This window comes from Chroococcidiopsis cubana SAG 39.79, from assembly GCF_003991895.1.
GTDB classification, from domain to species: Bacteria; Cyanobacteriota; Cyanobacteriia; order Cyanobacteriales; family Chroococcidiopsidaceae; genus Chroococcidiopsis; species Chroococcidiopsis thermalis.
In genome coordinates, this window is record NZ_RSCK01000054.1 from 1 (window position 1) to 44,183 (window position 44,183).

At 45.0% G+C, this 44,183-nt stretch carries 33 protein-coding genes; 20 read left to right on the forward strand and 13 right to left on the reverse strand.

Going from position 1 to position 44,183, the window contains the following annotated elements:
* The first annotated feature begins 147 nt into the window (after window positions 1-147).
* From pds to DSM107010_RS24565, 6 genes are all read left to right on the forward strand, one after another.
* A complete protein-coding gene (gene pds / locus DSM107010_RS24540) occupies window positions 148-1,590 on the forward strand; it encodes a 15-cis-phytoene desaturase (RefSeq protein ID WP_106170434.1) in 1,443 nt (480 codons plus the stop codon).
* Complete coding sequence (gene crtB / locus DSM107010_RS24545; protein ID WP_015152590.1) at window positions 1,574-2,509, forward strand: 15-cis-phytoene synthase CrtB; 936 nt, start codon at window positions 1,574-1,576, stop codon at window positions 2,507-2,509. The genes pds and crtB overlap by 17 nt, the downstream gene beginning before the upstream one ends.
* Before the next feature lie 205 nt (window positions 2,510-2,714).
* Entirely contained in the window at window positions 2,715-4,235 is a 1,521-nt protein-coding gene (gene malQ, locus DSM107010_RS24550; protein ID WP_127024138.1) for a 4-alpha-glucanotransferase, read from the forward strand.
* Between the two features lie 188 nt (window positions 4,236-4,423).
* The gene (locus DSM107010_RS24555; protein WP_106171461.1) at window positions 4,424-5,302 is read left to right on the forward strand and encodes an alpha/beta fold hydrolase; all 879 of its coding nucleotides are present in this window, start codon (window positions 4,424-4,426) and stop codon (window positions 5,300-5,302) included.
* A gap of 104 nt (window positions 5,303-5,406) precedes the next feature.
* Window positions 5,407-8,406 carry a DNA polymerase I gene (polA, locus tag DSM107010_RS24560; protein ID WP_127024141.1) on the forward strand — a complete coding sequence of 1,000 codons (3,000 nt, stop codon included), beginning with the start codon at window positions 5,407-5,409 and terminating at the stop codon, window positions 8,404-8,406.
* 92 nt (window positions 8,407-8,498) lie between these two features.
* Entirely contained in the window at window positions 8,499-8,708 is a 210-nt protein-coding gene (locus DSM107010_RS24565) for a hypothetical protein (RefSeq protein WP_015152586.1), read from the forward strand.
* Between the two features lie 82 nt (window positions 8,709-8,790).
* Here DSM107010_RS24565 and DSM107010_RS24570 read toward each other — a convergent pair whose 3' ends face one another.
* Window positions 8,791-10,920 (reverse strand): CHASE2 domain-containing serine/threonine-protein kinase, encoded by a 2,130-nt coding sequence (locus DSM107010_RS24570; RefSeq protein WP_106166407.1) that lies wholly within the window; start codon window positions 10,918-10,920, stop codon window positions 8,791-8,793.
* A gap of 241 nt (window positions 10,921-11,161) precedes the next feature.
* Entirely contained in the window at window positions 11,162-12,064 is a 903-nt protein-coding gene (locus DSM107010_RS24575) for a DUF928 domain-containing protein (protein ID WP_015152584.1), read from the reverse strand.
* A gap of 252 nt (window positions 12,065-12,316) precedes the next feature.
* Here DSM107010_RS24575 and DSM107010_RS24580 point away from each other — a divergent pair, with 252 nt between their 5' ends.
* Window positions 12,317-16,243, forward strand: coding sequence for a two-partner secretion domain-containing protein (locus DSM107010_RS24580; RefSeq protein ID WP_127024144.1), 3,927 nt, complete (start codon window positions 12,317-12,319; stop codon window positions 16,241-16,243).
* Window position 16,244: 1 nt separating this feature from the next.
* On the opposite strand, the gene DSM107010_RS24585 is transcribed toward DSM107010_RS24580, so the two are convergent.
* Window positions 16,245-16,580, reverse strand: coding sequence for a type II toxin-antitoxin system PemK/MazF family toxin (locus DSM107010_RS24585; protein ID WP_106166408.1), 336 nt, complete (start codon window positions 16,578-16,580; stop codon window positions 16,245-16,247).
* Window positions 16,567-16,791: a CopG family transcriptional regulator gene (locus DSM107010_RS24590; RefSeq protein ID WP_181246293.1), complete on the reverse strand. Its 225-nt coding sequence runs from the start codon at window positions 16,789-16,791 to the stop codon at window positions 16,567-16,569. Before DSM107010_RS24590 ends, DSM107010_RS24585 begins: the two co-directional genes overlap by 14 nt.
* Before the next feature lie 343 nt (window positions 16,792-17,134).
* Here DSM107010_RS24590 and DSM107010_RS24595 point away from each other — a divergent pair, with 343 nt between their 5' ends.
* Window positions 17,135-18,157, forward strand: coding sequence for a filamentous hemagglutinin N-terminal domain-containing protein (locus tag DSM107010_RS24595; protein WP_127024147.1), 1,023 nt, complete (start codon window positions 17,135-17,137; stop codon window positions 18,155-18,157).
* Window positions 18,117-20,678 (forward strand): beta strand repeat-containing protein, encoded by a 2,562-nt coding sequence (locus DSM107010_RS24600; RefSeq protein WP_127024149.1) that lies wholly within the window; start codon window positions 18,117-18,119, stop codon window positions 20,676-20,678. Before DSM107010_RS24595 ends, DSM107010_RS24600 begins: the two co-directional genes overlap by 41 nt.
* A 55-nt stretch (window positions 20,679-20,733) precedes the next feature.
* Here the strand turns inward: DSM107010_RS24600 and DSM107010_RS38715 are convergent, their stop codons facing one another.
* The gene (locus DSM107010_RS38715; protein ID WP_158631856.1) at window positions 20,734-20,886 is read right to left on the reverse strand and encodes a hypothetical protein; all 153 of its coding nucleotides are present in this window, start codon (window positions 20,884-20,886) and stop codon (window positions 20,734-20,736) included.
* Window positions 20,887-20,935: 49 nt separating this feature from the next.
* Here DSM107010_RS38715 and DSM107010_RS24605 point away from each other — a divergent pair, with 49 nt between their 5' ends.
* Window positions 20,936-23,677, forward strand: a complete 2,742-nt coding sequence (locus tag DSM107010_RS24605) for a CHAT domain-containing protein (RefSeq protein ID WP_106166404.1) — start codon at window positions 20,936-20,938, stop codon at window positions 23,675-23,677.
* A gap of 205 nt (window positions 23,678-23,882) precedes the next feature.
* On the opposite strand, the gene DSM107010_RS24610 is transcribed toward DSM107010_RS24605, so the two are convergent.
* Window positions 23,883-24,452 (reverse strand): DUF4168 domain-containing protein, encoded by a 570-nt coding sequence (locus tag DSM107010_RS24610; RefSeq protein WP_106166403.1) that lies wholly within the window; start codon window positions 24,450-24,452, stop codon window positions 23,883-23,885.
* A gap of 306 nt (window positions 24,453-24,758) precedes the next feature.
* Here DSM107010_RS24610 and DSM107010_RS24615 point away from each other — a divergent pair, with 306 nt between their 5' ends.
* On the forward strand, window positions 24,759-25,292 hold the full coding sequence (locus tag DSM107010_RS24615; RefSeq protein ID WP_015152578.1) for a phosphate-starvation-inducible PsiE family protein: 534 nt from the start codon (window positions 24,759-24,761) through the stop codon (window positions 25,290-25,292).
* 58 nt (window positions 25,293-25,350) lie between these two features.
* On the opposite strand, the gene DSM107010_RS24620 is transcribed toward DSM107010_RS24615, so the two are convergent.
* On the reverse strand, window positions 25,351-25,620 hold the full coding sequence (locus DSM107010_RS24620) for a LapA family protein (protein WP_015152577.1): 270 nt from the start codon (window positions 25,618-25,620) through the stop codon (window positions 25,351-25,353).
* A 106-nt stretch (window positions 25,621-25,726) separates the two neighbouring features.
* Window positions 25,727-27,181, reverse strand: a complete 1,455-nt coding sequence (locus DSM107010_RS24625; RefSeq protein WP_106166402.1) for a phosphoglucomutase/phosphomannomutase family protein — start codon at window positions 27,179-27,181, stop codon at window positions 25,727-25,729.
* A gap of 73 nt (window positions 27,182-27,254) precedes the next feature.
* Between DSM107010_RS24625 and DSM107010_RS24630 the strand changes: the two genes are divergently transcribed.
* From DSM107010_RS24630 to selD, 5 genes are all read left to right on the forward strand, one after another.
* The gene (locus DSM107010_RS24630) at window positions 27,255-28,076 is read left to right on the forward strand and encodes a PD-(D/E)XK nuclease family protein (protein ID WP_015152575.1); all 822 of its coding nucleotides are present in this window, start codon (window positions 27,255-27,257) and stop codon (window positions 28,074-28,076) included.
* 252 nt (window positions 28,077-28,328) lie between these two features.
* Complete coding sequence (locus tag DSM107010_RS24635; protein WP_015152574.1) at window positions 28,329-28,895, forward strand: DUF3611 family protein; 567 nt, start codon at window positions 28,329-28,331, stop codon at window positions 28,893-28,895.
* A 104-nt stretch (window positions 28,896-28,999) separates the two neighbouring features.
* Entirely contained in the window at window positions 29,000-30,100 is a 1,101-nt protein-coding gene (locus DSM107010_RS24640) for a bifunctional transcriptional activator/DNA repair enzyme AdaA (protein ID WP_241994336.1), read from the forward strand.
* Window positions 30,101-30,169: 69 nt separating this feature from the next.
* The gene (locus DSM107010_RS24645) at window positions 30,170-31,033 is read left to right on the forward strand and encodes a DMT family transporter (RefSeq protein WP_106166399.1); all 864 of its coding nucleotides are present in this window, start codon (window positions 30,170-30,172) and stop codon (window positions 31,031-31,033) included.
* 74 nt (window positions 31,034-31,107) lie between these two features.
* On the forward strand, window positions 31,108-33,624 hold the full coding sequence (gene selD / locus DSM107010_RS24650; protein WP_127024152.1) for a selenide, water dikinase SelD: 2,517 nt from the start codon (window positions 31,108-31,110) through the stop codon (window positions 33,622-33,624).
* Window positions 33,625-33,662: 38 nt separating this feature from the next.
* Here the strand turns inward: selD and groL are convergent, their stop codons facing one another.
* Complete coding sequence (gene groL, locus DSM107010_RS24655; protein ID WP_106167624.1) at window positions 33,663-35,330, reverse strand: chaperonin GroEL; 1,668 nt, start codon at window positions 35,328-35,330, stop codon at window positions 33,663-33,665.
* 117 nt (window positions 35,331-35,447) lie between these two features.
* Complete coding sequence (gene fabG, locus DSM107010_RS24660; protein WP_106167625.1) at window positions 35,448-36,212, reverse strand: 3-oxoacyl-[acyl-carrier-protein] reductase; 765 nt, start codon at window positions 36,210-36,212, stop codon at window positions 35,448-35,450.
* Window positions 36,213-36,485: 273 nt separating this feature from the next.
* On the opposite strand from fabG, the gene trxA reads away from it, so the two are divergent.
* Entirely contained in the window at window positions 36,486-36,803 is a 318-nt protein-coding gene (gene trxA, locus DSM107010_RS24665; RefSeq protein ID WP_015152568.1) for a thioredoxin, read from the forward strand.
* Between the two features lie 106 nt (window positions 36,804-36,909).
* Here trxA and DSM107010_RS24670 read toward each other — a convergent pair whose 3' ends face one another.
* Window positions 36,910-37,203 (reverse strand): hypothetical protein, encoded by a 294-nt coding sequence (locus DSM107010_RS24670; RefSeq protein ID WP_015152567.1) that lies wholly within the window; start codon window positions 37,201-37,203, stop codon window positions 36,910-36,912.
* A gap of 468 nt (window positions 37,204-37,671) precedes the next feature.
* On the opposite strand from DSM107010_RS24670, the gene purU reads away from it, so the two are divergent.
* Together purU and DSM107010_RS38720 are read left to right on the forward strand one after the other, a co-directional pair.
* Window positions 37,672-38,526, forward strand: coding sequence for a formyltetrahydrofolate deformylase (gene purU / locus DSM107010_RS24675; protein ID WP_106167626.1), 855 nt, complete (start codon window positions 37,672-37,674; stop codon window positions 38,524-38,526).
* A 159-nt stretch (window positions 38,527-38,685) separates the two neighbouring features.
* Window positions 38,686-38,841 (forward strand): hypothetical protein, encoded by a 156-nt coding sequence (locus DSM107010_RS38720; protein ID WP_158631857.1) that lies wholly within the window; start codon window positions 38,686-38,688, stop codon window positions 38,839-38,841.
* Window positions 38,842-38,918: 77 nt separating this feature from the next.
* Here the strand turns inward: DSM107010_RS38720 and DSM107010_RS24680 are convergent, their stop codons facing one another.
* Window positions 38,919-39,665, reverse strand: a complete 747-nt coding sequence (locus DSM107010_RS24680) for an LmeA family phospholipid-binding protein (protein WP_106167627.1) — start codon at window positions 39,663-39,665, stop codon at window positions 38,919-38,921.
* 113 nt (window positions 39,666-39,778) lie between these two features.
* The gene (locus DSM107010_RS24685) at window positions 39,779-41,125 is read right to left on the reverse strand and encodes a cytochrome P450 (protein ID WP_106167628.1); all 1,347 of its coding nucleotides are present in this window, start codon (window positions 41,123-41,125) and stop codon (window positions 39,779-39,781) included.
* Between the two features lie 370 nt (window positions 41,126-41,495).
* Between DSM107010_RS24685 and DSM107010_RS24690 the strand changes: the two genes are divergently transcribed.
* Complete coding sequence (locus DSM107010_RS24690) at window positions 41,496-43,709, forward strand: phosphoketolase family protein (protein ID WP_106167629.1); 2,214 nt, start codon at window positions 41,496-41,498, stop codon at window positions 43,707-43,709.
* The last annotated feature ends 474 nt before the right edge of the window (window positions 43,710-44,183 follow it).

Below are 44,183 nucleotides of genomic sequence, written 5' to 3' on the forward strand. Positions count from 1 at the left end.
CCCTCTCCCTTGTCTCCCTTGTCTTCTTTATCCCCACACCCTAATTTATCGCGCACCACGTACCACTAAAAAATAACTACCAAATGTAACGGAATGCAAAGTATAATGAGACCGAGTAAATGCTGAATTTAAGGGCAATAACAGTTGATGCGAGTAGCGATCGCTGGGGCAGGACTCGCAGGGCTTTCCTGCGCTAAATATCTGACTGATGTGGGTTATACCCCCATCGTCCTAGAAAGCAGAGATGTACTAGGTGGATTAGTCGCAGCATGGCAAGACGCAGATGGCGACTGGTATGAAACGGGGCTGCACGTCTTTTTTGGGGCATATCCCAACATGTTGCAGCTGTTGAAAGAATTGGGGATTGAAGATCGCTTGCAGTGGAAAAAACACACGATGATCTTCAATCAGCCGGAAAAGCCAGGGACATACAGTCGCTTTGATTTTCCTAACTTGCCAGCACCCTTCAATGGAATCGCCGCAATTTTGCGGAATAACGACATGCTAACCTGGGGGGAAAAAATTCAACTGGCTAAGGGACTAGTCCCAGCGATGCTGCGGGGACAAAAGTATGTCGAGCAAACCGACAAGTATACCTTCTCTGAGTGGTTGAAGCTGCAAGGCGTGAGCGAAGACGTGCAACAAGACATCTTTATTGCTGCTTCTAAGTCACTCAATTTCATCAATCCTGACGAAATCTCAGCTACGGTGCTTCTAACAGCGCTCAGCCGCTTTTTGCAGCAAAAAGATGGCTCGAAAATGGCATTTTTAGACGGTTCTCCGCCAGAGCGCCTGTGTCAACCGATGGTAGATTACATTACTAAACGCGGTGGCGAAGTGCGGTTGAATGCGCCTCTTAAGGAAATCTTACTGAACCCCGATGGTACAGTAAAAGGATTTGCTATCAGAGGCTTGAACGGGGCAGCCGACTACGTAGAAACAGCAGATTTATACGTCAGTGCCACATCCGTAGACGTGCTGAAAAAATTGCTTCCAACTCCTTGGAAACAATTAGAGTATTTCCAACAGTTAAACGGGTTAGAAGGCGTACCCGTGATTAACATCCAGTTGTGGTTCGATCGCAAATTGACAGATATAGATCAGCTATTATTTTCGCGATCGCCACTGTTAAGCGTATATGCCGACATGAGCAATACTTGTCGCGAATATGCCGATCCCGATCGTTCGATGCTGGAATTAGTCTTGGCTCCGGCTCAAGATTGGATTCATAAATCCGATGAAGAGATTTTACAGGTAACTCTAACAGAGCTAGAAAAACTGTTTCCGCAACACTTTGGCAGCGACAACCCTGCTGGGTTGCGAAAATATCATGTCGTAAAAACACCTCGCTCCGTGTATACAGCAACACCAGGACGACAACAATATCGTCCCAGTCAGGCATCGCCAATTAGCAATTTTTACTTATCTGGTAGTTACACCATGCAACCTTATCTAGGTAGTATGGAAGGTGCTGTACTTTCTGGTAAGCTGACAGCGCAGGCAATTGCTAGAGCTGCTAGCGAAGTGAATTCCCAAACCAGTACGCCCACGCTCAATACTCAGCCTGCAACAAATGCTGCAACTGCCTGATTCCCCCTCGTGCATGAAAAAGCTCGCCTCTGTGGAGGATTCCTACGAACTGTGTCGCCAAATCACGGCAAAGTATGCCAAGACATTCTATCCTGGCACGCTACTGATGAAAGAGGCAAAGCGCCGACGAGCTATGTGGGCAATTTATGCCTGGTGTCGCCGCACTGATGAATTAGTTGATGGTCCGGCTGCTGCCATTACCACCTTAGAAACTTTAGATCGGTGGGAGCAGCATCTAGAATCGGTGTTTGCGGGTCATCCCTTGGAAGACTACGATGTGGCGTTGGTCGATGCTTTGCAGAACTTCCCACTAGAGATTCAGCCGTTTCGAGATATGATTGCCGGACAGCGCATGGATCTGTGCTGGAGCCGCTATAAAACTTTTGAAGAGTTGCATCTGTACTGTTATCGCGTTGCTGGAACGGTGGGTTTGATGTCTACAGCAGTCATGGGTGTAGATACCACAAGAGACACGGCAGCTTGGAATCAGGACAAAGAACCGTATATTCCTACAGATGAAGCGATCGCCTTGGGGATTGCTAGTCAACTGACTAATATTCTGCGAGATGTCGGGGAAGATGCAAGACGAGGCAGAATTTACATCCCCTTAGAGGATTTAGCCAAATTTAACTACACCGAGCAAGATTTATTTAACGGAGTGGTTGACGATCGCTGGCGAGAACTCGTGCGCTTTCAAATCCGTAGGACACGTGAGGTTTATGCTAAGGCAGAAAAGGGAATCAGCTATCTAGCTCCTAGCGCCCGTTTGCCTGTATGGTCAGCCTTGATACTTTACAGTCAGATTTTGGATCGAATCGAACGCAACCAATACGACGTGTTTCGGCAAAGGGCGTATGTTCCTAATTTGCAAAAGCTCTGTTCCCTACCAACAGCCTTGCTACGGGCGCAAGTGCTTTAACTAGGGAGTAGGAAGTAGGGAAAGAAAAGACAAGGAAGACAAGGGGGACAAGGAAGACAAGGGGGACGAGGGAGCAATTCTTCTAGTCACTAGCCACCAACCACTAGTCACTGATAACTGTAAATCTTAACCAGAGATAGGGATAAAACCTCCCTACGGCGTGGTAGATTTTTGGCTGTTGCCTGCTGTTACCATTCGATAATCTATGCCGACTTTTCCCAGAGCCGCTGGAATTTTGCTGCATCCGACTTCCCTACCTGGTCGCTTTGGTATTGGCGACCTCGGTTTAGCTGCTTACCGTTTGATTGATTTTTTAAGCAATAGTTACCAGCAACTCTGGCAGGTTCTACCCTTGGGACCTACAGGCTACGGTAATTCTCCTTATATGTGCTATTCGGCAATGGCAGGAAATCCGTTGTTAATTAGCCCAGAACAATTACAAGAAAATGGGTTGCTCAGTCAAGAAGATTTTGCCAATTTACCTGAGTTCGAGAGCGATCGCGTAGAATACGATCGCGCGATTGAAATTAAAATTCCTTTATTGCGTAAAGCCTGCGAGAATTTTCGCAATAACGCCTCAGAGTTACAGCAGCAAGAATTTGCTGGCTTTTGTAGAGCCAAAGGCTATTGGCTAGATGACTACGCCCTATTTATGGCGCTCAAAGATGCCTTAGAGGATAAGAGTTGGTACGACTGGGAACCAGAAATCGCCCGCCGTCAACCGGAAGCAATGGAAAAATGGCGACAGCAGTTAGATGGCGAAATTTTTTATCAAAAATTCATCCAGTTTGAATTCTTCCAGCAGTGGTCAAAACTGAAGCGCTATGCCAACATGCACGGCATTCAAATTATTGGCGATATCCCCATCTACGTAGCGCATGACAGTGCTGATGTCTGGGCAAACCCCGAAATCTTCTGTCTGGATGAGGAAACGGGTGCGGCGGCTTTGATGGCGGGAGTTCCACCCGATTACTTTAGCGCCACGGGACAATTGTGGGGCAACCCCGTCTATAACTGGGAGGCATTGCAGCAACAACACTTCAAATGGTGGGTGCAGCGATTTGAGGCGATGTTAGATTATGTCGATATCATTCGCATCGACCACTTTAGAGGTTTTGAGTCGTACTGGGCGGTTAAAGAAGGCGAAACTACCGCAATTAACGGGACTTGGATTGAAGCGCCAGGGGTAGAGTTATTTGAAGCGATCGCCCAGCAGTTGGGTAAGTTACCCGTATTAGCTGAAGATTTAGGAATTATTACTCCAGAGGTGGAAGCATTACGCGATCGGTTTGAATTTCCAGGCATGAAGATTTTACAATTTGCCTATGGTTCCGATGCTGCAAATCCTTACTTACCTTTCAATTACCCCCGCAACTGCGTAGTCTACACCGGAACCCACGATAACGATACGAGCGTAGGTTGGTTTAACACCGCTTCTGACTACGAAAAACAGAGACTTTTACTCTATATGGGTTGTATTAGTCCTGACGGTATCCATTGGGACTTAATTCGGCTAGCCTTTAGTACTACGGCAAATCAAGCCATCATTCCCTTACAGGATATTTTAGGCTTGGGAAGCGAAGCGAGAATGAACGTTCCCAGTCAAGCCGAGGGGAACTGGGCTTGGCGCTATCAACCCGATGTACTGACGCACGAATTAAGCGATCGCCTGAAGTTATATACCGAACTGTACGGACGCGCCCCGCAGGTAACTCATGGGGGATGAGGGGACAAGGGAGGCAAGGAAGACAAGGGAGACAAGGGGGACAAGGGGGAACTCGGGGACCCCACGACCGAAGGGAGTGGGGATTAGGGGGCGAAGGGGGACAAGGAAGCAGGTGAGCAGGTGGGCAATTACTGATTACCAATCACCACTCTTCACTGATAACTGACAACTGATAACTGATAATTGAAATGTTTCCCTCTTTTCTCCCATCTCAAGTGCAGTTGTTGCAACAGCCTGAATCGATTGCTTTAGCGCAAAAGATCGAACGTCACGCGATCGCAACTCCCATACATTCTGGGGCGATCGCGACGAGTTTTGTCCGTCAAGGTGAGGGGAATATACCGATCCTATTGCTACATGGTTTTGATAGTTCGGTATTGGAGTTTCGCCGTCTCATTCCACTTTTAGCAGCACAACATGAAACTTGGGCAGTCGATCTGTTAGGCTTTGGTTTTAGCGATCGCCCACGGGGAATCCACTACAATCCAGAAACAATTAAAACTCATCTTTATTACTTTTGGAAAACTTTAATTGACAAACCAGTTATTTTAGTAGGTGCTTCGATGGGTGGGGCGACGGCGATCGACTTTACCCTCACTTATCCCCAAGCTGTAAAACATTTGGTATTAATTAATAGTGTCGGTTTTAGTGGCGATTTTCCCTTGGGTCAGTTTTTGTTTTTTCCGCTCGATTATTTAGCTGTAGAATTTTGGCGACAGCGAAAAACACAAGCATTGAATTTGGGTACTAGTTTGGGAAATTTAACTCCATTTGAAATAGACGCGATCCGTTGTGCTTTATTACATACAGAAATGCCTAGATGGTCGGAAGCGATGGTAAGTTTTACGAAAAGCGGCGGTTATGGAGAAATAGTCAACAAAATTGCCAAAGTCGATAAGCCAACTACAATTTTGTGGGGAGATAGAGACGAGACGTTAGGTGTGGCTGATGCGATGAAATTTAAACAGGCGATCGCGCATTCTCAATTAATTTGGTTAAAAAATTGCGGTCACGTTCCTCAAATAGAACAACCGGAAATTATTGCTAATTATATTGGATGTGTTTGAACCACAATATTATCGTCAGGGCGGGTTTTTAAAAAATCTCTACATTTAGGATAAATCATCTCGATAAACCCGCCCCTACAATCTAACATCGCTAGAATAGGCTTATGACTCAAGCTGCATCCGATCCTACTCCTGCTAACAGTACCGCACCACAGCGCCCCACGTTTATTTTAGTAGACGGGCATTCTTTAGCTTTCCGTTCTTATTTCGCCTTTGCCAAGGGACGAGATGGCGGACTGCGGACGAAAACGGGGATTCCAACGAGTGTTTGTTTTGGTTTCTTGAAGTCATTGCTGGAGGTGATGGCTACTCAAAAGCCAGAAGCAATGGCGATCGCCTTCGATCTGGGTTTACCAACATTTCGCCACGAAGCCGACGACACCTACAAAGCAGATCGTCCCGGGACACCAGAGGATTTCGTCCCCGATTTGAAGAATTTGCATGAATTACTTGCTGGACTTGCTGTTGAGGTCTTGACCGCACCCGGGTTTGAAGCGGATGATATTTTGGGGACTCTAGCGTTACGAGCGAGTGAAGCCGGATATCAGGTAAAGATTTTGACAGGCGATCGCGATTTATTTCAACTTGTCGATCCCGAAAAAGCAATTAGCGTCTTATATCTCAGTACGGCTTTTATTCAGCGCAACAACACTGGTACGGCTGAATTTAGTGTAGAACAAGTACGAGAGAAAATGGGTGTTTCACCATCACAAGTTGTTGATTTTAAAGCTTTGTGTGGCGACCCATCTGATAATATTCCAGGTGTGAGGGGAATCGGGGAAAAAACTGCGATACAACTCCTCAGTACTTATGACAATTTAGATAATGTATATGCTTCGATTGACCAAATTAAAGGTGCTACTAAAAAGAAGTTAGAAGAAGGTAAAGAAGCAGCTTATCACTCTCGCCACTTGGCACAAATTGTTTTAAATGTTCCGCTAGAAGTTGAATTAGAAAACTGCAAACTTAGAGGATTCGATCGCACCATCCTCGAACCAATTTTAGAAAAGTTAGAATTTAGAACTTTCTTAGGAAAAGTCAACCAGTTACAGCAGCAATTTGGCGGCGAGTTTGAAGACAAGGGAGACAAAGAGGACAAGGGAGACAAGGAGGACAAGGGAGACAAGGAGGACGATTACCAATTACCAATTACCAATTACCAATCGGATGACGATTTATGGTTTTTCAGTGCAGAAGATACGGAGGTGGCGCAGCAACAATCGCAGTCGCCAATTCAACCCCAAATTATCGATACTGCGGCTAAATTGACGGAATTAGTTAAGAGGTTGCAAAAATATACTGATGCAACTCATCCTGTGGCTTGGGATACGGAAACGACAGATTTAGAACCACGGGATGCAGAATTAGTTGGAATTGGCTGCTGTTGGGGAAATGCCTTAGATGACATGGCGTATATTCCAGTCGGTCATCAAGATGGTAATAATTTAGATAAGGCAACAGTTTTAGAACAACTACGTCCGATTTTAGAGAGCGATCGCTATCCAAAAGCGTTACAAAATGCTAAGTTCGATCGCTTAGTTCTACGCTGTCAAGGAATTAAACTAGCTGGAGTTGTTTTCGATCCGTTATTAGCAAGTTATGTCTTGAATCCAGATTCAGATGTGACTCGCAATTTAGGCGTACTTGCCGATCGCTATTTAAAATTAGATACTGTTAGTTATTCAGAATTAGTTCCTAAAGGGAAGACTATTGCTGATATTGATATTTCTAGTGTCGCCGATTACTGCGGCATGGATGTTTATGTCACGTATCAATTAGTGGCGAAATTACGAGCAGAACTCGATAAAATTCCGATTATGCACAAGCTGTTACTGGAGGTAGAACAACCTCTAGAACCAGTTTTAGCAGAAATGGAATATACGGGAATTAGAATTGATAGCAATTATCTGCATGAATTTTCTAAACAACTCGAAGCAGATTTAGCCCGATTAGAAGAAAAAGTCTATGCTGTAGCTGGTGAAAAGTTTAATTTAGGTTCGCCTAAAAAACTCAGCGAACTCTTATTCGACAAGTTGAAATTAGACCGAAGAAAGTCACGTAAAATTCAAACTGGTTATTCGACAGATGCGGCGACACTAGAAAAATTACAAGGCGATCATCCAGTTGTAGACGCAATTTTAGAATATCGCACTTTGGCAAAGTTAAAATCTACTTATGTCGATGCTTTACCAGCTTTGGTGCGTCCAGATACTCACCGAGTGCATACAGATTTCAATCAAACTGCAACATCTACAGGGCGATTGTCTTCTTCTAATCCCAACTTACAAAATATCCCGATTCGGACGGCGTTTAGTCGGCAAATTCGTAAAGCTTTTCTACCTGAATCAGGTTGGTTAATGGTAGCAGCCGATTATTCTCAAATTGAATTGAGAATTTTAGCGCATTTGACACAGGAACCTGTTTTAGTTTCGGCTTACCAGAATAACGAAGATATCCACACAGTCACGGCAAAACTTTTGTTTGAACAAGAGACTGTCACTTCAGAACAGCGCCGTTTGGGTAAGATTATTAATTTCGGTGTGATTTACGGCATGGGGGCGCAAAGATTTGCGCGAGAAACGGGTATGAAAGCCGCAGATGGTAAAATCTTTATTGAGAAATTTAACCAAACATATCCGAAAGTATTTGCCTACTTACAAGGGATTCAAAAAGATGCGATCGCCAAAGGGTATGTAGAAACCATTTTAGGACGCAGGCGCTATTTTAATTTTACCAGCGATCGCTTACGAAAACTCTTAAATGCAAAACCCGAAGATATCGATCTTGATAGTATCAAAGGACTATCAGCTTACGATGCCGGATTGCTACGGGCGGCGGCTAATGCCCCAATTCAAGGATCGAGTGCAGACATTATCAAAATTGCTATGGTAAGACTGCATGAATTATTACACAACTATCAGGCACGTTTACTATTACAAGTCCACGACGAATTAGTATTTGAAATTCCTCCTCATGAATGGGAAGAATTACAACCGCAAATTAAAACGACAATGGAAACAGCCTTAGAACGTACAGACGTTGATTTTAGCGTTCCCTTATTCGTTGATGTCCGCGCCGGACAAAATTGGATGGAAACGAAATAAATCGCACTGTGTATATTTAGCTATAATTATTGACAAATAACGTTGGTTCATCCTAGACTCAAACATACTTAATTGAATAAACCGGAGGAGTTATGAATCTTTCGGAAAAGAATGAATTTTTAAATCGATTAGACAAGTTCGACTATTTGAGCGAACTAGAAGAGACAGAACTAAATGCGATCGTCGGTGGTGCGGTGGGTGCTACGTCAGAGGTAACATATGTATCGCCTGCTTATGCAGATGAATTGGTGCAGCTAGCAGCAGCGTTGGACGTAGATGTTGAAACGCTACTATTGCAGTAAAACTGTTGTCGATACATCGCGTCTGATGGAACACATGCCGCGCGATGCCAATATTTTGACTTTTAACTTTTAGCGTTTGACTTTAATATATATAAACGCTTTCCAATGCTCTTAGGACTGCGGTTGCTGATTGAAATCGATTGCTGGGATAATAACGCACCATTTTATTTAAAATAGCTGCTAGCGTATCGTTGATTGCAGGGACGTGGTGTCGCCAAATTACCTCATGGGTTGTGGGATCTTCGTCTAATTCTGTTGGGGGAATTCCGGTTACAGCTTGAATGCCAATTGTACCGAGGGCGTAAATGTCACTGCTAAATACAGGTTTACCAAAAAACTGTTCTGGCGCAGCATATCCCATTGTACCGATCGCCACGGTGTATTTTTCCTGCGCCATCGTGATTTGAGTTTGCAATTGTTTGACGGAACCGAAATCAACTAAAACTAAGCTATTATCCGATTGTCTTCTAATAATATTGCTGGGTTTAATATCTCGATGAATGACGCTGCGCTGATGAATAAAGTCGAGGACGAGTAGAACATCTTTTAAAAGTGCTACAACTTCAGTTTCAGATAAGCGTTTACCTGGAACCAATTCTTCACTCAAGGGGTGTCCTTGGATGAATTCTTCTACTAAATAGAATTGTCGATCTTGCTCGAAGTAAGCTAGCAATTGAGGAATGCGATCGAAGCTTCCCAATATTTCTAAAGCTTCTGCTTCAGACTGAAACAAGCGCCGCGCCAGTTGCATATATCTCTCATCGCTGGATGGAATCAGCTGCTTGACAACGCAATAAGGTTTACCCGGACGTTGAGTATCTTCGGCGAGAAAAGTATGACCGAACCCACCCGCACCGATATTGCGCACGATTTGGTATCGTTCCTTTAATATGGTTCGAGTTGATTGAGTGCCTGCGGCTGTGGTGGGTGATGAAAAGGATTGTTCCGCAGAATTGTTTGTTTTTGCTCCACTTGGACGCGCTTTAAAGTAGGCTTGATAAGCCACGATCGCCCCACTTGTTCCCACTAAACCAAGTGCTGGAGGGACGAGGGGAATCCAGCCTTTTTGGAGAAATAAGACAAAACAAATACTACCCAATCCTAGTAAAGCACTTGCCCCAATGACTCCCAGCAGCCAGGAGGGACGCACGTACCAGGCGATCGCCCCACCTAATAGAGACCACGCCCAAATCCAGAGAATTTCTGTGGTTTCCGACCAATACCAAAATAGCGATCGCCCATCTAAAGTCGTACTCAGCAGTTGGCTTAAAATCTGCGCGTGGACGAGTACGCCTGCCATTTTTCCTTTTGTTTCCGGCTGCTGGCTGAGGTCGTAAGGTGTATAAAAATAATCTTTGATCTCCGTCGCCGTTACGCCGACGAGAACGATTTTATCTTCCACCCAGCTAGGGTTGATTGAATCAGAGAGAACGTCACTGAGCGATACCTGGCGAGCGACGGCAGTGGGGGAGCGATAATTGATTAAGACTTGATATCCTCTCGCATCAACATTTTGATAACCACTACTATTACTGGCGATCGCGGGAAAAGTTGCCGTGCCGATCTTTAAATTCTTGTCTGGAGTTAGTTGCGCTCGCACACCTTGTTGGCTGAGGTATTTTAGCGCTAGTTGCAAGCTAAAGGAGGTCGTAGCAGGACACTTAGAGGTTTTTTCTGGGGTCATGAACAGCAAACCCCGGCGGACTACCCCATCTCGATCTAAAACTAAATCGCTAAATCCCAAACGAGTTTTAGGAACTACTGTCGGTGGTGCGACTCCCAAACCTTTATCGTCTCCTACTTTACACACCGCGACAATGTTATCGTTTACCTGCAAGCGCGCGGTGAGTTCTGCGTTACCTGGTTCTACGGGTAAATCGCGATAAATATCTAAGCCGATGATGCGAGGGCGATACTGTTTGAGTTTTTGTAAAAGCTGGTCTATGGTGCGATCGGATGCGGGCCAGCGATCCAGTGCTTGAATATCGTCTTGCGTGACTGCAACCACCAGCAAGCGCGGATCGGAACCTTCGTCAGGGTGCAGTTGAACGAAGCGATCGAAATAGTTTAGCTCCAGTCCTTCTAGCCGTCCTAAGTGACGCACGCCAATAACCAAGCCACAGACGGCTGCGCTAGCAACTAATATGGGCGGTATCGCCTCTGTAATTTTACGTAGACGACTTGATTGAGAAGCTTTGAATAATAAGCGCATATTTATATTGATTTATCATATCTGGCGTTATGACTGTCGTTGGTCATTAGAGAGTGGCTAGTGGTTGGTGGCTAGTAGCTAGATTCTTGTTCCGGTCTAGCCACCAGTCACTAGTCACTAGTCACTGACAACTGACCATTAGCAAGAATTCCCTAAGCACGTCCATAATTATCGTAATCATGGGGCGCTGTAGGGACAAGGGGCATACTTGCTTTGTTCGAGCGAGTGAGTTGAACGAATCTTAGTTCAGCAATACAATTGGAGCCTGAGCAACTGCACCCAATCCTACAGATTTGAGTAAATCCGACCATTCTCGGGATACGGTTGAATTATTGGGTGTTGATTGACGGCTTGCCACCATTGCCGCTACAGTATCGTACCAAATGCCATTTGCAGCATATAAAGAGACGCGATCGCTCGGTTTAGCTTTTTGAATTTCGCTTTGCAGAATCGGATCGGCTTCAACTCGTTGAATCCAGCCGTCTACAACTACGTCTGCCGAACGGTCTTTTGGATCGCAGATCATGGAGAAATACCATTGGTAGTTTTTCCCCGTCTCTAGAGATGGCGCACCTGGCATTTTAGCCATGTTGACGCTGACAATCCCTGAAGTTTTCGGCGAAGCAACAATAGATTTGTGCAGGATCTTTTGTTTATCGTTGAGTAAAACTAATTCTAGCTGTTCGGCTTTATTTGCAGGTACGTAGAACGATAAGGTCGGTTGAGCGGCGATCGTCGTTCCCGTATTAGTATTTGGAACTAAAGCTGTGAGTGCTTGTTTGCCACTAAAACAGCCCCGCGTTGCACCACCGACACGGTTTCCTGGCGCGCCCCACTCCGGGGGTACGAAGGAAATTGTCGCTTCGCCGCGCTGCGAAAGATAGCTACTGATGTTGTTAATTGCTTTAGTAGCGTAGGGGTTTCCTTGCCGGAGGTTGAGAGCCTTGCGAAAATTGACTAGAGCTGTTTCATAGTCTCTTTGAGCAGTGGCAAGATAGCCTTGTCGCATGAAGTTATCGTAGTCGGACTGGGCGTTTTGGACTGCTTTAGCGGGTGCAGCCTGCGTCGTTGCAGGGACTACAGGGGCAAAACAACCAATTGCCAAGATCGGGATTACGTACTTCAGCCACGGTTTAATCTTCATTGCAGTTCTCCGTAGACAGATATTTTTTATACCGATTAGCTTTTCTGGATAGAAATTCAACTAAGCCAGAGGGTAGCAAACGACGCGATCGCACTTCAATTAGGAGGAAGTTGATTTAAGTATTCTTATAATACGGCTTTCCCCCAATTGAAAGTTCGGTTCGTTCATTTATTGTAAATACTACAAAATCATGTGGAATTTTTCCTGAAGATGGTGTATGTCTTCGGGAAATGTGATGAATAGCACATTTTTGTGCTGGTTGTGTGGGGAAATGGCGCGATCGCAATTTCTCCAGATTTCAGGGCTTTATTTTGTTATGGCGACTATTTTATAGTTATTGGTGGTTTGGCATCTGTCATCGGTATTAACCTAAATATTTATATAGCAGAGATGTATTTACAAATATCTTCAGTTTCTGGGCGCTGGTGCGTGCGGCTAGGTTTGGCTTGTGCAATTGTAGGGAGTGCGATCGCGTTTGGGAGTACTGCGCTGGCTCAAGTTCCGCCAGATTCTCAAATCGTACCCGATAGTAGTTTGGGTGCAGATAATTCTATAGTCAACTCCAATCCAAATGGCTTAGACACGATCTCTGGTGGAGCCACGCGGGGAAGTAATTTATTTCACAGTTTCGATCGATTTTCCATCCCTGACGGACGAGCAGCTTTATTTAATAATGGAGCAGATATTCAAAATATTCTCACCAGAGTCACGGGTGGCTCAGTTTCTAATATTGATGGAATATTAGCAGCAAGGGGTGCGGCTAATTTATTTCTGCTCAATCCTAATGGGATTATTTTCGGTGAAAATGCCAGCCTTAGAGTCGGTGGTTCATTTATCGCCACGACAGCTAGCAGTATCAATTTTGCCGATGGGACGCAATTTAGTGCTACACCAGGTACAACAGGTGCGCCGTTACTCACCGTCAGCGTTCCTTTGGGTTTGCAGTTTGGTGCTGGTGCAGGGGAGATTGTCAACCGTGCTAGTACTTTTGGTTTACAGGTAGGTGCTGGGAAAACTTTAGGATTGATTGGCGGTAATGTGAGCTTGGAAGGTGGATATTTAACTGCTGCGGGTGGACGGATAGAATTAGGTGCAGTCGCCGCGCCAGGAGTGGTAGGAATTAACCCCGATCCCAGTGGTGTTCGCTTCAGTTTTCCTACAGATCTGGCTCTAGGAAATATATCGCTGATCGATGACTCTTTAGTTGATGTAGCAGCTGGGGGTGGCGGTAGTATTGCTGTCAATGCTGCTGACATAGTTTTGGATAGTAGCTCCCTTAATGCTGGGATACTGAGCGGTTTCGGCTCGGAGGGCGCTCAAGCAGGAGACATTGAGCTGAATGCTACTAATTCGATTACTTTAGCTAATGCTGCTCAGTTAAGGAACTCCACTAATGGGCAAGGAAATTCAGGCAAAATTAAGATTGTAGCTGGTGGCACTGTCACTTTTGATGGACGAGATAGCAGCGATCAATTTCCTAGTGGTGCTTTCAGTCGGGTAAATTCTGGAGCTAACGGCAATAGCGGTGGTATTGATATTACTGCTAGTTCCCTCATTGTTAGCGATCGCGCACAAATAGATAGCGACGCTTATGGTACTGGAAGTTCAGGCAACATCACTATAGAAGTGCAAAATGTTTCATTGTTCAACTCGACTATTTCTTCTGATGTCATCGGAAGCGGTGTAGGCAATGGCGGCGACATCAATATAAAAACAGGGACTTTGTTACTTGATGAAGGTTCTATCGGTGCTAGGACTTATGGTGATGGAGATGCAGGTAGCATTGATATTAATGCACGACAATTGAGACTGAGTGGTGGAGCACAAATCTCGGCTTCTACTTTTAGTAGTGGTAAGGCGGGAAACTTGCTCGTCACTGGTGCAGATTTAATCGAAGTCATTGGCACTGATGTTGAGGGAGATTCTAGCGGCTTATTTGCTCAAGTGAACTCAGGAGCTAGTGGAGCTGGAGGCAATTTAACGATTGAAACCAAACAATTGAAACTGAGCGAGGGGGCGCAAATCTCAGTTTCTACTTTTAGTAGTGGTAAAGCTGGAAGCTTGCTCGTCACTGGTGCAGATTTAATTGAAGCCATTGGCACTAGTGCCCAAGGAAATCCTAGCGGCTTATTTGCTGAAGTTAATCCAGAAGCTAGCGGAGATGGAGGCAATTTAACGATTGAAACCAAACAATTGAAAGTCAGCGAGGGGGCACGAATCTCGGCTTCTACTTCTGGTAGCGGTCAGGCGGGCAACTTATTCGTAACTGGAGCAGATTTAGTCGAAGTCATTGGCACTGATGCTGAGGGAAGTCCTAGCGGCTTATTTGCTCAAGTTAACTCAGAAGCTAGTGGAGATGGAGGAAATTTGACGGTTGAAGCGAAACAATTGAAACTGAGCGCGGGGGCACAAATCTCGGCTTCTACTTCTGGTAGTGGTAAGGCGGGAAACTTGTTTGTAACTGAGGCAGATTTAATTGAAGCCATTGGCACTGATGCTGAGGGAAGTCCTAGCGGCTTATTTGCTCAAGTTAACTCAGGAGCTATTGGAGATGGAGGAAACTTAACGGTTGAAGCGAAACAATTGAAACTGAGCGAGGGGGCGCAAATCTCAGTTTCTACTTTTAGTAGTGGTAAAGCTGGAAGCTTGCGCATAACTGGGGCAGATTTAGTCGAACTCATTGGCACTGACGCTGAAGGAGATCCTAGCGGCTTATTTGCTGAAGTTAACCCAAGAGCTAGTGGAGCTGGAGGAGATTTAACGATTGAAACCAAACAATTGAAACTGAGCGGAGGGGCACAAGTCTCGGTTTCTACTTTTGGTAGTGGTAAGGCGGGTAACTTACTCGTAGCTGGAGCAGATTTAGTCGAACTCATTGGCACTGCTGAGGGATTTTCCGGTGGCTTATTTGCTCGAGCAAGAGCTAGTGGAGATGGAGGCAATTTAACGGTTGAAACCAAACAATTGAAACTGAGCCAGGGGGCAAGAATCTCAGCTTCTACTTTTGGTAGTGGTAAGGCGGGTAACTTGCGCGTAACTGGGGCAGATTTAGTCGAACTCATTGGCACTGATGCTCAAGGAGATCCCAGTGGCTTATTTACTCAAGTTGACTCAGATGCTAGTGGAGATGGGGGAAATTTAACGATTGAAACCAAACAATTGAAACTGAGCGGAGGGGCACAAATCTCGGTTTCTACTTTTGGTAGTGGTAAGGCGGGAAACCTGCTCGTCACTGGTGCAGATTTAGTCGAACTCATTGGAGCTGACGCAGAAGGAGATGCTAGCGGCTTATTTGCTCAAGTTGACTCAAAAGCTAGTGGAGATGGAGGAAATTTAACTATTGCAACAAAACAGTTAAATATTCGAGATGGAGCCAGAGTTTCAGTTAGTAGTTTTGGCTCAGGGACGGCTGGCAACTTGGATGTTTCAGCTCGCAATTTGCTGTTAGATAACGGCTCTTTAGAAGCAACAACCACGACAGGCGATCGCGGTAATATTAATGTACAATCGCGTTCTGTAGGAATGCGTCGAGGCAGTAGAATTACCACCAATGCTAGTGGTGATGCAAGTGGTGGCAACATCGATATTGATACAAGATTTTTGATAGCTGCCCCCAATGAAGATAATGATATTATTGCCAATGCGGTTAGAGGCACGGCAGGCAATATCGACATTACGACACAAGGTATCTTTGGTATCCAAGCCCGTCGCCAACCAACGCCAGAAACTAATGACATCACTGCGAATTCAGAACTCGGTATTGATGGTACAGTACAACTCAATTCCCCAGAAGTCGACCCCAGCCGCGATATTGTGGAACTACCAACAGGACTAGTCGATGCTTCCTCTTTAGTCGCAGCAGGATGCCCATCTGGAGCCGAAAATCGCTTCACCGTCGCCGGACGTGGCGGATTACCCCCCGCACCAGGAGATAAACTCAGTTCTGATGCCCTCCTCACCGATTGGGCGACTCTGCAAACACCGGAAACTCAAAACAGTGCCGCAGTAGAAACAACTCTCCCAGTAGCAACTAATACTACACCTAAACCCCCCGTAGAAACCATAACTGAAGCCACATCCTGGCAATACGATCGCAACGGCGCGATAATTCTCACTAGTGGCGATACCACATCACCAAGTCATTTAAAGACAACACCGACTTCCTGCCCTAGTTCTTAACTCAAAGCTGAAGATGTAGTTTGATGGCGTTATCAACTAATGCCATCATTTCTTTGCTTAAGCAACCAATGCATTCACCATCAAGACGCTGTTTTGAGATGGTACGAATTTGTTGTGCTTGAACTTTAGACGATTTTGTCAAACCGCTATCTTCTGGTTCTAGCTTCACTTCAAACGGGTAAATGCGACTTATATTTGATGTAATTGGCAGTACTGTAACCATATCAGCAGCCCGATTATTCGCATTATTACTAACAATTAGTACGGGGCGGCGCTTGCTGATTTCAGAACCAATTATAGGGTTAAGATTAGCGTAATAAATCTCACCACGTTTCATTAGCAAGTCCATCAGCAACAGTCACTTCCCAATCAGGATCGATTTCCTGGTTTGCTTCGCGATAAGCTGCTTCTAACTCCTGCTGCTGTAACAACTGCAAAGCTGTTTCAATTACCTGAGAGCGAGATTTATGCTGATGTGTATTCTTGTAAGTCTCAATAAATCTCATCAAAGATGAGGAGAGAGAGATGGAAATTTTTTCTGTAGCCACTTAGTAGTACCACATAGAATACTTTTCCATCCTACTAAAGATACTACTTTTGTTCCCCCCCTTGGAAAGGCGGGCTAGGGGGGATCTGCGGCTTTCAATTGGATGAAATACACAGACTGTAGGGGCGCACATCTGTGCGCCCCTACCAGCGTTATATATGCGATCGCGAATTACTGTAGATAAAAATAATGCGATCGCAACGTTTGCGCTTCTCTACACCCCTGCAAGCATTCTTAACCGCAGACAAGTGACTTTTCTGGCAATATCACTTTAGGCAGTGTAGCCTTGGATACTGAGTTACTTGTCAAAAAAAGTACAAGCAGAATGAGCGAGGAGGGGAGAAATGACGCGAATTTTTTGGCGTGAGGTAGTGCGACTAGGACTAGTTAGCGTGGTAGTAGGAAGTACGGCGTTGGGGAGTACTACGCTGGCTCAGGTTCCGCCAGATAGCCAACTTAGACCTGATAATACTCTAGATGTAGATAATTCCATAGTCAACTCCAGCCCAGATGGTATAGATACAATCTCTGGTGGAGCCACGCGGGGAAGTAATTTATTTCATAGCTTCGAGCAATTTTCTATCCCCAATGGACGAGCAGCTTTATTTGATAACGGAGCAAATATTCAAAATATCCTCACCAGAGTTACAGGTGGCTCCAGATCTGAGATTGATGGAATTTTAGCCGCAAGAGGTACGGCTAATTTATTCCTACTCAATCCTAACGGTATACTTTTCGGTCAAAATGCCAGCTTAAATATCGGTGGTTCCTTCATTGCCACAACAGCTAACAGTATCAACTTTGCCGATGGCACGCAGTTTAGCGCCACACCAGGTACGGGTACGCCACTGCTCACCGTCAGCGTCCCTTTGGGTTTGCAATTTGGTGTAAATCCAGGCAATATGATCAACCGTGCTAACGGTGTCGGTTTACAGGTAGATGCTGGCAGAACTCTTGCCTTAATTGGTGGCAATGTCAGCTTGGAAGGTGGGGACTTAACTGCTGCGGGTGGACGAGTAGAATTAGGTGCAGTTGCTGCCCCAGGCGTGGTAGGACTGAACGCAGATAATAACAATATTCGCTTCATTTTCCCTACAGATTTAACCCTATCAGACATATCGCTAACGAATGGCGCATTTATTGATGTCAGGGCTGGGGGTGGTGGCAGTATTGCTGTCAATAGCCGTAACCTCAGCTTGACAAGGGGCAGTCAGCTCAGAGCTGGTATTGCTAGAGGACAGGGGACAGATGGCGCTCAAGCAGGGGACATAGACGTTAACGCCCAAGATACGATTTCAATTGCCGAGTTAACGGGGGGGTTATTTAGTGGAATCTTCAATATTGTGCTACCAGAAAGCACGGGGTAATGGTGGCAATATTAATATCAAAGCGCGATCGCTGACGTTAACTGACGATGGTGTATTGAGTGCGAGTACGTTTGGGAATGGAAATGCAGGGAATATATTCGTGCAAGTCGATGATTCTATCTCGCTCTCCAATAGCAGTAGGTTCTTTAGTAGAGTCGATCCTCAAGCAACGGGCAAGGGTGGCAATATTGACATCAAAGCGCGATCGCTGTCTTTGATCGATGACTCGGAACTGACAACCACCACTTTCGGACGAGGCAGTGCTGGTAATATTCAAGTGAATGTCGCTGATGCGCTATCCATCAATGGTAGTTCATCTCTGGAAGCGACTTCTGCCAGCCAAGGCAATTCAGGCAATATTACGATTACTGCTGGCGGACTCGTCTCCATTGACGGAGGAGTAAGTGGTAATCTGAGTAGCATCAGCAGCCTTCTGTTGCCAACAGCAGAGTTTGAAGGCGTTCGCCAAGGTGGAGAGATTAACATTACAGCCCGATCGCTAGCCGTCACAAACGGAGCGCAAATTGCGACTACAGCCGCAGGACAGGGTAATGCAGGCAACATTCGAGTAGATGCTACAGATGATGTGAGCGTACTTGGCAATGCGGCAATACAAGCAATTTCTGGTAGCGCTGGTAACGCTGGTAATGTCACAGTGAATGCTGGCGATCGCATTATTTTAGACGGTAGTAGTGGAATTTTTAGTGCCGTAACGCAGTTCGGTCAATTTCGCGGCGACGGTGAAGGAGGTGATATTAAGATCGCAGCGCGATCGCTATCTTTAACTAATGGCGCGCAAATCGGTGCTTCATCTCAGGGACGAGGAAATGCTGGCAATATTCAGATTGACGTAGCTGATTCGCTTGATGCTAGTGGCAAATCATTTATCCAAGCTTTTTCTAACGGTGAAGGCAATGCAGGTAATATCACCATCAATGCAGGCGATCGTGTTGCTTTTAGCGGTACGGGGACTAGAAGCGATCTTAGTGGAATTATCAGCTCTATCGAGGAAAACACGCCCAGAAGCGATCGCCGAGCGGGTGATATTAATATCAAAGCGCGATCGCTATTTTTATCAGACGGAACGTTGCTAGAAACCTCAGCTCGCAATTCAGGCAACGCTGGCAATATTCAACTGAGTTTAAGCGATTCGGTCTCGATTAGCAGCGGCGCACTTCTCAGAGCTATTTCTAGCAGTCCAGGCAACTCAGGCAATATTAGCATCACTGCTGGCGGTCTTGTCAGTGTAGATGGAGTGGGAACTGACGGTGAAGCCAGTCTTGTTATCAACGGTTTGGCTCCAACCACTGCGTTTGAGGGCAGTCGCCAAGGCGGAGACATTAAGATTACGGCGCGATCGTTGTCAATAACTAATCAAGCACAAATCGGCACTTCAACTTTTGGGCAAGGCAATGCAGGCAATATTCAAGTCGATATTGCAGATGATATTTCAATTGGTGCGGGTTCCTCTTTACAAGCGCTTTCAGTTGCCAAGGGAAATGCAGGCAATATAACAGTGACTGCTGGCGATCGCATCTCTTTGGATGGCACGGGTGGCATATTCACTGCTGTGGCACAGCTCGAACAGTTTCGCGGCGAAGGTGAAGGTGGTGACATCAAGATCGCAGCGCGATCGCTCTCTTTAACTAATGGCGCTCAATTGAATACCAGCAACGCGGTGCGGGGTAGTGCAGGTAATATCGATGTAGATGTGCGATCGCTCAACCTCGATCGAGGCAACATTTTTGCTATCACCACTTCAGGTGACGGGGGAAATATTCGACTGCGGGCTAGTAAAGAATTACGACTACGCAACAACAGTCAAATCTCAACTACAGCAGGTACGAATCAACAACCTGGTGATGGTGGTAACATTAGCATCGATACTCCCCTCGTCATTGCTAATTCTGATGGCAATAACGATATTACTGCAAATGCATTCAGTGGCAGTGGTGGTAGGGTCGATATTACAGCCGATACTATCGTTGGATTCACGCCACTCTCGCGTCAAGAACTCCAGGCTTTGTTGGGAACTGACGATCCGACACAGTTAGATCCTAGCCGCCTGCCCAGTAACGACATTACAGCCATTTCTCAAACTAATCCCTCTCTTAGCGGCACTGTTACTTTCAATGCTGCCGATATCGATCCCAGTCGCGATATTGTAGAACTACCTACGGGATTGGTCGATGCTTCCACATTAGTCGCAGCCGGGTGTCCTTCGGGAGTAGAGAATCGATTTGCTGTCACCGGACGCGGCGGTTTACCTCCTTCCCCTGGAGATAAACTCAGTCCTGATGCTCTCCTCACCAATTGGGCAACTTTGCAAACGCCGGAAACTGAAAACCGTGCCGCAGTAGAGCCAACTATCCCCAAGGCAGATCGGACAACAACTCCTGTAGAGCCGATTCAGGAAGCCACATCTTGGCAATTCGATCGCGATGGCAAGGTGATTCTAACGACTGTACCCTTAGCTACTACACGCAGATATAATCCACCTACCTCCTGCCAAGGTTCGTAAACTTTACGAGCTAAAATTTACGATTTAAAATTTCCGGCTAAAAATTCACGACTAGTTAATGCTGGTTTTGAGCCGTAAGTGGTACGATTCCCTCTAGTCCTCTAGTTGTACCTAGAAATCGTCCGTGAGGATCGGTAGGAAAAGGATGCAAAACATATCTATAGGGGCGCGCAATTTGTAGGGACGCATAACTTGTGTAGGGGCGCACAACTGTGCGCCTCTACAGATCGTCGTTATCTCGTTTAAAAATCAATGGTATGAAAAACTCAAATAGAAAAAAATCTGTTGCTTCCCATTTTCGATTTCAACTAAAGCCAATATATTTCAATAGAAAACGGATTATTTATAGCTTGCTTGCCTCGATCGCATTGCTGTGTACGACACAAGTACCCGCGATCGCCAAAATTCCCGCCCCCTCTACGACGATTCCCAGTCAGTCAATACCAATTGCACAGAAGGGCGATCGCCTGCAACAAGGTAAAACATTTTACGATGCGGGTCAGTATGCAGAGGCAGTCAACATACTGCAACAAGCACTGCAAGATTATCGAACTAAAAACGATACTCTCAAGCAAGCCCTAGCTTTGAGCAATCTCTCGCTAACATATCAACAACTCGGCGCTTGGACAGAAGCAAAACAGGCGATCGATGAGAGTCTCAAGTTGCTCGGATACGCAGCAGAGAAAACCCCCGACTCCCGACTCCCCTGTACGGGCGCACAGCAGTGCGCCCCTACCGACTCCCGCACCCAAGAAGTTCTCGCCCAAGCCTTAGACATCCAAGCCAGACTGCAATTATTGACAGGGGAAGCAGAAACGGCGATCGAGACTTGGGGGCGATCGGCAGCGCTTTATACTCAAGTTGGTAATAAAGCAGGAGAGATCCGCAGCCAAATTAATTCCGTCCAAGCATTACGGGCGATGGGACTGTACAGCCGTGCCTTAACAAAATCGACTGAAATCAACAAATCTCTGGGCAATACTCCCGCTTCTCTGACTAAAGCAGTTAGTTTGCGCAGCCTGGGAGAGGTTTTACAACAAGTTGGTGATTTGGAACAGTCTCGCAAAACCCTACAAGAAAGTTTGCAGATTGCTCGAAGCCTACCTTCTGCGCCAGAAACCGCAGCGACACTGTTGAGTTTAGGTAACACGGTCAGCGCTCAAGGAGATACCGACGCTGCTTTAGATTACTATCAACAAGCAGAAAAGTCTGCTCCTACTGCCAGTACCAAGCTTCAAGCCCAACTGAACCAACTACAACTATTGAGTCAAACTCAACGAGATTCAGCCGCCCGAGAATTGATTCCCCAAATCGAGACTCAACTAGCCCAACTACCTCCCAGCCGAGCTACAGTTTACGCCCATATTAACTTTGCCGATAGTTTGATGAAACTAGGGAGCAGGGGGAAGAGAGCTGAGGGAGCCCAGGGAGTTGAGGGAGCAACTACCAACTACCAACTACCAACAACCCAAGAAATTGCCCAAGTTCTAGCAACTGCGGTGCAACAGGCAAGGAGTTTGAAAGATCCGCGAGCTGAAGCTTATGCTTTGGGTAGCTTGGGTGGATTGTACGAACAGGTCGGACAGTTGGCAGAGGCAAAGAAACTGACTCAGCAAGCACTGTTGATTACTCAGTCAATTGATGCTCCAGATATTGCTTATAGCTGGCAATGGCAGTTGGGAAGGCTGCTGAAAGCAGAGAAAGATAATCAAGGTGCGATCGCGGCTTATGCTGATGCGGTGAAAACTCTCCAATCTCTGCGTAACGATCTAGTTAGCATCAATCCCACCGTACAGTTTTCTTTTCGCGAGAGCGTAGAACCGGTGTATCGGCAGTTTGTCGGGTTGCTGTTGCAAGATGATGGCACTCAACCGAGTCAAGAGAATCTCAACCAAGCTCGTACCGTCTTTGAATCTCTCAAAGCTGCCGAACTCGTCGATTTCTTTCGAGCAGCTTGTTTAGATACCCAGCCAACTCAAATCGATCGCGTCGATCCTCAAGCGGCTGTGATCTATCCGGTGATTTTAGAAGACCGTTTGGAAGTTATTGTCAGCTTGCCCAAGCAACCTTTGCGTCATTATGCTACGGCTTTACCGCGCACTCAAGTCGAAAGCGCGATCGACCAGTTACGGCAAAATTTGGTTATCCGCTACTCTCAAGACTTTTTGACTCTCTCCCAACAAGTTTATGACTGGTTAATCCGACCCGCCGCTGCCGATATTGAAAAAAGTGGTGTAAAAACTTTGGTATTCGTGCTAGATATTTCCTTGCAGAAACTACCAATGGCGGCTCTGCACGATGGCAAACAGTTTCTCGTCCAAAAATATAGCGTTGCTCTCACGCCCAGTCTAGAATTACTCCAGCCCCAGCCTTTAAGCCGAGAGCGTTTGAGAGCCTTGACTGCTGGATTGACCGAACCACGAGGAGATTATCCAGCGCTGACGAATGTAGCCTTAGAGCTGAATCAAATTCGCTCGGAAGTGCCAGGAAGAGAGTTACTCAATCAAAATTTCACTAGCACATCGCTGAGAAACCAAATTAAATCTCTGCCTTTTTCCATCGTCCATATTGCCAGTCACGCTCAGTTTGGTTCGCAAGCCGATCAGACATATATTCTCGCTTGGGATGGACCGATCAATGTTAAGCAGTTAGACGAACTGCTGCGGGTACGCGAACCTAGCTCGGACTTAGAACGACCAAATGCGATCGAACTTCTGGTATTGAGCGGCTGTCGTACTGTTGCTGGAGATAGACGCGCTGCTCTCGGTATGGCTGGAGTCGCGGTCAGAGCCGGGGCGCGTAGTACCTTGGCAACTCTCTGGTATGTCAGCGATGCTGCTACCGTACCGCTCATGAGTCAGTTCTACCAGGAGCTATCTACGGCTGAGATGACAAAAGCCGAGGCACTCCGCCGCGCTCAACTTGCTCTACTACAAAACCCACGCTATCGCCATCCAGTTTACTGGGCACCCTACGTTTTGGTAGGGAATTGGCTGTAGTCTAGTGACTAGTGACTGGTGGCTGGTGACTAGTGACTGGTGGCTGGTGACTAGAATCTTTGCCTTGTGACTAGTGACTGGTGGCTGGTGACTAGAATCTTTGCCTTGTGACTAGTGACTGGTGGCTGGTGACTAGAATCTTTGTCTAGCCACTAGCCACTAGCCACGAGCCTCTAACCACTAGCCTCTAACCACTAGCCACTAATTAGCCAGCAGTCTTAATCATTTCTCGCACTTTTTGCAGTAAGTCTGGATTTTGTCTCAGGGTGAGAAAGATTTGATTAAATCGCTGGATATCTAAACCTTCCCCCTTGACAGCTTGCTCCATTTGCCCTTGGGTGGACTGCTCAATTTTTTCGATTTTGGCATTGGCTTGATCGAATTTCTTGTTTTCGTCAGGGGTAATTTTGGCTGTAGGCTGCGCTTGAGGATTTCGGCGCGATTGGTAAATTTCCCCAAACCGTTTTTCGCTCAAATCTTCCTGTTGAATTGCTTGAACAATCTGATTTTGGGCGTTCTCTTGGATAGGTTGTAGTTTTTTGACTGCGTTAGCAAATTGTTGCAGTTCTTTCTGACTAACCTGCGCTGGGGCTGGTTTTTGAGTTGGTGGCTGAGACTGAGAAGGTTGAGTTGGTTGAGCCGGACTTTGTGACGGGCTATCTGTCTGTGAAAGCTGGATTTCTTTCGGTACAGAACCTGATTGCGCCCAAGCAGCACCACCACTCAATGCCACTGCGATCACCATACCTATGAATGATAGATATCTAGCTTTCATGCAAGTTACACCTCAAACAAACTTTTTCCATGAAATCATCGCACATAATTTCCCAAATCCTCCTAAGGAAAGATGTGCTTAGAGAACAAAATCTCTGCGGTATGTTGACCTATTTTGAAAAAAATTTGGCAGGCGATCGCTCCAGATACTCAACCCAGCAATGATTACCAGTCTTCTGCAAATAGTCGTAGTTGTCGCTCGCGATCGAGGACAATAATTATTTATATAACTTTTTCAAAATTTAAAACTTAAAAACATAAGTTAATGTAAGCATAACGAGCTAACCGCACACAGGAGAATTTCCCAATGAATCAGCCTTTAAAAAGCCCATTGCATTATTGGTACGAATTTTTCAATCGTAGTGCGATCGTGCGTAGCTTAGAAACTATTCAGGATTTAATTGTCATCTCTCTGTGCGTTGGTTTGTTCTGTGTCATGGCAATTCAACTGCGGGGAATATTCTTCATGTTGCTACCCCCTCTGAATTTCCACCAAATCGCGGCTGATATTCTGTTCCTACTGATTCTGGTTGAGTTGTTCCGACTGCTAATTATCTACCTGCAAGAACAGCGAGTATCGATTGGTGTAATGGTGGAAGTGTCTATTGTATCTGTATTGCGAGAAGTGATCGTGCGGGGAGTTTTAGAAGTTCCCTGGAATCAGATCTTAGCTGCATGTGCCTTTCTGCTGGTATTAGCAGCCCTACTCGTTGTCCGCGTTTGGATACCCCCCACATTCAAAGGTATCGATCCTGAAAAGCAGTACGCCAAAACCTATCACAATGGATCTATGCCAGACAGAAGCAAGCAGTCTCACAAAGAGATTCGCTTATCGGAATAGCATACAGGAGTTCTCTATTTTGTAGATTGTAGAGATGTTATGGCGTAGCGTCTCTACACTATTCATCAAAAGAAAATTCATCTTCAATGTCTTCCTCAATAGATCGTGCAGGTGTACTCCCTATACCCCAGAGAGGCTGCATCAAAGCCGTTGCAACCACCCCTACCCCAGCACTAACAGCCAAAACAAAACCAACTGGTAATTGAATTGTCTGGTAGCGTAAAAACTTCAGCCGAATTGGATCGGCATTTTGCATAGATAGCAGCGAGATCGCCACAATCCAAACAGCGACAATAGAAGAAGTGAGAAGACTAGCGAAGGATTTCATAGATTAGGGAGTAGGGAGTAGGGAGTAGTGAGAGTTCGTGTTTATATTTCTCCTGACTTTTGACTCCTGACTTCTCAGTTTTGACTTTTAACTTTTAACTTTTGACTTATCTATTACCAATTTGCCCGATCGCTCTTTCCATTTCCATCACAATTCGATCTTGCTTGTCGAGAGAGTTGGTTTCCATGTAGACGCGCATGAGGGGTTCCGTACCTGATGGGCGTAACAGTATCCAACTGCCCTCTGCTAAATACAGTTTAACTCCGTCTTTGCGACTGACTTCTTTAACTGCGATTCCGGCGATCGCCCTGGGAGGATTTTGAGTAAAACTGTCGATAATGGCGGCTTTGTGGGCATCGCTGAGGTGCAAATCGATGCGGTGGTTGTACAGGGGACCATCAGCATCAGCAATTGCTTCTGCAACTAACTGACTCAATGGCTTACCTGCATAGGCGATCGCCTCAGCAACTAGCATATTTGCGAGTATCCCATCTTTTTCGGGAATATGTCCGATTACGCTTAAACCACCCGATTCTTCGCCGCCAATCAAGACAGTGGTTTCGCGCATTTTTTCCCCAATATACTTGAATCCTACAGGAGTTTCGTACAAAGGTAATCTGTATTTAACGGCAAAATTATCGAGTAAACGTGTGGTGGCGACAGTACGGACGATCGCCCCTGTTTTGCCTTTATTTTCAATTAAGTGACGGGCAAGCAGTAACAAGACAGCATTCGGCGTTAAAATATTGCCCAATTCGTCTACAATACCGAAGCGATCGCTATCTCCATCCGTAGCTAAGCCCAAGTCAGCGGCATCTGCTTGTACGGCTGCTACCAACTGAGTTAACTGTTTGCCTTGTGGTTCCGGCATTCCACCACCAAACAAGACATCTCGGTAGGCGTGGAATGTTTCTAACTCGCAACCGCAGTATCTCAATACCGTATCTAGGTAGCCGCGAGAAGTCGAGTAGAGGGCATCATACTTTACCCTCAGCCTAGCATGACGAATTTTTTCGATATCAATCAGAGAATAGATAAATTTCAGATATTCGGGCTGGGGATTAAAAGTAGAAATTCTGTCATTGCGGATAAATTTTGGCGGAGTATCCTCCACACCAAAAATATTTGCCACAATTGTATCAGTAATCTCTGGAGTAGCAGGACCAGCATAGTCGGGAATGTATTTAATCCCGCAATAGGGTGCAGGGTTGTGGCTAGCGGTGAACATTAATGCCCCTGCTGAGTTTAAGTAACGGGCATTATAAGCAATTACCGGAGTCGGACAATCGCGATCGGTAATTTTCACACTCCATCCCAATTCTGCTAAGACTTCGGCAGCGGTACGGGCAAATTTTTCTGCCAGAAAACGGGTGTCGTACGCCACCAAAACTGGTCTACTTTTAGTGTATGCAGTTTCTAGGTAACTTGCGATCGCCCTTGTCACTCGTCGGACGTTGGCGAAGGTAAAATCATCAGCGATGATTCCCCGCCATCCGTCAGTACCGAATTTAATTTTGCCGATTTGACTGGCATTCACAGTTTGCCACCCTATATTCATCATTAATAGTACAAGAAGTTTCTTGCTTCACTCCTTTGTTAGACAGTCCGTATCTTTGTTGTTTCTTCTGAGAACGATGCCAATTCTTGGGCAACCCTTTGTTAGTTATCACTTGTGGTCGTTAGTTGTCCCAGCCGTAGGACAAGAACGCTGGCATTGCCAAATGAAGCGGGGTTTTATCAAAGCGAGACAAAAAGAACCGATCGTTCAATCGTTACTTACCCAAGCTAGCATTCCGCAGCGAATTGGGTTGTTGGCGCAAAAAGGCGTTTACGAGTTCCACCGTCACCGTCAATTTCTGACTCAACCTGATGGCGTGGAAAGAGTCTCGCAGTTACTTAAACTCGGCAAATTAACCACACAAGTTCAGCAGCGAGTAACGCAGATTCTCAAAAATTATCACGCTCATCCATTATTAGTAGGAAAACATATTATTGAATTAACTAGTGGTGAGGAAGGATTTCCTAAACCAATTTGGATCGAACAACAAAACTACCGATTTCGACTCTATGCTACGATGGACTGTATTTTAACAGAATCAGATAAAACATTACACATTATCGATTTTAAAACGGGTAAATCTATCTTCGACCAAAGACAAGCATTTGTCTACCTCGTTGCTGCCCGTTATTTATATCCTCAATATACAGCAGTTGCTTCCTTTTATAATTTAGAACAGTGTAAAACCTCCGCTCTAATTCGCGTCACTCCCAGTCAACTCGACGCAATTGAAAGTCAACTGGCAAGGATTGCAATTCGCCACCAGCGAGATATTAATAAATACGAACAAAACCCCTATAATTTTAGTAAAATCTTTCCTCCCAATCCAGGTTATCACTGTCGGTACTGTTCCTTCAGTGCAATTTGCGAATTTTCCAACTTCAAACCCTCTAAGTAGCTCGTTCAAAGCCTTTTTGCGTTCTTCTTCGCGTCTTTGCGACTTTGCGCGACATAAAATCCAGACCCCTTGCCATATCCTGAGAAAGCTAGGTTTAAAAATATCTTTACATAAACGCAGAGGTTGCTGGTGAACCTACCCCTCGGTCTATCTCATTATATATAAAATTATCCCAACAGCTAACTTTGGGTTGATGATTTCTCTCAATAGCTTCTTTATAACAAAGGTAAAATATGCCTGTGAGAGAAATACATGTCTGAAATAATCAAAGACTCATTACCAACACCAACTAAACAAAGATTCGCCGCTGCTTTTCGGATTGTAAGTCGATTTAGCTTTTGGATACAGCTAGCATTAGCGAGTACCTCTGGAATTGCTTTAATATTTGCCATCCTTAGCCGCAATGCCAGCGAGGTAGCAGAGAATGCCAGTATTAGCCTGAGTATATTTCTAGCAATTGTCGGTGTATTACTAGCTGCCTTTAGCGTAGTTTGGGCTTTTAGAGATCGAAGTTTAGCTAGACGCTTGCAATCAAGCGATCGCACGATTCATCCTCGCAAAGAAGAAGTCATTCAAGCTTTAAAAATTGGTTTAATCGTCAGTTTTATCGGAATGTTAATCGCTTTTGTTGCCTCAGAAGTCAGCGCGATCGCAGTATTATCAAAATCTTTATCCGTTCCCCAGGGGGTCGCAATATATAATCGCCAAAATCTAATTCGTTCTTTAGATATTTTGGTAATCTTATCTAACGTTAACTTAATCGGAACTCATTTAATCGGTAGTATAACCTCTTTAGGACTTCTAGAATGGATTGACTAAAGAGTAGAGGCGATCGCACTTCATCCTTCACGCTAGCTTACCGAATCGATGTCATGTCGCTTTTTCGGTAGACGGCAATGTATGGGCTTGCAACAATAGCCAGTATGGAATTGAATTGCGTACCCGTGCAAATGAACTTAAATCTCTTGCCATCGCGCGCTGAAATGGAACAAGCCGCTTGTAGCAAAGATGCTAGCTATGACGGCGTGTTTTTTGTAGCTGTCCGCACGACAGGAATTTTTTGTCGCCCTTCTTGTCCTGCCCGTGCGAAACTGGAAAACGTCGAATTCTTTCCCACAATTCGGGATGCTGTGCTTGCAGGTTATCGTCCTTGTAAACGATGTCATCCGCTTTTAGTTTATGGGGCGCTGCCAGATTGGGTGACAACATTGATACAGCGCGTAGAAACCGCACCAGATCTAAAAATTACAGCCGCAGAACTGCGTGAGTTAAAAACAACTCCCGAACGAGTCCGACGCTGGTTTCGAGAGCATTACGGCATGACATTTGTAGAATGGTGTCGCAGCAGACGATTGGCGAATGCTTTGACGCAAATTCGAGCGGGAGCCACGCTAGATGATGTTGTCTTTGCCAATCAATATGAATCTCATAGTGGGTTTAGAGAAGCCTTCAGCAAAGTCTTTGGTGTCCCCCCAGGACAAAGCCAAACTAGCGACTTTGTAGCCACGCAAATTTTAGAAACACCTTTAGGAGCATTACTTGTTGGTGCAGTCGAGCGAGGGATATGCGCGATCGCCTATACAGATAAGCAAATGCTTGAGCATAACTATGCCACAATTCGCAAGCATTTTGGTTATCCAATTCTCCCCGTGACGAATCATCATATCGAGCATTTGCGAGATGAACTGGCGTGTTATTTCGCAGGTAAGTTAACCGAGTTTACAACTCCTTTGGTTCCACAAGGAACTGCATTTCAAGAAAAAGTATGGTCGGAGTTACAACGCATTCCTTATGGGACGACAATATCTTACGATGAACTGGCTCGGCGCATCGGTCAGCCTACAGCAGTTCGTGCCGTAGCTAGAGCAAATGGGATGAATCGGATCGATATCCTGATTCCCTGTCATCGCGTAATTGGCAAAGATGGACAATTAACTGGATACAACGGTGGAATTTGGCGAAAACGGTTGCTGTTGGAACTAGAGCGGACTGGAAAATCGCCAAGCCACGAAACAATTCAGTAATTTTTCATAGCCCCCTTGTTAAGGGGGTTGGGGGATCGAAAAACTACTAAGCATTCTGCAATTTTAAAAATGAAACCAATCGATCTAGCGCGCTTGTTTTTACTCGCTGCGCTTTGGGGCAGTTCGTATTTATTTATCCGTATTGCAGCTCCTGTTTTAGGAATCTTCTTTACCATCAGTTTACGAATTATTTTAGCAGCGGTTGCATTAGGTTTATCTGGCGCGATCGCCTCACCATTCAAGCTCAAAAGTCGTTGGCAGTCTTATCTTTTGTTGGGTTTATTCAACAATGTCATTCCTTTTTTATTAATTGCGATCGCCGTTGTCAATCTTAATGCTTCAATTGCGGCAATTTTAAATGCAACAGCTCCTCTATTTACAGCGATCGTTTCAGCTATTTGGTTGAAAGAATCGCTAAACAAACGTAAAGCGATTGGATTAGTATTAGGGATTGTTGGAGTTGCTATTTTAGTTGGATGGAGCCCTTTACCGCTATCACCTTCAGTCATTTTCGGAGGAATATCAGCTTTAATTGCAGCCCTCTCCTATGGTATTGCTGCTGTGTATGCCCGTCGCAGATTTATACACGATCGAGTTGCTGAAACTGCCTTCGGACAATTAACTAGTTCGAGTATTTTGCTGATTCCGGTTGCTTTTGCAACTTTTCCTCAAACACTTCCCTCGCTCGAAGTTATTTTTGCAGTCGCCGTACTCGCGATCGCGTGTACTGCTGTTGCCTATCCGCTCTACTTTCAACTAATTTCTAATATCGGTGCGACTGGAGCAATAACTGTTGCTTTTTTAATTCCTGTTTTCAGTCTGTTATTTGGCAATATTTTCCTCGGCGAACCCGTGAATTCTGGCTTAATTTTTGGATTGATAACAATTTTACTGAGCGTTTGGTTAGTCATTAATCCAAAACAGCAGAAATAATTGCGATCGCGTTCCGCCTTCACCTCGACTAATTTGTCAGAATCAATATGAGAGATATTTTATTTTGAGAGTGAATGCAGCGATCGCAACTCGTAACTAAAGATTTAGTCCTGATTGGCGGCGGTCACAGCCATGCTATTGTCCTGAGAATGCTGGGTATGAAACCGATACTAGGCATTCGAGTTACATTAATTACAGAAGCGTCAGATACTCCTTATTCGGGGATGTTACCCGGTCACGTTGCTGGATTTTACACTCATGAAGAATGCCACATCGATCTGCGACGTTTAGCTCAATTTGCTCGGGTGCAATTTTATCGCGATCGCGTTGTTGGATTAGATTTAGTTAATAAAAAAGTTATTTGTGCCAACCGTCCGCCTGTAGCCTACGATTTGCTTTCCGTTGATATTGGCAGCACTCCGGCTCAAATTTCCGTACCCGGTGCAGCAGAGTACGCGATTCCAGCGAAACCAGTGGCGCAGTTTCTGCAACATTGGTATGACTTGTGTAGAGACGTTACAACATGTAGAGACGTTACATGTAACGTCTCTACATTGCGCCTGGGAATTGTCGGTGGAGGTGCTGGCGGAGTCGAGTTAGCAATGGCAATGCAGGGTCATTTGCAGTCTATAAGATCCCCCCAACCCCCCTTAAAAAGGGGGGCTAAGTCTTCTCGCTTATTCAGGGAGGAGAGGGAAGATCGAGATCTAGAAATTCATCTATTTCAGCGCGGTGCTGAATTAATGCCAAATTACAATTCCTGGGTACGGCATCGCTGTCAAGAGATTTTAATCCACAAAAGAATTCAACTACACCTGCAAGAAACCGTTTGTGAAATCCAATCGTACCCCACACCCTACACCTATACGGGCGGGTTTCCAAACCCGCCCCTACCAACACCCTACACCATCAAATGTGAATCTGGATTGCAGGTAGAATGCGATCGCATCTTCTGGGTAACGCAAGCCTCCGCACCCGATTGGCTACAAGCCGCAGGAATCGCCACTGACGAACGCGGATTTATTCTCGTCAACGATGCACTACAATCGGTTTCCCATCCAGATGTATTTGCAGCGGGTGATATTGCCTCAATGGTAAATTATCCCCGTCCCAAAGCTGGAGTATTTGCCGTGCGCCAAGGCAAACCTTTATTTAAAAACCTGCGACGAGCATTATTAGGGCGATCGCTACAGCCTTACAAACCGCAGAAACAATATTTAAGTTTAATCGGTACGGGAGACGGCAAAGCGATCGCGGCATGGGGAAAACTTGGTTTTGGCGCTACTGGCTGGCTGTGGCGCTGGAAAGATGCGATCGATCGCAAATTCATGCAGCGGTTCAGTGACTTACCGCAAATGGACGAGAAAAGTCAAAATTCAAAATTCAAAATTCAAAATTCAAAATTCAAAATTCAAAATTGGGACAAGGAGGACAAGGGGGACAAAGGAGCGCTCAACCAACAACCAATTACCAATTACCAATTACCAATTACCAATTACCAAACAATGCCTTGTGCTGGCTGCGGTTCTAAGGTTAGCAGCACAGTTTTAGCAAGGGTACTCAATCAAATCAAGCAGGATAGTACTAACTGGTGCAATCGCCAAGATATTATTATCGGGCTAGATGCTCCTGACGATGCAGCGGTGGTGGAAGTACCAGGCGGTTTGTGGATGGTACACACCATAGATCATTTCCGCAGTCTCATCAACGATCCGTATATTTTTGGACAAATTACTGCTAACCATTGCCTCAGCGATATTTTTGCAATGGGTGCGACACCTCAAAGTGCATTGGCGATCGCAACTATTCCCTATGCTTTAGAATCCAAAACAGAAGAAACCCTTTATCAGTTACTATCCGGCGCAGTCAAAGTGCTAGCTGACGCGCAGACACCTTTGGTAGGTGGACACACAACTGAAGGCAGCGAATTGGAATTTGGCTTATCTTGTAACGGTTTAGTCCACCCGAATAAACTTCTGCGCAAAGGTGGAATGCAGCCAGGACAAGTTCTAATTTTAACTAAAGCCCTCGGTACGGGAACCCTTTTTGCTGCCGAGATGCAACGGGAAACTAAAGGAGATTGGATCGATCGCGCTGTTACTTCAATGTTGCAATCGAATCAAGTTGCAGCTGCTTGTTTGATGGCACATGGAGCCACTGCTTGTACTGATGTTACGGGTTTTGGGCTTGCCGGACACTTGTACGAAATGGTTCGAGCTTCCCGTAGCGTAGGCATCTCTGCCTGTGCGGTAGATTTAAATTTAGCAGCAATTCCTGCTCTAGAAGGTGCGATCGCTACATTACAAAAAGGAATTGTCAGTTCGCTGCAAGCGGAAAATTTACGCATTGCTCGTTTTATTACCGATCTAAACATCGCTGGTTCAGAATCGCTCAGCCCGTCTGCTCGCTACTCGCTCTTATTCGATCCGCAGACATCGGGCGGTTTACTCGCATCAATTCCAGCAGAACAAGCCAGTCAATGTCTAGATAAGCTACATAGTTTAGGCTACGCACAAAGTTGCATTATTGGCAAGGTAGTAGATAGAAAAGGCGATCGCCAACCAATAACCATAAATTTATCCAATGTATAGGGGCGCACAGCCGTGCGCCCTTACGAGGGTTATGCAGGCTACATCATACCCATGCCACCCATACCGCCCATACCACCCATGCCGCCCATGCCACCCATACCGCCCATGTCAGGGGCAGCAGCAGCTTTCTTCTCTGGCTTTTCAACGACTAGGGCTTCGGTCGTTAACACCATACCAGCAATCGAACCAGCATTTTGTAATGCCGAACGCACAACCTTAGCAGGGTCGAGAATGCCAGCAGCAATCAGATCTTCAAACTCGCCAGTTGCCGCATTGTAACCAACGTTGAAATCGGTTTCCCGCACTCTTTCAACCACGACAGAGCCTTCAGCCCCTGCATTGTCAGCCATTTGGCGTAAGGGAGCTTCCAGCGCTCTAGCGACGATTTCAGCGGCAACTTTTTCTTCGTCTTGCAGGCTGGCTTTGAATTCGTCCACCTTCTTCGCTAAGTGGATTAGGGTCGTACCGCCGCCAGGGACGATACCTTCTTCGACTGCGGCTTTAGTCGCGTTCAGCGCGTCTTCAATTCGCAGTTTGCGGTCTTTGAGTTCGGTTTCGGTAGCTGCACCAACTTTAATGACTGCCACACCGCCAGCCAGCTTGGCAATTCGCTCTTGCAGTTTCTCCTTGTCATAGTCGGAGTCAGATTCTGCTAGTTGCTTGCGAATTTGACTGATGCGCTTTTCCACATCAGCTTTATTTTCGCCTTCGGCGACGATTGTGGTAGATTCTTTGTCGATGATGACTTTACGAGCAACACCCATCATCTCCAAAGAAGCGGTATCCAAGCTTAAGCCGATTTCTTCAGAAATCAACTGACCGCCAGTTAGTACGGCGATGTCGCGCAACATTTCTTTACGGCGATCGCCAAATCCTGGGGCTTTAATCGCGCAAACGCTCAACACGCCACGAGCTTTATTCACAACCAAAGTTGCTAAAGCTTCTCCATCGACATCCTCAGCAATAATAATCAAAGGTTGTCCGGCACGAGCGACTTTTTCCAAAATCGAAATCAAATCTTGGATCGTGCTAATTTTCTTGTCTGTAATCAACAAGCGAGGATTCTCAAACTCTGCTACCATCCGCTCGTTGTCGGTGATGAAGTAGGGAGAAATATAACCTCGATCCAACTGCATCCCTTCTACCACGTCTAAATCGGTCGTGAGAGACTTGGATTCCTCAACGGTAATCACACCGTCTTTGGTGACTCGCTCCATTGCCTCAGCGATCATCGCCCCAACTTCTTCATCGTTTCCAGCCGAGACAGTCGCCACAGAGGCGATCGCATTTCCTTCGACTGGTTTGGCGACAGCAGCAATTTCTTCTACCAGTTTGGCAACGGTCTTCTCGATTCCGTGACGCAGCGCCACTGGATTAGCACCCGCTGCTACGTTCTTCAGTCCCTCACGAATCATCGCTTGGGCGAGAACCGTCGCCGTAGTCGTACCATCCCCAGCTACATCTTTGGTCTTCGATGCAACTTCCTGAATCAGACGCGCCCCAGTATTTTCTAGGGGGTCTTCCAACTCAATTTCTTTAGCTACAGTAATCCCATCATTGACAATCTGAGGCGCACCGTATTTTTTCTCTAACAGGACGTTGCGACCTTTTGGACCCAGGGTAATTTTCACGGCATCGGCAAGGGCATTCACACCCCGTTCCAATGCCCGCCGCGATTCATCATCAAACGCAACGATTTTTGACATACGCTTCGTTTCCTCAAGCTTCCATTAGTCAATTTAGCACTCTCTTGAGTTGAGTGCTAATGAAACTACTGGCGTTTAGCAATTAGCTGTTAGCTAATTGCTAGACGCTAATCGCTCTTAAGCCATAACCATGCCACCATCGACGTTGAAGACTTGACCTGTAATGTAACCAGCCGCAGGATCGGCGGCGAGAAAGCGCACCATACCAGCAACTTCTTCGGGTTTGCCGTAACGACTCAAGGGAATATATTTCAGAATATCTTCAGAATCAATGTTACTGGTCATGTCAGTAGTGATAAAACCAGGGGCAACAGCATTGACGATAATGCCACGGGAGGCAAGTTCTTTCGCAACGGTTTTAGTAAATCCGATCGCCCCAGCTTTTGCGGCGCTATAATTTGCTTGACCGGGATTGCCCATTTGTCCGGCTACAGAAGCAATATTAATGATGCGCCCGCTGCGTTGCTTGAGCATGATTTTGCTAACAGCTTTGGTACAAAGGAATACGCCTGTAAGATTGAGGTCGATGACTGCTTGCCAGTCTTCCGGTTTCATTCGCAATAACAAAGTATCGCGGGTAATACCAGCATTGTTTATCAAAACATCAATTCGCTTCCATTTTTCTACAACAGTATTAACCAGAGTATCTACTTGAGCCGCGTCAGAGACATCAGCCGGAATTGCGATCGCGCTACCCCCCGCCGCCTCAATTTCTTCTACCACTTCTTTAGCGGCGGAACTAGAACTTGCGTAGTTTACAACAACGTTTGCCCCTTCTGCGGCTAAACTCAAAGCGATCGCCCGTCCAATTCCTCGCGAAGCCCCCGTGACGATTGCGACTTGTTGGCGTAACCGTTGTAAATCCTCTGGCAATACTTCCATAAACAATGACTCTTACGTAAATACTCTCACTTAGCGATCGCACTTAAACCACCGCGCTAACCATCTTATCAATAGGGAGCAGGGAGTAGGGAGCAGGGAGTAGGGAGACAAGGAGGACAAGGGGGACAAGGAAGCTGAGGAAGTTGAGGGAGGAATTCCAGCTACCAGCCACTAGCCACTAGCTACCAGCCACTCACTACACCCTACACCCGCATCAACACGCACCACTCACTGCTACTTGAGATATAACAGTAAAAAACTGTGTTAAATCTCATGGCTACTAAACAGCAGTTCAATAATTTTGCCGAAATGATTTCTGGTGCTGATGTGCCTGTACTGGTAGATTTTTACGCTGCATGGTGCGGTCCTTGCCAGATGATGGCTCCAATTTTAGAACAAGTAAACGAGCGTCTCAAATCTAAAATCCGTATTGTGAAAATCGATACTGATAAATATCCACAACTCGCCAGTCAATATCAAATTCATGCCTTGCCCACACTAGTACTATTTAAGCAGGGTCAACCAGTCGATCGCATTGAGGGCGTAGTACCAGCACCTAATTTAATCGAACATTTACAAGCTCTAATTTAGTCAAAATATTTCATTCAATAAAAAGCCCGCATTTGCGGGCTTTTACTGTAGGAAAAAGCTATTTTATTAGCAATGATGACAATTATGATAGCGGTAATGATATCAGTTATGACAGCAATGAATCGTCAGCGGTTGTCGCTGAAAAACTTTCAGGCGATCGCTCTGCCAACCAACTCATTTTTTCTTTGTCTTTCTTAACTTTAATTAACAATTCTAGATAAGCAATGGGTACGATAATTGGCCAAAAAAGAGTGACTATGACTAAAAATATTCTGAGTAGAAGTAATTGAGAGCGTTTGCCAAGGTCTCGCTGCATGATGTCTGCCCACTGAGTAAACAGACAAGCCGCGATTGTAATATAGAAAGTCGCCCCAGCAGTAATAATTGTTTGTAGCATCATTTTCTAAAAAGTCATTTTCTAAAAATAGGTTGAGTCTGAAAAGAATTCAGCAGCTACCCCAAACCAGCAGCGCGGTCGACGAAGTTATCGTTAATACGCTCTTTTGAGCGCTATGTAGCCCGAACACCCTGTAACGATCTGACCCGAAAGCCTTAACTAATCGACATTTATCCGTAGCACCTTGTTAGTAACTTGCTTTCAAGCCGCAAAAGACTCTGACAATGAAATACGTCAGCCCAAAAAGCTATTCCAGACTAGTGCTATGAATGCTCGTATACCCTCACACGCGCTTCCAGCAATTCCCGATCTTGTTTATGTATTATTTCATACTTTTAACTTGCGGACAATCCAGAGGCAGTTATCAGAGACAATGAAATTCAAACTCGATATATCTAATACTACGTTCGTACTGAAGATAGAAGACAGTTTATAAAGGTTTTCTTATACATCAAGCGAAGGTTAAGTAATATGAATAGACTGACAGCAACTCTACTCATTTCTTGTCCCGACCGACAAGGATTAGTAGCAAAAATTGCTAATTTTATCTATGCCAATGGTGGTAACATTATCCATGCCGATCAGCATACAGACTTTGCTGCTGGTTTGTTTCTAACCCGCATTGAATGGCAATTAGAGGGTTTTCATCTACCGCGAGAGCTAATTGCGCCTGCCTTTGGCGCGATCGCACAGCCTCTAGAGGCTCAATGGCAACTACACTTTTCCGACACCATCCCACGCCTTGCTATTTGGGTGAGTCGGCAAGAACATTGCTTATTCGATCTAATTCTCCGACAACAGGCAAAAGAGTATGCCGCAGAAATTCCTCTGATTATTAGCAATCATGCCGATTTAGAATGGGTAGCAAAACAATTTGGTATAGATTATTACTATATTCCCGTTAACAAAGATAACAAAGCGGCTCAAGAGGAAAAACAGTTAGAACTTTTGCACCGGTACGACATCGATCTTATCGTTCTGGCAAAATATATGCAAATTCTCAGTCCCGAATTTATTACCCGATTTCCTCAAGCAATTAACATTCACCATTCGTTCCTTCCTGCTTTTGTAGGCGCAAATCCATACCAGAAAGCTTACGAACGCGGAGTAAAAATTATCGGTGCTACCGCTCATTACGTAACATCAGAACTCGATGCTGGACCAATTATCGAACAAGATGTCGTCCGCATCAGCCACCGCGATGAGGTCAGCGACCTGATCCGTAAAGGTAAAGATTTAGAACGAGTCGTTTTAGCTAGAGCCGTGCGATCGCATTTACAACACCGTGTCTTAATTTACGGGAATAAGACTGTGGTGTTTGAGTAGTGAAAGAGATTATGCGCAGACCATCATGAAAAGCTGCTTTAATCGATAAAAATACAATTACAGTATTTTTACAGAGGATGATTTTAAGATAGAAAATCTACAATCAATTCAGTTCTTAAGAATTTTCTAATATTTGTTCCATCTACAAAGGCAATTTCTATGTCAATTCTAGAGAAATTCTTCACCTTCGGCTTTGTCTCTACTTTTAGTGTAGCCCTCATAGCAACCTGGTGGCGCTACATTCCTAGCATAATTGCTACTTACCGCAAGATTATGAGTAAGTATGGACAAGTAGAATTAACAGTTAATAGTTAATATTGAATATTTCCATTGTAGAGACGTTACATGTAACATCTCTACAATGGAAATATATTAATTTGCATTGTGTCCTATTAAATTAAATTCTGAGGTATTTGTTTCATTCTAATTTGGATTTGTAAAGCTAACTGACCTGCTTGCGCCGTCATTTCTTCAACTCTGAGTGCTATTCCTTCTAGATCGAAATAGGGTAAATCCATCCATTGTTTGACTTTTTCCATTAATGACAGCGCGATCGCAAAAGATATTCCTTCATTGCGATCGCATTGAAAATTCTCAACGATAACTGGTTGCTTCTGGGTACGGGGGCGAAATGTAGCTGTAAAACCGAGTGGCTGCGTTTCGCCTTTTTCGTGCAACAACACCTTACCATCGAAGACCATTTTGTTATCTCCGGGTAACTGTAATTGCATCTGCTGCATTTCTAAAATAACAGTTTGTCCGTCTACATTTAGTTTAAAATTACGTGCTTTTTTTAATACGTACTCAGACTTCAAAGCGCGATTTAAATCTGGTTCCGTAATGACAATTTTAGCAATAGCATCTAATGGTTTATCTAATTCAACCTTGCCAAAAAGAGCGCTGAGTGGATTCACATCAACTTTATCCGTTTGTACCTCAATTTCTTGCAGGCGGATGTCTTTTTGTATAACTACGCCTTGTCCAGTAAAATCTACTGAATCTGCTTGCCCTAAAATTAGCTTTAAGAGATTTGTTTGAATATCAACATCAATTTTTTCAGCGTTATCTACTTGGCTAGATATTCCTACTTCTGCTACTGCATCGATGACTTGTTCTTCTAACCGTGGCTCGTTATCCATCTCGCGATCGCATCCTTTTGACTCTGCTTGAGATCGATGTTAGATCCGCAGTATTAAGGAATGTATCTGCAATTTGGCATAAGTAATGAATGGTAAGGTGGGCAATACCCACCTTACTTATAACCAACAACTGACATTTGCATCCCATTTTCAGAAGGGACAATTGTAATGCCTCGCCGAACTGGAGAAACAGGACGAGAATTTGCTAGTTCTAATTCATACTGCGATAACACAGTAGCAAGTACGAGTTTCATTTCATATAGCGAAAAAGCTGCACCAATACAACCGCGACTACCACCACCAAAGGGAAGATATTCAAAGGGTGAAAATTTTTGGTGTAGGAATCTTTCTGGTTGAAATTTTTCTGGTTGAGGATAGATTTCTTCTCTTCTATGGGTGAGGTAAATACAAGGTACGATAATTGTCCCAGCGTTGAATTTATCTCCAGCAATTTGTACGGAGTCTCTTACCATTCGAGGAGTACAAATTAAAGCAATGGGGTGAACTCGGAGGGATTCTTGACAGATAGCAGTAAGATATGGGAGTTGGGCGATCGCATCTGGTTTAGTACGATCTGCATTATTCAATTCTTGTTGTAGGCGATCGCGCACTTGTGGATGAGAATGGATCAGGTAAAATGCCCATGCTAGCGCTGCTGCTGTAGTTTCATAGCCTAATAATAAAAGAGACATCAACTGATCGCGTAATTCCTCATCATTCATCTGCTGTCCATTTTCATCCCGTGCCGACATTAACATTGATAAAATATCGGTGCGCGTCGGATTGTTTTCTCGTCGCCGTTGCGATATTTCTGCATAGATTAATTTGTCAATTTGTTGTCTGCGTCTGACAAAATGTCCCCAAGGACTCCACGCACCCAAGTCTTTTTGTAATGGTGGGAAAAAGAATAAACTGGAGTACCAGGGAGTAGTAACGTCTTCTAGCAGAGAACTTAATTTAACTTTTAATTGTTCGTACCTCTCCCCAGGACTAATACCGAATACAACTTGTAAAATAATTTGTAAAGTAATATCGGGAAGGAAGTGGTTAATAGAAATCTGTTTGCCAACTTGCCATTGTTGAGTTACGTCTTGAGTAATTTGACAAATAATTTGCCCGTAAGTTTTCATGCGATCGCCATGAAAAGGAGGTAGCATTAATTGGCGTTGGCGTTGATGACTTTTCCCTTCTTGTAAAATTAAAGATTGCTCCCCCATCAAAGGTTGAAAGACGTGAGTTGCTTTTTTATAATCAAAGTACTCTGAGGGAATAGCGAAAATCTCTTTAATTGCTTGTGGATGGCTAAAAAAGACAACTGGTGGAGAGTTTAAACCCAACACTCTCACAGCAAATGGGTCGCTGTATTTGTTGGCACAAGTATTTAAAAACTCAATTGGATTGGCAATTAGCTGGAGCGTTTGCAGTAAGGCTGGAGTTTTGTTTACCTCAGTTAACTTCATCTTAAATTGGTAGACAATGCTGCTACGGAGATTTATTTATATATTAACTAAAAATTATTTGAGAATAAAAATATATTTATATTTATTAGGGTCGCAGCAGCAACGATTTTGAATAAAATCTAAATTTAAAAAATACCGTTTGAGATTTTATCATATGACTTCAATTTCATTCAATGAATTTTCGCTCAAAACTTATTTCTAGACGCACTCATCAGCGTCAGAATTTTTCTCTGTAAATATGCGATCTATAGCTAGACAAATCCACTGATATGTATAGACAGACCGTATACAACATAAAGCAGAGATTAAATGTAAAATAATTAAAATTATCTAAAAAGTACAAATACTCAAATTAGAGAGGGTCTTCAGCATGACGGCATCGACCGAAGCGGCAAAGATAGTAACACCAGAATTTTGTCAAGGAATTCAGTATTTTGGCGAAACTTTGCCAGGATTCGAGCAATATGGCAAACAAGCAGCGATCGCACCAAATAAAACTGCTATAACCGATCCTAACGATCCGGCGGCTGTATTTCAAACCCTCCTCTATGCCGATGCCCTGCGCTATTTAACAGTACAAGTAACGGGAAGTAAAGCTTCGGGACACCCTGGTGGTTTTGCCTCGCAAGTAGAAGCTTACGCAGCCTTAGTGATGTTGGGCTACAAAAATATTATTACCGAAGTCGGACATCACGCCCCAGGATTTTACAGCGCCATGTTCTTAGATCGTTCATTAGAAGACATGGGCATTACTACTGTACAACAATTGCGCGATCGCTTCCGCGAACACAACGGTTTACTCGGACACCTTTCTGGCTTTATTCCTGGTATTCTCGCCCCGGCGGGACCATTGGGACAAGGGCAACACTTTGCCATGTCAGCCGCCCGTCTCCACCCCGATAAATTATTCCCCGTCACGATTGGCGATGGTGGGTTAGGCGAACCTTACATCATGAGTAGCATGGCGCATTTCCACACAGCCTATCCAGGCGTGACAAATTTCTTACCCGTCTTGGTGTGGAATGGTTACAGTCAGGAACATCATAGTATGGTGTCTACCCAATCCAACGAACGGATGATGGCATACTGGCACGGTAACGGTTTTGAAGAAGTCGTGTTAGTCGATGCCAAAGACTTTGACGACAAAAACCAACCAGGCGATTATGTCGATAGTACCGCTTTTTCCTTCGAGCAGCGCTTAGCTTTCACCAAAGCCGTGTTAGTTGCAACCGATGAAGCTACCCGTTCTGCTTTGAGTGGAAAACTGACGGTATTAATCATCAAACAATTAAAAGGGGCTGGAGTCCATGCGAGAGGGGCAAAATCTCACAACCTCTATGCGATGCATACTCTCGACAACCCCGATATTGTCAACGCCCTCAAATCGCGTGCTTTAGCGCCTGCTGCATGGGAAATCGTGCGGACGAACTGCGAACGCGCTGGTGGTGGTTCGGCGAGTCGAGTAGCGGTGACGGAATCTGTATTACCGCTAGCAGAACTTGGGGAATTGCCGTTAGAAGAATATGCTGTAGGGGGAGATCCGAAAGTATCGACAACAGCGATGGGTAAATTGGTGGCGAAAGTGGGAGAATGCGATCGCAACTACATCGTCACCAACGCTGATGGGAATGAAGCTTCGGGAATTGCCAACATTAACCAAGCATTGAAAATTATCCACCCCACAGAAGATCCTGTATATAACCAAACCCCAGGCGGACAAGTTTACGAACCCCTAAGTGAAGATGCTTGTGCGGGTTTAGCGGCTGGTTCGGCGTTGATGGGTTGTCGAACTTTGTGGTGTTCTTATGAGTCTTTTGCAATTAATGGTTTACCAATTTGGCAAACAGTAACGCAAGCGATGGCAGAATTACGTCGTCCTACACCTTCTACCGTAACTCTATTTACGGCTGGCGCGTTAGAACAAGGGCGCAATGGATGGACGCACCAACGCCCTGAAATTGAAGCATATTTCGCCGCCATGATGCGGAATGGCAATGTCTTTCCCTTGTTTCCACCCGATGCCAACTCGATTCAAGTTTGTTACGATTGGGCGCTGACGACGAAGAATAAGGGTGTCGTGATTACAGCTAGTAAGTCACCTTTACCAATTCGAACAACATTTGAACAGAGTCGCAAAGCGATTCAAGATGGTGCGGTGGTACTGCAAGAAATTAAGGGTAGCAAGACGGTAGTATTTGCTGTGATTGGCGATATGGTTTTGATGCCAGTATTTGAAGCTGCGACTTATTTAGAAGCGCAAGAAATTGGCGTGAGAATTGTTTCTGTCGTCAATCCCCGTCGTTTGTATCGTCCTAGCGATGTGGCTTGGGATTCTTGTTCTGAACCCGATGGAGAATTTTTGAATGATGCTGGGTTTGAGGCGTTATTTGGTGGCGATGCTTTGGTTGGAGTAGCATCTGGTGCGAGTGGGATGTTGGAACCAATTATGTTGCGGAGTCATTGCAAGCGCGATACTTTTGCCTGGAAGCGAGGAGAAACCACCGCAAGTCCCGCACAATTGATGGCAATTAATGGGATGACGGCTGAGAATTTGGTTAAACGCGCTATGGAATTGGTGGGTTAGATTCTCATTTCTTCTGTAGGGTGGGCAATGCCCACCTTACAATTCTTACTACTTTTGATGTGAGTGCGATCGCGTTTTTGCTTGAATTCAAAGAACGTTATATTTTGATGGGAGCAACCACATCAAAACCAGATGCATTAACAATAATTGATTCTGGATTAGAAAATCCAGCTTTTCTTCGCCACTGTAAAATTTCATTAAATAAATATTTATGATGCGATAGCAACCAGCGTGGATCGTTACCAGCATGAAGATCGATCTGCCAGATATTTTGGTAGCTTCTGCCTTTTACATCAACGTCTATCTTGTTTACGGCATTGCAGTAGTATAAAAAATTAACACTCCGCTGTAAAGATAGTTGTAACTGCCTACGTGCATCAACTTTGTACCTGTAATATAGAGCAATTCCTAGTCTACTGAGGTACGATTAATAGTAATGTTGTGTATTCTGCCCAGATAAAAATGAAGGCATAC

Bases quoted from the DNA above. Each gene is read 5' to 3' on its own strand.
- pds (WP_106170434.1), top strand. From the start codon at position 148: ATGCGAGTAGCGATCGCTGGGGCAGGACTCGCAGGGCTTTCCTGCGCT.
- crtB (WP_015152590.1), top strand. From the start codon at position 1,574: ATGCTGCAACTGCCTGATTCCCCCTCGTGCATGAAAAAGCTCGCCTCT.
- malQ (WP_127024138.1), top strand. From the start codon at position 2,715: ATGCCGACTTTTCCCAGAGCCGCTGGAATTTTGCTGCATCCGACTTCC.
- DSM107010_RS24555 (WP_106171461.1), top strand. From the start codon at position 4,424: ATGTTTCCCTCTTTTCTCCCATCTCAAGTGCAGTTGTTGCAACAGCCT.
- polA (WP_127024141.1), top strand. From the start codon at position 5,407: ATGACTCAAGCTGCATCCGATCCTACTCCTGCTAACAGTACCGCACCA.
- DSM107010_RS24565 (WP_015152586.1), top strand. From the start codon at position 8,499: ATGAATCTTTCGGAAAAGAATGAATTTTTAAATCGATTAGACAAGTTC.
- DSM107010_RS24570 (WP_106166407.1), bottom strand. From the start codon at position 10,920: ATGCGCTTATTATTCAAAGCTTCTCAATCAAGTCGTCTACGTAAAATT.
- DSM107010_RS24575 (WP_015152584.1), bottom strand. From the start codon at position 12,064: ATGAAGATTAAACCGTGGCTGAAGTACGTAATCCCGATCTTGGCAATT.
- DSM107010_RS24585 (WP_106166408.1), bottom strand. From the start codon at position 16,580: ATGAAACGTGGTGAGATTTATTACGCTAATCTTAACCCTATAATTGGT.
- DSM107010_RS24595 (WP_127024147.1), top strand. From the start codon at position 17,135: ATGACGCGAATTTTTTGGCGTGAGGTAGTGCGACTAGGACTAGTTAGC.
- DSM107010_RS24605 (WP_106166404.1), top strand. From the start codon at position 20,936: ATGAAAAACTCAAATAGAAAAAAATCTGTTGCTTCCCATTTTCGATTT.
- DSM107010_RS24610 (WP_106166403.1), bottom strand. From the start codon at position 24,452: ATGAAAGCTAGATATCTATCATTCATAGGTATGGTGATCGCAGTGGCA.
- DSM107010_RS24615 (WP_015152578.1), top strand. From the start codon at position 24,759: ATGAATCAGCCTTTAAAAAGCCCATTGCATTATTGGTACGAATTTTTC.
- DSM107010_RS24620 (WP_015152577.1), bottom strand. From the start codon at position 25,620: ATGAAATCCTTCGCTAGTCTTCTCACTTCTTCTATTGTCGCTGTTTGG.
- DSM107010_RS24625 (WP_106166402.1), bottom strand. From the start codon at position 27,181: ATGATGAATATAGGGTGGCAAACTGTGAATGCCAGTCAAATCGGCAAA.
- DSM107010_RS24630 (WP_015152575.1), top strand. From the start codon at position 27,255: ATGCCAATTCTTGGGCAACCCTTTGTTAGTTATCACTTGTGGTCGTTA.
- DSM107010_RS24635 (WP_015152574.1), top strand. From the start codon at position 28,329: ATGTCTGAAATAATCAAAGACTCATTACCAACACCAACTAAACAAAGA.
- DSM107010_RS24640 (WP_241994336.1), top strand. From the start codon at position 29,000: ATGGAATTGAATTGCGTACCCGTGCAAATGAACTTAAATCTCTTGCCA.
- DSM107010_RS24645 (WP_106166399.1), top strand. From the start codon at position 30,170: ATGAAACCAATCGATCTAGCGCGCTTGTTTTTACTCGCTGCGCTTTGG.
- selD (WP_127024152.1), top strand. From the start codon at position 31,108: ATGCAGCGATCGCAACTCGTAACTAAAGATTTAGTCCTGATTGGCGGC.
- groL (WP_106167624.1), bottom strand. From the start codon at position 35,330: ATGTCAAAAATCGTTGCGTTTGATGATGAATCGCGGCGGGCATTGGAA.
- fabG (WP_106167625.1), bottom strand. From the start codon at position 36,212: ATGGAAGTATTGCCAGAGGATTTACAACGGTTACGCCAACAAGTCGCA.
- trxA (WP_015152568.1), top strand. From the start codon at position 36,486: ATGGCTACTAAACAGCAGTTCAATAATTTTGCCGAAATGATTTCTGGT.
- DSM107010_RS24670 (WP_015152567.1), bottom strand. From the start codon at position 37,203: ATGATGCTACAAACAATTATTACTGCTGGGGCGACTTTCTATATTACA.
- purU (WP_106167626.1), top strand. From the start codon at position 37,672: ATGAATAGACTGACAGCAACTCTACTCATTTCTTGTCCCGACCGACAA.
- DSM107010_RS38720 (WP_158631857.1), top strand. From the start codon at position 38,686: ATGTCAATTCTAGAGAAATTCTTCACCTTCGGCTTTGTCTCTACTTTT.
- DSM107010_RS24680 (WP_106167627.1), bottom strand. From the start codon at position 39,665: ATGGATAACGAGCCACGGTTAGAAGAACAAGTCATCGATGCAGTAGCA.
- DSM107010_RS24685 (WP_106167628.1), bottom strand. From the start codon at position 41,125: ATGAAGTTAACTGAGGTAAACAAAACTCCAGCCTTACTGCAAACGCTC.
- DSM107010_RS24690 (WP_106167629.1), top strand. From the start codon at position 41,496: ATGACGGCATCGACCGAAGCGGCAAAGATAGTAACACCAGAATTTTGT.